This is a genomic window from Arthrobacter sp. FW306-06-A (assembly GCF_021870055.1).
In the GTDB taxonomy this organism is placed as follows: Bacteria; Actinomycetota; Actinomycetes; order Actinomycetales; family Micrococcaceae; genus Arthrobacter.
In genome coordinates this window covers 2,393,947-2,451,617 of sequence record NZ_CP084552.1, presented here as the reverse complement: position 1 = coordinate 2,451,617, position 57,671 = coordinate 2,393,947, and the positions used below count along the sequence as shown (strand labels likewise).

The 57,671-nt window shown below is 66.4% G+C and carries 51 protein-coding genes (1 of these 51 running past the window's edge); 41 read left to right on the top strand and 10 right to left on the bottom strand.

The window, feature by feature from the left end; all coding sequences use genetic code 11:
• From secD to LFT49_RS11245, 3 genes are all read left to right on the top strand, one after another.
• On the top strand, positions 1-206 hold the 3' end of the coding sequence (gene secD / locus LFT49_RS11255) for a protein translocase subunit SecD (protein WP_237428236.1). It extends 1,552 nt beyond the left edge of the window; only the last 206 of its 1,758 coding nucleotides appear in the window; the start codon falls outside the window, past its left edge; the stop codon is at positions 204-206.
• Complete coding sequence (secF, locus tag LFT49_RS11250) at positions 206-1,222, top strand: protein translocase subunit SecF (protein WP_237428235.1); 1,017 nt, start codon at positions 206-208, stop codon at positions 1,220-1,222. The genes secD and secF overlap by 1 nt, the downstream gene beginning before the upstream one ends.
• 169 nt (positions 1,223-1,391) lie before the next feature.
• Positions 1,392-3,782, top strand: coding sequence for a RelA/SpoT family protein (locus LFT49_RS11245; RefSeq protein ID WP_237428234.1), 2,391 nt, complete (start codon positions 1,392-1,394; stop codon positions 3,780-3,782).
• On the opposite strand, the gene LFT49_RS11240 is transcribed toward LFT49_RS11245, so the two are convergent.
• The 3 genes from LFT49_RS11240 to LFT49_RS11230 all read right to left on the bottom strand — a co-directional run bounded on the left by LFT49_RS11240 (position 3,663) and on the right by LFT49_RS11230 (position 6,932).
• Complete coding sequence (locus LFT49_RS11240) at positions 3,663-4,436, bottom strand: type IV toxin-antitoxin system AbiEi family antitoxin (protein ID WP_237428233.1); 774 nt, start codon at positions 4,434-4,436, stop codon at positions 3,663-3,665. The genes LFT49_RS11245 and LFT49_RS11240 overlap by 120 nt on opposite strands.
• 99 nt (positions 4,437-4,535) lie before the next feature.
• The gene (locus tag LFT49_RS11235; protein WP_237428232.1) at positions 4,536-6,047 is read right to left on the bottom strand and encodes a DUF349 domain-containing protein; all 1,512 of its coding nucleotides are present in this window, start codon (positions 6,045-6,047) and stop codon (positions 4,536-4,538) included.
• Between the two features lie 66 nt (positions 6,048-6,113).
• Positions 6,114-6,932, bottom strand: coding sequence for a peptidylprolyl isomerase (locus LFT49_RS11230; RefSeq protein ID WP_237428231.1), 819 nt, complete (start codon positions 6,930-6,932; stop codon positions 6,114-6,116).
• A 229-nt stretch (positions 6,933-7,161) separates the two neighbouring features.
• Here LFT49_RS11230 and hisS point away from each other — a divergent pair, with 229 nt between their 5' ends.
• Positions 7,162-8,532 carry a histidine--tRNA ligase gene (hisS, locus tag LFT49_RS11225; RefSeq protein ID WP_236798473.1) on the top strand — a complete coding sequence of 457 codons (1,371 nt, stop codon included), beginning with the start codon at positions 7,162-7,164 and terminating at the stop codon, positions 8,530-8,532.
• Positions 8,533-8,560: 28 nt separating this feature from the next.
• Here hisS and LFT49_RS11220 read toward each other — a convergent pair whose 3' ends face one another.
• Positions 8,561-9,814 carry an APC family permease gene (locus tag LFT49_RS11220; RefSeq protein WP_237428230.1) on the bottom strand — a complete coding sequence of 418 codons (1,254 nt, stop codon included), beginning with the start codon at positions 9,812-9,814 and terminating at the stop codon, positions 8,561-8,563.
• A 97-nt stretch (positions 9,815-9,911) separates the two neighbouring features.
• Here LFT49_RS11220 and aspS point away from each other — a divergent pair, with 97 nt between their 5' ends.
• Positions 9,912-11,711, top strand: a complete 1,800-nt coding sequence (gene aspS / locus LFT49_RS11215; protein ID WP_236819585.1) for an aspartate--tRNA ligase — start codon at positions 9,912-9,914, stop codon at positions 11,709-11,711.
• Between the two features lie 98 nt (positions 11,712-11,809).
• Entirely contained in the window at positions 11,810-12,619 is an 810-nt protein-coding gene (locus LFT49_RS11210; protein WP_237430511.1) for a GNAT family N-acetyltransferase, read from the top strand.
• Positions 12,620-12,639: 20 nt separating this feature from the next.
• Here LFT49_RS11210 and LFT49_RS11205 read toward each other — a convergent pair whose 3' ends face one another.
• Positions 12,640-13,308, bottom strand: a complete 669-nt coding sequence (locus LFT49_RS11205) for an acVLRF1 family peptidyl-tRNA hydrolase (protein ID WP_237428229.1) — start codon at positions 13,306-13,308, stop codon at positions 12,640-12,642.
• Between the two features lie 53 nt (positions 13,309-13,361).
• On the opposite strand from LFT49_RS11205, the gene LFT49_RS11200 reads away from it, so the two are divergent.
• The 14 genes from LFT49_RS11200 to nusB all read left to right on the top strand — a co-directional run bounded on the left by LFT49_RS11200 (position 13,362) and on the right by nusB (position 26,829).
• Positions 13,362-14,846, top strand: a complete 1,485-nt coding sequence (locus LFT49_RS11200; protein ID WP_236798469.1) for a replication-associated recombination protein A — start codon at positions 13,362-13,364, stop codon at positions 14,844-14,846.
• 169 nt (positions 14,847-15,015) lie between these two features.
• Positions 15,016-15,642 (top strand): 30S ribosomal protein S4, encoded by a 627-nt coding sequence (gene rpsD / locus LFT49_RS11195; RefSeq protein WP_009357431.1) that lies wholly within the window; start codon positions 15,016-15,018, stop codon positions 15,640-15,642.
• A gap of 145 nt (positions 15,643-15,787) precedes the next feature.
• Positions 15,788-16,162: a DUF948 domain-containing protein gene (locus tag LFT49_RS11190; RefSeq protein WP_142133738.1), complete on the top strand. Its 375-nt coding sequence runs from the start codon at positions 15,788-15,790 to the stop codon at positions 16,160-16,162.
• Positions 16,163-16,178: 16 nt separating this feature from the next.
• Complete coding sequence (locus LFT49_RS11185) at positions 16,179-16,409, top strand: DUF6167 family protein (protein WP_236798468.1); 231 nt, start codon at positions 16,179-16,181, stop codon at positions 16,407-16,409.
• Between the two features lie 127 nt (positions 16,410-16,536).
• Positions 16,537-19,215, top strand: coding sequence for an alanine--tRNA ligase (alaS, locus tag LFT49_RS11180; RefSeq protein ID WP_237428228.1), 2,679 nt, complete (start codon positions 16,537-16,539; stop codon positions 19,213-19,215).
• Between the two features lie 7 nt (positions 19,216-19,222).
• Positions 19,223-19,822, top strand: coding sequence for a Holliday junction resolvase RuvX (gene ruvX / locus LFT49_RS11175; RefSeq protein ID WP_237428227.1), 600 nt, complete (start codon positions 19,223-19,225; stop codon positions 19,820-19,822).
• Entirely contained in the window at positions 19,819-21,429 is a 1,611-nt protein-coding gene (gene mltG / locus LFT49_RS11170; protein WP_237428226.1) for an endolytic transglycosylase MltG, read from the top strand. The genes ruvX and mltG overlap by 4 nt, the downstream gene beginning before the upstream one ends.
• Positions 21,426-22,286 (top strand): shikimate dehydrogenase, encoded by an 861-nt coding sequence (locus LFT49_RS11165; RefSeq protein ID WP_237430510.1) that lies wholly within the window; start codon positions 21,426-21,428, stop codon positions 22,284-22,286. Before mltG ends, LFT49_RS11165 begins: the two co-directional genes overlap by 4 nt.
• A 23-nt stretch (positions 22,287-22,309) precedes the next feature.
• On the top strand, positions 22,310-23,509 hold the full coding sequence (aroC, locus tag LFT49_RS11160) for a chorismate synthase (protein ID WP_236802863.1): 1,200 nt from the start codon (positions 22,310-22,312) through the stop codon (positions 23,507-23,509).
• Positions 23,509-24,078 (top strand): shikimate kinase, encoded by a 570-nt coding sequence (locus LFT49_RS11155; RefSeq protein WP_237428225.1) that lies wholly within the window; start codon positions 23,509-23,511, stop codon positions 24,076-24,078. The genes aroC and LFT49_RS11155 overlap by 1 nt, the downstream gene beginning before the upstream one ends.
• Positions 24,075-25,166: a 3-dehydroquinate synthase gene (gene aroB, locus LFT49_RS11150; RefSeq protein WP_236798463.1), complete on the top strand. Its 1,092-nt coding sequence runs from the start codon at positions 24,075-24,077 to the stop codon at positions 25,164-25,166. Before LFT49_RS11155 ends, aroB begins: the two co-directional genes overlap by 4 nt.
• Positions 25,166-25,684 carry a tetratricopeptide repeat protein gene (locus LFT49_RS11145; protein ID WP_237428224.1) on the top strand — a complete coding sequence of 173 codons (519 nt, stop codon included), beginning with the start codon at positions 25,166-25,168 and terminating at the stop codon, positions 25,682-25,684. The genes aroB and LFT49_RS11145 overlap by 1 nt, the downstream gene beginning before the upstream one ends.
• Positions 25,685-25,855: 171 nt before the next feature.
• Positions 25,856-26,419 (top strand): elongation factor P, encoded by a 564-nt coding sequence (efp, locus tag LFT49_RS11140; RefSeq protein ID WP_142133745.1) that lies wholly within the window; start codon positions 25,856-25,858, stop codon positions 26,417-26,419.
• A complete protein-coding gene (gene nusB / locus LFT49_RS11135) occupies positions 26,419-26,829 on the top strand; it encodes a transcription antitermination factor NusB (protein WP_237428223.1) in 411 nt (136 codons plus the stop codon). Before efp ends, nusB begins: the two co-directional genes overlap by 1 nt.
• Before the next feature lie 79 nt (positions 26,830-26,908).
• Here nusB and LFT49_RS11130 read toward each other — a convergent pair whose 3' ends face one another.
• Entirely contained in the window at positions 26,909-28,180 is a 1,272-nt protein-coding gene (locus LFT49_RS11130) for a PrsW family intramembrane metalloprotease (RefSeq protein ID WP_373462164.1), read from the bottom strand.
• A gap of 194 nt (positions 28,181-28,374) precedes the next feature.
• On the opposite strand from LFT49_RS11130, the gene pyrR reads away from it, so the two are divergent.
• The 13 genes from pyrR to LFT49_RS11065 all read left to right on the top strand — a co-directional run bounded on the left by pyrR (position 28,375) and on the right by LFT49_RS11065 (position 43,414).
• Positions 28,375-28,962 carry a bifunctional pyr operon transcriptional regulator/uracil phosphoribosyltransferase PyrR gene (gene pyrR, locus LFT49_RS11125; protein ID WP_237428222.1) on the top strand — a complete coding sequence of 196 codons (588 nt, stop codon included), beginning with the start codon at positions 28,375-28,377 and terminating at the stop codon, positions 28,960-28,962.
• Positions 28,959-29,987 carry an aspartate carbamoyltransferase catalytic subunit gene (locus LFT49_RS11120; protein ID WP_236798458.1) on the top strand — a complete coding sequence of 343 codons (1,029 nt, stop codon included), beginning with the start codon at positions 28,959-28,961 and terminating at the stop codon, positions 29,985-29,987. The genes pyrR and LFT49_RS11120 overlap by 4 nt, the downstream gene beginning before the upstream one ends.
• Complete coding sequence (locus tag LFT49_RS11115; RefSeq protein ID WP_236798457.1) at positions 29,987-31,327, top strand: dihydroorotase; 1,341 nt, start codon at positions 29,987-29,989, stop codon at positions 31,325-31,327. The genes LFT49_RS11120 and LFT49_RS11115 overlap by 1 nt, the downstream gene beginning before the upstream one ends.
• A complete protein-coding gene (locus LFT49_RS11110; protein ID WP_236798456.1) occupies positions 31,327-31,845 on the top strand; it encodes a PH-like domain-containing protein in 519 nt (172 codons plus the stop codon). Before LFT49_RS11115 ends, LFT49_RS11110 begins: the two co-directional genes overlap by 1 nt.
• A 19-nt stretch (positions 31,846-31,864) precedes the next feature.
• The gene (gene carA / locus LFT49_RS11105) at positions 31,865-33,127 is read left to right on the top strand and encodes a glutamine-hydrolyzing carbamoyl-phosphate synthase small subunit (RefSeq protein WP_236798455.1); all 1,263 of its coding nucleotides are present in this window, start codon (positions 31,865-31,867) and stop codon (positions 33,125-33,127) included.
• Complete coding sequence (gene carB / locus LFT49_RS11100) at positions 33,127-36,441, top strand: carbamoyl-phosphate synthase large subunit (RefSeq protein WP_237428221.1); 3,315 nt, start codon at positions 33,127-33,129, stop codon at positions 36,439-36,441. The genes carA and carB overlap by 1 nt, the downstream gene beginning before the upstream one ends.
• Positions 36,434-37,309, top strand: a complete 876-nt coding sequence (gene pyrF, locus LFT49_RS11095; RefSeq protein WP_237428220.1) for an orotidine-5'-phosphate decarboxylase — start codon at positions 36,434-36,436, stop codon at positions 37,307-37,309. The genes carB and pyrF overlap by 8 nt, the downstream gene beginning before the upstream one ends.
• 110 nt (positions 37,310-37,419) lie before the next feature.
• Positions 37,420-37,737, top strand: a complete 318-nt coding sequence (gene mihF / locus LFT49_RS11090) for an integration host factor, actinobacterial type (RefSeq protein WP_200830713.1) — start codon at positions 37,420-37,422, stop codon at positions 37,735-37,737.
• A gap of 45 nt (positions 37,738-37,782) precedes the next feature.
• On the top strand, positions 37,783-38,376 hold the full coding sequence (gene gmk, locus LFT49_RS11085; protein ID WP_142133756.1) for a guanylate kinase: 594 nt from the start codon (positions 37,783-37,785) through the stop codon (positions 38,374-38,376).
• Between the two features lie 15 nt (positions 38,377-38,391).
• Positions 38,392-38,652: a DNA-directed RNA polymerase subunit omega gene (gene rpoZ, locus LFT49_RS11080; protein ID WP_003800778.1), complete on the top strand. Its 261-nt coding sequence runs from the start codon at positions 38,392-38,394 to the stop codon at positions 38,650-38,652.
• Between the two features lie 38 nt (positions 38,653-38,690).
• A complete protein-coding gene (gene coaBC, locus LFT49_RS11075) occupies positions 38,691-39,926 on the top strand; it encodes a bifunctional phosphopantothenoylcysteine decarboxylase/phosphopantothenate--cysteine ligase CoaBC (protein ID WP_237428219.1) in 1,236 nt (411 codons plus the stop codon).
• A 107-nt stretch (positions 39,927-40,033) separates the two neighbouring features.
• Entirely contained in the window at positions 40,034-41,269 is a 1,236-nt protein-coding gene (gene metK / locus LFT49_RS11070) for a methionine adenosyltransferase (RefSeq protein ID WP_237428218.1), read from the top strand.
• A gap of 60 nt (positions 41,270-41,329) precedes the next feature.
• On the top strand, positions 41,330-43,414 hold the full coding sequence (locus LFT49_RS11065) for a primosomal protein N' (protein ID WP_236798449.1): 2,085 nt from the start codon (positions 41,330-41,332) through the stop codon (positions 43,412-43,414).
• 13 nt (positions 43,415-43,427) lie between these two features.
• On the opposite strand, the gene LFT49_RS11060 is transcribed toward LFT49_RS11065, so the two are convergent.
• Genes LFT49_RS11060 through LFT49_RS11045 form a run of 4 tightly spaced genes read right to left on the bottom strand, consistent with a single transcriptional unit; the run spans position 43,428 to position 47,295 of the window.
• Positions 43,428-44,507 carry a glycosyltransferase family 4 protein gene (locus LFT49_RS11060; RefSeq protein WP_236798448.1) on the bottom strand — a complete coding sequence of 360 codons (1,080 nt, stop codon included), beginning with the start codon at positions 44,505-44,507 and terminating at the stop codon, positions 43,428-43,430.
• Positions 44,504-45,433: an alpha/beta fold hydrolase gene (locus LFT49_RS11055; protein WP_237428217.1), complete on the bottom strand. Its 930-nt coding sequence runs from the start codon at positions 45,431-45,433 to the stop codon at positions 44,504-44,506. The genes LFT49_RS11060 and LFT49_RS11055 overlap by 4 nt, the downstream gene beginning before the upstream one ends.
• Before the next feature lie 7 nt (positions 45,434-45,440).
• Positions 45,441-46,310: an aldo/keto reductase gene (locus LFT49_RS11050; protein ID WP_236819570.1), complete on the bottom strand. Its 870-nt coding sequence runs from the start codon at positions 46,308-46,310 to the stop codon at positions 45,441-45,443.
• Positions 46,311-46,329: 19 nt separating this feature from the next.
• Complete coding sequence (locus tag LFT49_RS11045) at positions 46,330-47,295, bottom strand: sugar-binding transcriptional regulator (protein ID WP_236802862.1); 966 nt, start codon at positions 47,293-47,295, stop codon at positions 46,330-46,332.
• Positions 47,296-47,420: 125 nt separating this feature from the next.
• Between LFT49_RS11045 and LFT49_RS11040 the strand changes: the two genes are divergently transcribed.
• The 8 genes from LFT49_RS11040 (at position 47,421) to LFT49_RS11005 (ending at position 57,643) form a co-directional block, all read left to right on the top strand.
• On the top strand, positions 47,421-49,244 hold the full coding sequence (locus tag LFT49_RS11040; protein ID WP_237428216.1) for a glycerol-3-phosphate dehydrogenase/oxidase: 1,824 nt from the start codon (positions 47,421-47,423) through the stop codon (positions 49,242-49,244).
• Positions 49,245-49,334: 90 nt separating this feature from the next.
• On the top strand, positions 49,335-50,084 hold the full coding sequence (locus tag LFT49_RS11035) for an MIP/aquaporin family protein (protein WP_236798444.1): 750 nt from the start codon (positions 49,335-49,337) through the stop codon (positions 50,082-50,084).
• Positions 50,085-50,123: 39 nt separating this feature from the next.
• Positions 50,124-51,638, top strand: a complete 1,515-nt coding sequence (gene glpK, locus LFT49_RS11030) for a glycerol kinase GlpK (protein ID WP_236798443.1) — start codon at positions 50,124-50,126, stop codon at positions 51,636-51,638.
• 341 nt (positions 51,639-51,979) lie between these two features.
• The gene (gene leuS / locus LFT49_RS11025) at positions 51,980-54,505 is read left to right on the top strand and encodes a leucine--tRNA ligase (RefSeq protein ID WP_237428215.1); all 2,526 of its coding nucleotides are present in this window, start codon (positions 51,980-51,982) and stop codon (positions 54,503-54,505) included.
• An 86-nt stretch (positions 54,506-54,591) separates the two neighbouring features.
• Positions 54,592-55,563: a DegV family protein gene (locus LFT49_RS11020; RefSeq protein WP_237428214.1), complete on the top strand. Its 972-nt coding sequence runs from the start codon at positions 54,592-54,594 to the stop codon at positions 55,561-55,563.
• A 125-nt stretch (positions 55,564-55,688) separates the two neighbouring features.
• Positions 55,689-55,988, top strand: a complete 300-nt coding sequence (locus LFT49_RS11015; RefSeq protein ID WP_236798440.1) for a DUF4193 domain-containing protein — start codon at positions 55,689-55,691, stop codon at positions 55,986-55,988.
• 154 nt (positions 55,989-56,142) lie between these two features.
• The gene (locus tag LFT49_RS11010) at positions 56,143-56,658 is read left to right on the top strand and encodes a DUF805 domain-containing protein (protein ID WP_237428213.1); all 516 of its coding nucleotides are present in this window, start codon (positions 56,143-56,145) and stop codon (positions 56,656-56,658) included.
• Between the two features lie 91 nt (positions 56,659-56,749).
• The gene (locus LFT49_RS11005) at positions 56,750-57,643 is read left to right on the top strand and encodes a ComEA family DNA-binding protein (protein WP_237428212.1); all 894 of its coding nucleotides are present in this window, start codon (positions 56,750-56,752) and stop codon (positions 57,641-57,643) included.
• Positions 57,644-57,671 lie beyond the last annotated feature (28 nt).

The following is a 57,671-nucleotide window of genomic DNA, read 5'->3' as shown; positions in this document are numbered from 1 at the left end:
ACCCCGAACGGCTGGGCGCGGTGCCGCTGTACCGCGGCGCCGGGCGGATCCGTACTCCCGAGGAGCGGCCTGTGGTGGTCCGCAGCAAGAACGCCGGTGCTGCGGCCGAGGCCGAGCGCCGCATGACCATCGCCGAACGGCGCATGGCAGAAAAGCAGGAACAGCTGGCTGGCTCGTCCAAGACCTCCGCGAAGGAGAACAAGTAATGTCAGGCTTCTCCACTTTCGGCAACGAGCTTTACTCGGGCAAGCGCTCCTACGACTTCGTTGGCGCCAAGAAGATCTGGTTCATCATCGCCGCGGTGGGCGTGGCCCTGTCCATCATCATCCCGGTGGCCAAGGGCGGCTTCAACCTCGGTATTGAATTCCGCGGCGGCTCTGAATTCACGGTCTCCAACGTCAAGACCACCGATGCCGCCATCGGCGAGAAAGCCGTCACCGACGTTGTACCCGGCAGCGTTCCGCGCGTGGCAAACGTGGCCGGCAACACCATGCGCATCCAGACGGACAAACTGACGGACGACGAAACGCTCAAAATCAAGCAGGGCCTCACCAGCGCCTATGGCGTTACGGACAACGAGGTGACATCCACGTTCGTGGGCCCCACCTGGGGTGCTGACGTGACAAAGCAGGCACTTATCGGCCTGGTGGTGTTCGTGCTGCTGGCGGCCCTGCTCATGGCCCTGTACTTCCGTACCTGGAAGATGTCCCTCTCGGCCCTTGCCGGCATGGCGGTGACCATGTTCATCACCGCCGGGGTCTACGCCCTGAGCGACTTCGAGGTGACCCCGTCGGCCATCATCGGCTTCCTGACCGTCCTCAGCTACTCCCTGTACGACACCGTGGTGGTCTTCGACAAGATCCGCGAGAACACCTCCGGCATCGACGCGTCCACGCGCCGGACCTTTGCCGAGGAAGTCAACCTCGCGGTCAACCAGACGCTGGTGCGGTCCATCAACACCATGATGGTGGCCATCCTCCCCGTCGGAGCCATTCTGTTCATCGGTGCCGGACTCCTCGGCGCAGGAACGCTCCGCGACCTGTCCCTCGCCCTGTTCGTCGGGATCCTGATCGGCACCGCCGCGACGATCTTCGTGGCGGCGCCGATGTACGCCTGGCTCCGCCAGGGCGAACCGGATTTGGTCAAGCAGGCACGGCGCGTGGAGCAGCGCCGCGCCGGGGCTGCGGAGCGGTCAACGACGGCGACGCCGGCGCAAGCCTGACCGGCAACCGCGAAGCCTGACGGGGAACCACAGGCAGTTGTAAAGCCCTCAAGGGCCGGGTGATGCAGATATTGCGTCACCCGGCCCTTGACTATTCTGTCCCGGTTATAAAAGTCGCCGCCCGGAGGAATAGACTGGGGTAATTAAATCGGTGGTGAGGGGTGCTTCATTGGAAGAACGTTCGGCGTCGGCGCCAACGGCACAGGAAGATAAGAATCCTGCCGGTGTACAAGCCGGTGCGGCAACGCCCGCGCGCCCTGGTTCCCTGGTTCCTGTTGACAATTCAGGATCACGCGCCACGTTCCCCGGCCGCCGTGAACGCACCCGCTCGCGCCTTGCCCGCCTGACCGGCCGCGGCACAGCCACGTACTCTCCCATCCTTGAACCGTTGCTCCGCACCGTCCGCGCCAACAATCCCAAAGAGGACTTCGACCTCATCCAGCGCGCCTTTGACGTAGCCGAGCGCAGCCACCGCGGGCAGAAGCGCAAGAGCGGGGATCCGTACATCACCCACCCCGTGGCCGTGGCAACCATCCTCGCTGAACTGGGACTCAGCGGCACGACGCTGGCTGCAGCGCTGCTGCATGACACGGTGGAAGACACTCCGTACACGCTTGCCGACCTGAAGCGGGACTTCGGGCCGGAAGTAGCAATGCTGGTGGACGGCGTGACCAAACTGGACAAAGTCAGCTTCGGCGAGGCTGCCCAGTCCGAGACGGTCCGAAAAATGGTCGTGGCCATGGCCAAGGACATCCGTGTCCTGATGATCAAGCTGGCGGACCGGCTGCATAACGCCCGCACCTGGCGCTTCGTTTCGGCCGAATCCTCTGCCCGCAAAGCCCGGGAAACCCTGGAGATCTTCGCACCGCTGGCCCACCGCCTGGGTATGAACACCATCAAGTGGGAGCTTGAGGACCTGTCCTTCGCGGCGCTGTATCCCAAGGTGTACGAGGAGATCGTCCGGATGGTGGGGGACAGGACCCCCGAGCGGGAAAAGAGCCTGGGCGTCATCCGCGACCAGATCACGGAGGACCTGCGCGGAGCCCGGATCAAGGCCACCATCACCGGCCGGCCCAAGCATTACTATTCCATCTACCAAAAGATGATTGTCCGCGACAAGGACTTCGACGACATCAACGACCTCATGGGTGTCCGCGTCCTGGTGGACTCCGTCCGGGACTGCTACGCCGCCCTGGGTATCATGCATTCGCGCTGGAACCCCCTGCCCGGCAGGTTCAAGGACTACATCGCGATGCCGAAGTTCAACATGTACCAGTCGCTGCACACCACCGTCATCGGTCCGGGCGGCAAGCCGGTGGAGATCCAGATCCGCACGCATGAGATGCACCGCCGGGCCGAATACGGCGTGGCTGCCCACTGGAAGTACAAGGACCAGCCCAACCGCACCGCCGTGGGTCCCGGAAGTCCCCGCGACGGCGACATGGGGTGGCTGCGGTCCCTGGTGGACTGGCAGCAGGAGACATCGGATCCGGGGGAGTTCCTGGACTCGCTCCGGTTTGAAATCAACGCCCGCGAAGTGTTCGTCTTCACCCCCAAGGGCGAAGTCATGGCACTGCCGGCGGGATCGACACCCGTGGACTTTGCCTACGCAGTCCACACGGAGGTGGGCCACCGCACCATCGGCGCCAGGGTCAACGGCAAGCTGGTCCCGCTCAACAGCGAACTGAACCACGGCGACTGGGTGGAAATCTTCACCTCCAAGGCCGAGGGAGCGGGGCCCAGCCAGGACTGGCAGCACTTCGTCAAGAGCGCCCGGGCACGCAACAAGATCCGGCAGTGGTTCAGCAAGGAACGCCGCGAAGAAGCGATCGACCGTGGCAAGGAACTGCTGACCCGTGCCATGCGGAAGCAGAACCTCCCGCTGCAGCGGCTGATGACGCACGAGGCCCTGGCCGCCGTGGCGGAGGAGTTCAAGTACGCCGACATCTCCGGACTTTACGCCGGCGTGGGCGACGGACACACGTCCGCGCAGTCGGTCATGGAGAAGCTCATTGAAAGCCTGGGCGGCAATGAGAGTGCCGATGATGACGTCGAAGAGGTCAGCATCCCCACCCAGGTCACCAAGGCCCGCTTCTCCGACTCCGGTGTAGTGGTCCGCGGCGTAGGCGACGTCTGGGTCAAGCTCGCGCGCTGCTGCACGCCCGTTCCGCCGGATCCGATCCTGGGCTTCGTGACCCGGGGCTCCGGTGTCTCCGTACACCGGACTGACTGCACGAACATCTCGGACCTGAAGGACCAACCGGACCGGATCGTGGACGTGGACTGGGCGCCAACCCAGTCGAGCGTCTTCCTGGTGGAAATCCAGGTTGAGGCGCTGGACCGCAAGTCCCTGCTCTCCGACGTGACCAGGGTCCTGTCGGACAACCACGTCAACATCCTCGCCGCCAGCGTCCACACCTCCACGGACCGCGTGGCGATCTCAAAGTTCGCTTTCGAGATGGGCGACCCCAAGTACCTCAGCCACGTCCTGAGCGCCGTCCGCCGGATCGACGGGGTCTTCGACGTCTACCGCACCACCGGCAACAAACGCCGGAGCTAGCAGGGCAAGCTTTTCCAGCGCCGCCCGCTTATGCGGCACCCGGGGTGTTGCCTCGATGGCCCGGACCAGGAGGCGCAGCTTCACGTCCTGCTGCGGCCTTGCGAGCAGGCCGGCGAGGGCAGGTACGGCGCGCTCCGATTCCACATGCAGGGCGATATCAAGCGCGGTCCGCAGGGGGCTGGATACCATGAGCCCGCCCAGGCTGATCACATCGAACGGCCCAAGCTTCACTTCATGTAACGTGCAGCCGCGCGTGCTCCGCAGGCTGGACACCCTCCGCTTGGCATCCACCAGCAGGGCCAGGCGGTCAGGCTCAGCCGCACAGCCGTAGATCCAGGCCGCCGTCATCCGCCCGGCAACAACGCGCTGCCGTATTGCCGCCGGTACAGCCCCTGCCGCTGCCCTTGCACGCAGTTGAGGGGACGCAGGGATTCCGGGAAGCGTATAGCCGTGCTGATGGAAACGGGCCAGCAGGCCGTCCGCTGCGAGGGACTGCAGTTCCGGACCGGCGAAGGGGCCGCCGGGAGCATAAAGCTCGGGAAAGCGGGGCGCTGCGCCGGCTTCCGCCGGGTTTTCGCGGCAAGCCGCACGGGAAACTGGCGGGCCGGCTGCCCTGCCTGCCCCGGCGGCGGATGGAGTTGGAGGAGTGGCCATAGCCCCATCCTGCCCGGGACGCCCTTAAGCGGCACAGGCCCCGCCCGGTTTATGTGGATAACCGGAACGGGGCCTGCGCCCGTCAGCTCAACGGGTTGTTCAGGACAGCTCGCTGGCGGAGCGCTGGATCTGGTCGAGCCAGGCCTGGCGCGCCTCAAGGGCTTCCTGGGCAGCCTTGATCTTGCGCTGGTCGCCGCTCTTCTCTGCCTTGGCGAGGTCTTCCTGGAGCCCGGCAATGGCGGACTCCAGCTGGGACAACGCGCTGTTGGTGCGTGCCTTGCGCTCAGGGTTGGACCGCTGCCACTGCTCTTCCTCGGCGTGGCGGACGGCGTCCTCCACCTTCCGCAGTCCGGCCTCGATCCGGCCCATGTCCGCCCGCGGCACCTTGCCGGCCTCTTCCCAGCGGTCACGGATGGACTGCAGGGCCTTCTTGGCCGCGGCGAGGTCCTTAACCGGCAGGATGGTGTTGGCCTCGGCCAGCAGTTCTTCCTTCACGGTAAGGTTTGCGGCGTATTCCTGGTCGATCTCGTCATTGGCGGCCTGGCGCGACGTGAAGAAGACGTCCTGTGCGGCGCGGAAGCGTGCCCACAGCGCGTCATCGTCCTTGCGGCTGGCACGCGGCGATGCCTTCCACTGGTCCATCAGCCGGCGGTATTCCCCGGCGGCGTAGCCCCAGTCCGTCGAGGTGGACAGGGCTTCAGCTTCGGCAATCAGCTTCTCCTTGGCAGCCTTGGCCGCAGAGTTGTTGCTGTCCAGCTGGGAGAAATATGCCCTGCGGTGGCGGTCGAAAACGGTGCGGGCAGCACGGAACCGCTTCCAGAGGGCGTCTTCGTTGCTGCGGCCCAGCCGGACGCCGCTCTTCTGGGCGGCTTTCCAGTTTTCGAAAAGCTCGTTCATGCGGGCGCTGGAGGTCTTCCACTGTGTCTGGGCGGGATCCTGGCCGGAAATCTGCTCCGCCTCGGCAACAATGGCTTCACGCGTTGCGAGCTCGGCGGCCCGCACGGCGTCGTGCTCTGCTTTCTCGGCCTTTTCCAGCTCCGCGATCTGGCCGGACAGCTTATCCAGGCGCGCTTCCGCAGCCCGGAGGTCGCCCACCATGTTCCGCTCGGCAAGCTGCTCATGCAGGTGCGTCACCGTCTTCTGCATGTCGGTGCTGGGGGCCTTGGAGGTGACCCGCTGTTCCAGCAGAACGATCTGAGCCACGACGTCGTCGTACTTCCGCGCAAAGTACAGCAGGGCTTCGTCGTCGCTGACGCCGGGGTACTGGCCCACGGGGTGCTCGCCGTCGTCGATCTTCAGGTAGACGTGGCCGTCGCCCTCCACCCGGCCCCATTTGGACGCCTCGGCGACGGAGGTGCTGGGTGCGGCAGGAGACGGTGCGGCGGCGGGTGCGGCCGCGGCCGGCTTGGGCCGGGAGGCGAAAGCGGCAGGAGACGGTGCAGACGGCCGGGGCCCGGGGGCCGGCGCAGCCGCCGAGGGCGCTGCGGGAGCCTCGGGCGCGGCAGATGACTGCTCGGCATTCGCATCAGGACCGGTACCTTCGCCGGCGGCGGGGGCCGCCGTTTCGGTCAGGTCTGTTGCTGTTTCGTCGGATTTTTGACTGTCTGTCACCGCTAAAAGTCTTTCGCTTGGAGGGAAATACTCACGTACTCACCGTGGCCAGTCCGGCCCGGCTTCCTACTTCAGAGAAAACGAGTCTATCGTGACTGGTTGTTTTGGCGCGCCGTCCGTGTCGCTGGCTCCCGGTGTGATTCCTGCGGCCGCGATGGTGGAGACGACGTCGAGCCCGGAGGTGACCTTTCCTACAACGGTGTAGCCCCCGGCGGCATCCGCCGGAATGACCGTGTCCTTGTAGACAATAAAGAACTGTGTCCCGTTGCCGTACGCGTTGTTGCCTGTGCGGGCAACGGCGATGGTGCCGGCAGGGTAGGTGTTGTTAGCCGGGGTGTTCTCGAGCGGACCCCACGTGTAGTTCGGGTCGCCCTGCCCGTCTCCCTTGGGGGAGCCGCACTGCAGGACGCCGAACTTGTCTGCGGTGGTCAGCCGGTGGCACGTCTTGCCGTTGAAATAGCCTTCGTCGCTGAGGGACTTGAACACGGCGGCAGCCTGCGGGGCCTTGGTCCCGTCCACTTCCACGCCCAGCGGGTTGCCGTTCAGCAGCAGCTGGCCGGAGAACGTCTTGCCGGCCGCCGTATCCGCAGCTGGGATGTTCGGTCCATTCGTTGCCGGCGCGGAGGGTGTGGGGGAGGAGCTTGGGGAAGCGGAGGGCTCCGTCAATCCCGCCTGCGCAGCAGCGTATTCGGCTTCCGTGGGATTGCCGGCGAACGCGGTGAGTTGGAGGACGACGGCGAGCACCACGGCGGCGGCCCCGGCACCGGCGGCCACGAGGTTGTCGCGCTTCCGCCGCTTCTCCTGGCCGCGCCGGAGCTCACGCTTGGCCTCCATTTGCTGGATGCGCCGTTTTGCTTCGCGTGCACTGCGTGAACTGGCCGCCAAGGGTCCTCCTCGTCGTCGGGCTGCTGGTGCCCGGCGGTTGGCCGCGGGGCGCAGGTGTCAGGGGCCAGGCTTCGCGGGTCCGCTGCATTAGAGATGCACAGGGATGCCGCATAAACTGGCTGCCGCACATAGTTTATGCATGGCTGGCTGTGCTGCCGCCGCATGCCGTCTTAACGGGCGCGGGCCGGCAGTTCCGGCGCCCCTTCCATTCCTAAGGAGAACCTTCCCCATGGCACGCACCGCCTCCCTGTCCGGATTCCCCGAGTGGCTTCCCGAGGAACGGCTGGTGGAGTTGCATGTGCTCGATACCCTGCGCCGGGTTTTTGAGCTCCACGGTTTTGGCTCGATCGAGACCCGAGCGGTGGAGACGGTGGGCCAACTGCTCCGCAAGGGGGAGATCGACAAGGAAGTGTACGGCCTGAGCCGGCTGCAGGAGGATGAGAGCGAGAACCCCGTCAAAGGCGGAAAGGCCGACCCGCACGCACTTGCCCTGCACTTTGACCTGACGGTTCCGTTCGCCCGGTATGTCGTGGAGAACGCGGGCTATTTGTCTTTCCCGTTCCGCCGTTACCAGATTCAGAAGGTGTGGCGCGGGGAACGGCCCCAGGAAGGACGGGCCCGCGAGTTCACCCAGGCGGACATTGACGTGGTGGGCGACGGCGAGCTTCCGTTCCGCTATGACGTCGAGATCGCGCTGGTCATCGCCGAGGCACTCAGCGCCCTGCCCATCCCCGACTTCCGCCTGCGCATCAATAACCGCAAGCTGGCTGAAGGGTTCTACCGCGGCATTGGACTGGAAGACACCGCAGGCGTGCTGCGCAGCATCGACAAGCTCGAAAAGGTGGGCCCCGCCAAGGTGGCCGAACTGTTGAAGAGCGAACTCGGAGCGTCCGACGAACAGGCGGCCAAGGCCTTGCAGCTGGCGGCCATTCGCACCGAGGACACCTCCTTCGTGGCCCAGGTCCGGGCCTTGGGCGTCAGCAACGAACTGCTGGATGAAGGCCTGGACGAACTGGAGCAGGTCATCGATGCCGCCGTCCAGCGCGCCCCGGGCAAGGTCCTGGCGGATCTCAGCATTGCCCGCGGCCTGGACTACTACACGGGCACGGTGGTGGAAACGGTGCTGGTGGGCCACGAGCAGCTGGGCTCGATCTGCTCCGGCGGCCGTTACGACGCCTTGGCATCGAAGGGAAACCGCAAGTTCCCGGGCGTCGGCCTCTCCATCGGTGTCACCCGCCTGGTGTCCCGGATCCTGAGCCAGGACCTGGCCAAGGCTTCCCGTTCGGTTCCCACCGCCGTCCTGGTGGCCCTGAACCAGGATGACAGCTGGGGAGCGGCCCAGGACGTTGCCGCCCTGCTGCGCAGCCGGGGGATCCCCACCGAGGTTGCGGCGAAGGCGGACAAGTTCGGCAAGCAGATCAAGTTCGCGGACAAGCGGGGGATCCCCTTCGTCTGGTTCACCGACGAGGACGGCACCCACCAGGTCAAGGACATCCGCACCGGCGAGCAGGTGCTGGCCGCTCCCGAAACCTGGATGCCGCCGCTGGAGGACCTGACCGTGCAGGTTGAAACGACCGCGACTGCACCGGCTTCGGTGTAGCCCGGGAACCTAAGGCGGGGGCTGGTACCTACGCCTGGGGCTGGTGCTGCCGGAAGCGAAGCACCAGCCACCGTCCGGCCACCCCTGCCGCCAGGACCACCGCCATGGTCAGGAGGGACGCTGCCGGCAGCGTGAAGGCGAGTACGACGCACCCCAGGAACCCGACAGCGTTGAGCCAGCGTGGAGCGTACCCGGGGTGTGCCGCGAGCGTGAAGGCGGAGGCGTTCGCTATCGCGTAGTAGACCAGTACACCGAAGCTTGAGAAGCCCACCACGGTCATCACGTCAGTGGTCAGCAGGAGCAGGATGACGACGGCGGCCACGGCCAGTTCCGCGACGAACGGAACGGTGTGGCTGCCGCCCACCTTCGCCAATGGTCCGGGAAGATCCCGTTCCCTCGCCATGGCCAGCGTTGTCCTGCCCACCCCCGTGATAAGTGCGAGAAGGGCGCCCAGGCATGCGGCCGCCGCTCCGGCCTGCACCAGCGGCGCACCCGCGGCAAGGCCTGATTCCAACACCGCGTCCAGCAGGGGTGTCCGGGTGGCGGCAAGCCGGTCACCGAGGTGGGCCTGCAGGAGCAGCGCCAGCACCAGGTAAATGGCAAACGCGGCCGCCAGGGCCGCGAGGATGGCCCGCGGTATGGCCCGGGCCGGGTTCCGCACCTCTTCGCCCAGGGTGGCGATCCTGGCGTAGCCGGCGAAGGCGAAGAACATCAGTCCGGCGGCGGGCAGCACGCCGGCCTCACCTGCGGACGGAGCCCCTGCCGTTTCCGTCGCAGGGTGCGGCCCCAGCACTGCTGCGACGGCAACGAAGACCAGTGTTGCCAGGACCATGCACAGCAGGATCCGGGTCAGCAGGGCGGTCCTGGTGATGCCCAGCAGGTTGACGCCGGTCAGCACCACGACGGCGGCGATGGCCACCGGAACAGCAATAGCCGGGGCCACGTAACTGCCGAACGTCAACGCCATGGCGGCGCAGGAGGCGGTCTTGCCCGTGACAAAACCCCAGCCGGCCAGGAAGCCGGGCCATTCGCCCAGTTGCTTGCGGCCATAGATGTACGTTCCGCCACTGGTGGGATACTTTGCGGCGAGGGCTGCGGAAGCCACCGCGTTGCAGTACGCCACGACGCCGGCGACCACCACGGCCAGGACCAGCAGGTTCCCTGCCAGGGCGGCGGCAGGGGCGAACACCACGAACACGCCTGCGCCCAGCATGGAACCGAGTCCAATGGCGGTGGCATCAAAGGTCCCCAGCCGGCGCTGCAGCTGCTGTGGTTCGCTCATGCGGCGGCAGTCCCTTTCCAGCGGGTAAACTCGGACGGGATCGTTCCCGCAACGATCATATTGAACTTCCCCCTGTTTTCCCGCAGAAAGGCGTGCTGTGCTGCGCACACATGACCTCGGATCCCTTCGCTCCGAGCACATTGGACAGACCGTAACCCTGGCCGGCTGGGTGGCCCGCCGTCGTGATCACGGTGGTGTGGCATTCGTGGACCTGCGCGACGCTTCAGGCGTGGCGCAGGTGGTTGTCCGTGAGGAAGAAGTGTTCCACGGGCTGCGCAACGAGTACGTCCTGCAAATCAAGGGCACGGTGTCCCGGCGACCGGAGGGCAACGAGAACCCTGCGCTGGCCACGGGTGAAATCGAGGTCATCGCCGAGGACGTCACCATCCTGAACACCTCGGACCCGCTGCCGTTCCAGATTGACGAGCATGTGGAGGTCGGCGAGGAAGCCCGCCTGAAGCACCGCTACCTGGACCTGCGCCGCCCCGGCCCCAGCCGCAACCTGCGCCTGCGGTCAGAGGCCAACCGGGTGGCGCGCGAGCTGCTCCACCAAGAGGGCTACGTTGAGATCGAGACGCCCACGCTGACGCGCTCGACGCCGGAAGGCGCCCGCGACTTCCTGGTTCCGGCACGCCTGGCCCCGGGTTCCTGGTACGCCCTTCCGCAGTCACCGCAGCTTTTCAAGCAGCTGCTGCAGGTGGGCGGCTTCGAGAAGTACTACCAGATTGCCCGCTGCTACCGTGACGAAGACTTCCGCGCGGACCGGCAGCCGGAATTCACCCAGCTGGACATCGAGGCCAGCTTCGTGGACCAGGACGACATCATCCGGATGGGCGAAAACATCGTCAAGGCCGTATGGCAGCTCATCGGCGTCGACATCCCCACGCCCATCCAGCGGATTACCTACGCCGATGCCATGGCACGGTTCGGCTCGGACAAGCCGGACCTTCGGTTCGGCCAGGAGCTCACCGAGTTGACTGAGTTCTTCAAGGACACCAGCTTTGGGGTGTTCAAGGCGCCGTACGTCGGCGCCGTGGTGATGCCCGGCGGCGCCTCGCAGCCGCGCCGCACCCTGGACGCCTGGCAGGAATGGGCCAAGCAGCGCGGCGCCAAGGGCCTGGCCTACGTGCTGTACAAGGAGGACGGCGAACTCACCGGTCCTGTGGCCAAGAACCTCACGGACACCGAGCGCGCCGGCCTGGCCGATGCGGTTGGCGCCAAACCGGGCGACTGCATCTTCTTCGCCGCAGGCGAGAAGACCCCGTCGCGGGCCCTCCTGGGTGCTGCCCGCGTGGAGATCGGCCACCGCACCGGCCTGATCGACCCCACCGACTGGGCGTTCTGCTGGGTAGTGGACGCCCCGATGTTCGAGCCCGCCGCCGCCGCAGTCGCCTCTGGTGATGTGGCTGTCGGGGGAGGGCAGTGGACGGCTGTCCACCACGCGTTCACCTCGCCCAAGCCGGAATTCCTGGATACCTTCGACAAGGACCCGGAGTCGGCACTGTCCTACGCCTACGACATCGTCTGCAACGGCAACGAAATCGGCGGTGGCTCCATCCGTATCCACCAGCGTGAAGTGCAGGAGCGGGTCTTTGAGCTGATGGGCCTGGACAAGGAGGACGCGCAGACCAAGTTCGGCTTCCTGCTCGAAGGTTTCAAGTACGGTGCGCCTCCGCACGGCGGCATCGCGTTCGGCTGGGACCGTGTTGTCTCGCTGCTGGCCGGGGTGGAGTCGATCCGCGACGTCATCGCCTTCCCCAAGTCCGGCGGCGGCCATGACCCGCTCACCGAGGCCCCGGCCCCCATTACGCCGCAGCAGCGCAAGGAAGCAGGCGTGGACTTCAAGCCGGAGGCCAAAAAGCCGGAAGAGAAGAAGAAGCCCGAAGACCAGCAGTAGTACCCGCGGCCTGGGGCCGCAACGCAGCAGGAGGTTCCCCGGTCCGCCGGGGAGCCTCCTGCTGTTAAGGAAGGAACAACCTCGTGGCCGTAGGCGATATGCAGCCCCCACCCCCGAATATTGAAACTACCGCCCTCGAATCCGCCATGGACGCCGCCTGGCCCGCCCTGGAACAGGACGCTGCCGGCGGCTGGATCCTCCGGGCGGCGGAAGGTGTTACGCAGCGGGCCAACTCCATCTGGCCGCGGGACGCCGCGCAGCACCTGGGCGAAGAGCTTCCCGCGCTGCTCCGCCGGGCTCGGTCCTGGTACCGCAGCCGCCGGCTTCCGGTCATCTTCCAATTGTTTGAGGGCCCGGATGCGGCCGCGCTGCACGGACTTCTTGATGCGGAGGGCTTCACCCGCCAGTCCGAGACCATGGTCATGACCCGCAGCGCCCTGCACGTCCCCGCTCCTGCAGCCGAGCCGGGCACTCCGGCTGTTGAACTCTCACCGAAGCCATCGAAGGACTGGCTGCGGGTCTGGTGGCAGGTGGACGGCCGCGGCGGGGAGGACGCCATGGCCGTCGCCCAAAAAATCCTTGAAGGCTGCCCCTCCGTTTATGCCCTGGTGCGGGACGACGGGGGCCGGCCGGCCGCCGTCGGGCGCCTTGCGCTTCCCAGCGGCAGCCACTTGGGTGGCCTGTACTGCATGGCCACCCTGCCGGAAGCGCGTCGCCGCGGGTTCGCCGCAGCGGTCCTCGACTCGCTGCTGCAGGCCGGCAACAGCCGGGGCGTGGCGGGCTTCTGGCTGCTGGTGACTGCGGCGAACCACGGCGCGCAGGAGTTGTACGCCAAGGCCGGGTTCAAGGAAGCCGGCCGCTACCTGTACCGGCAGGAACGGCCCCGCCGGGCGCCCACCGGCTGCTGAACCGTCATGGCCGAAGCACTTTACCCGGGCAGATCCGCTACGGTGATCCGCACCGCGCAGGCGTCGGCTGCGGCCTTCTTCACCACGGCGGCCCTGGGTTCCGGCACGTCGAGGTATGCGAGGCGGGGGAGCTGCGCATAGTCCCGGAGAACTGGTTCGGCGAGGACCAGGTCCGCCAGTGTCCTGTCGCCGCCCGGCACGAGATATTCGAAGGCATGCCCGGCGAAGACCAGCCCTGCCTGTTCCGCCACGGCAACCACCAGGGCATCAGCCTGGTTGGAGCGCCGGCGGGCAAAGCGCTGCTGGGACTGGCCGCCGGCGGCCGTGCGCGACTGGACGTACCGGGTTCCCGCTTTTGACGCGAGCAGCGTACCTTCGCTTGCCACCCCGACGCCGTAGCCGCCCCGCCGGACCAGCAGCAGTCCCAGCCGGCGGGGCTGGGAGGCAAGGGCGGCCAGCCGCTCCAGCGGGCCGGCGCCGCGACCCGGCCGCCCATCTGCCGGCCACGGTGCCTGGAGGAGGGCCACGGTGCCATCGGCCGCCACAAGGCGGAGGCCGTCGTCGTCATCCTGCAGCCGGTATCCGCCGTGCGAGGCGCCGAACCGTTCAGCCCAGCCCGCCAGCCGGGCGCCTGAGACGAAGGCGGTCCGGACGGAGGGCGGTCCGCCGGCAGAAGCAGGGGAAGGCATGGGGCATCCTTGGGGCGGAGAAAGCAGCGGTTGACTGGAAGTAGCCTATCTATGTGGATGATCTCTTCGGCAACGGGCCAGAACATGACGACGACGAGGGTCCCGTCGCCGGGGCAGGCAACGGTTCCCGGGGCAACAGCGCGCGCGGCCAGGGCTCGCCCCGCAGCCCCCTCGCCGTAAGGATGCGGCCCCGCACCCTCGATGAGGTGGTGGGCCAGCAGCACCTGCTCGGCCAGGGCTCGCCGCTGCGCCAACTGGCAGCCGGGGCAGGCGCCGACGCAGCCGGTCCGGCCGGACCCAGTTCCCTGATCCTTTGGGGTCCGCCGGGTACCGGCAAGACCACGCTCGCGCACGTCATTGCCCGCGGTCCCGGCCGCAAGTTCGTGGAACTGTCCGCCATCACTGCGGGCGTCAAGGATGTCCGCCGCGTCATGGACGACGCCCTCACCGCGCGGGACCTGTACAAGACCACCACGGTGCTGTTCCTGGACGAGATCCACCGCTTTAACAAAGCCCAGCAGGACGCCCTGCTGCCCGGTGTCGAAAACCGCTGGGTGGTCCTCGTGGCTGCCACCACCGAGAACCCTTCCTTCTCGGTGGTCTCGCCGCTGCTCTCCCGCTCGCTGCTCCTCACGCTCAAACCCCTGACCGACGCGGACATCGAGGGCCTGCTGGTGCGGGCCGTGGAGGATCCGCGGGGGCTGGGCGGCAAGGTCCGGCTCAGCGACGAGGCGCTGGAGCACCTGGTCCGGCTCTCGGGCGGGGACGCCCGCAGGGCGCTCACGGCACTGGAAGCCGCGGCGGGTGTCGCTTTCGGTGACGCGGACGACGTCGAACGTTCCGTGGCGGAGGAAGGCGCACCTGGTGGGCCGGCCGCCGAAGCGCCTGTCGCCCTGGAGCCCGTCGTTGTGGAGTTGCGGCACACCGAGCGCGCCCTGGACGCGGCTGCCGTCCGTTATGACCGCGCCGGTGACCAGCACTACGACGTGGCCAGCGCCTTCATCAAATCCATCAGGGGCTCGGACGTGGATGCGGCCCTGCATTACCTCGCCCGGATGCTCGAGGCGGGGGAGGACCCGCGGTTTGTTGCCCGCAGGATTGTCATCTCCGCAGCGGAGGATGTGGGCATGGCCGACCCCACCGCCCTCCAGACGGCCGTCGCAGCGGCCCAGGCCGTGCAGCTTATTGGCATGCCCGAGGGCCGGATCATCCTGGCCGAGGCCGTGGTCCACCTGGCCACCGCACCAAAGTCCAATGCCGCCTACATGGGCATCAACAAAGCGATCGCCGATGTGCGCGCCGGCCTGGGCGTGGGGATTCCCGCGCACCTGCGTGACGCGCACTATCCCGGCTCCAAACAGCTGGGCCATGGCGTGGGCTACAAGTATGCCCACGACGCACCGCACGCCGTGGCTACCCAGCAGTACCCGCCGGATGACCTGGTGGGCCGGGACTACTACCAGCCCACCGGCAACGGTGCGGAACGGGACATTGCCCAGCGGCTGGAGCGGCTGCGGAGGATTGTCCGGGGCAAGTAATCGCGTGGTAAGCTGACTCTTTGTCTGGCAAGGCACGGACGCACAATCTCCCCAATTTACGTTGGACAGGTTATGCCCTGCGCCCAGTAGCAAAAGGCAGCGGTTGGCCGATGCTCTCCATCGTGGAGGCCAGTAACACTGACACACCGCAGATATTGGAAGGACACAAGTGGCTAACAACACTCGTGCTCGCCGTCAGGCCCGCCTCTCGCGGTCCCTCGGCATTGCTCTGACCCCCAAGGCCGCCAAGTACATGGAGCGCCGCCCGTACGGCCCCGGTGAGCATGGCCGTGCCCGCAAGAAACAGGACTCCGACTACGCCGTTCGCCTGCGTGAAAAGCAGCGCCTGCGCGCCCAGTACGGCATCCGCGAAGCACAGATGACCCGTGCCTTCGAAGAGGCCCGCCGCACCAAGGGCCTGACCGGTGAAAACCTCATCGAACTGCTCGAAATGCGCCTCGACGCCCTGGTCCTGCGTGCCGGCTTCGCCCGCACCATCGCCCAGGCCCGCCAGCTGGTTGTGCACCGCCACATCATGGTTGACGGCGTCCGCGTTGACCGTCCGTCGTTCCGCGTCGGCGAGGGCCAGCTGGTCCACGTCCACAGCCGCAGCGAAACCATGGTTCCGCTCCAGGTTGCCGCAGCCGGTGCCCACCGCGACGTCCTGCCTGCCGTTCCGGCCTACCTGGACGTCAAGCTGGAGGCCCTGCAGGCACGCCTGGTCCGCCGCCCCAAGCGCTCCGAAATTCCCGTGACCTGCGAAGAGCAGCTCGTCGTCGAATTCTACGCACGCTAAATCCCAGCAGCGTATCCAAAGAAGCCCGTGGCAAGCGCCGCGGGCTTCTTTGTATGTAAGGTACTTGGGGGACATCTGCGCAACGGGCCTTCCGTGCATGCCGCGGATGGGGCCCCACCACGGAATTTCAAGGAGATGAACGTCTATGTCTGGTGGCGATATTGCCGGCCTGATCGCTGCCGGGGTGTTCGCGCTCCTGGTCCTGCTGCTTGCGGTCCCCATCCTGAAGCTGGGGAAGGTCTTTGACGAGATGCGGACTACCATCCGCTCCCTCAGCGACGGCGCCACGCCACTGATGGATGAGGTCACCGCAACTGTTTCCACCACCAACCAGCAGTTGAAGAAGGTGGACGGGATCTCATCCAACGTCTCGGACGCGTCCGCCAACATCTCCGCCCTGTCGTCGCTGGTCGCCGCCACCGTGGGTTCCCCGTTGATCAAGGTTGCCGCGTTCAGCTACGGCGTGCGCAGCGCCTTCGCCAACCGCCGGAAGCCCGCTGCAGGCCGCCGCAGCCGCTAGATTCGAAAAGAAGACCATGAAAAGAATTGTGTGGATGGGAATCGGCGTGGCCATTGGCGTCATCGCCTTCCGTAAAGTCAGCCAGGCGCAGTCCAGCCTCGGGCCGGAAGGCCTGAACCGTGCAGTGGGCCGGTTGGCCGACGGCGTTTACGACTTCGCCGACGCCGTGCGTGCAGGGATGCATGAACGCGAAACCGACTTGAGGACCGCCCTGGGCATCGAGTCCGCGGAAGTTGTTCGCCGCTAGCCCGGAAGGGCATATAGCGCCGGCAGCCAGTCAACAACCGGCAGGAACCCGATCCGGGAACCCGCCACCTGAACGAAATATCCGTGCCGCCCTGCGGTGCGGACCAAGAAGGGTAAGAAAACAGCTCATGAAGTCGCAGGAGATCACAAAGCGCTGGGTGGACTTTTTTGTCAGCAAGGGCCACACCGCGGTTCCCTCCGCATCGCTGGTCTCCAGCGACCCCTCGCTGCTGTTCACGGTGGCCGGCATGGTCCCGTTCATTCCCTACCTCACCGCCCGCGAGGAACCGCCCTACTCCCGCGCCACCAGCGTGCAGAAGTGCATCCGCACCGGCGACATCGAGGAAGTGGGCAAGACCGCCCGCCACGGCACCTTCTTCCAGATGTGCGGCAACTTTTCCTTCGGCGACTACTTCAAGGAAGACGCCATTATGTTCGCCTGGGAACTGCTCACCAAGAGCGTTGACGACGGCGGCTACGGCCTTGCGCCCGAGCGGCTCTGGGTCACCGTCTACGAAGAGGACGACGAAGCCGAAGAGCTGTGGCTGAAAAACACCGGCGTCCCCGCCGAACGCATCCAGCGGATGGGCAAGTCGGACAACTACTGGTCCACCGGCCAGCCCGGCCCCGCCGGTCCCTGCTCGGAGATCTACTACGACCGCGGTCCGGCCTACGGCGTCGAGGGCGGTCCCCTCGCGGACGAGACCCGCTACATCGAGATCTGGAACCTGGTGTTCATGCAGTACCAGATCGAGAACGTCCGGTCGAAAGTCGACTTCGACATCGTGGGCGAGCTGCCCAAGAAGAACATCGACACCGGCCTGGGCATGGAACGCCTCGCCATGATCCTGCAGGGCGTCGAGAACATGTACGAGACCGACCAGGTCCGCCCCGTCATCGACAAGGCCGCGGAACTGTCCGGCAAGGAATACACCTCCGCCGAAACCCCGGACGATCCCCACCACACGGACGACGTCCGCATGCGCGTGGTGGCCGACCACATCCGCTCGGCGCTGATGCTGATCTCCGACGGAGTGACCCCCTCCAATGAAGGCCGCGGCTACGTCCTGCGCCGCCTCATCCGCCGCGCCGTCCGTTCCATGCGCCTGCTCGGCGTTGAAGAAGCCTGCCTGCCCCAGCTGCTGCCGGCTTCCCGTGACGCGATGAAGGGTGTGTATCCCATCGTGGAAACCGACTTCGACCGGATCAGCCGCATCGCCTACGCGGAAGAAAAGGCATTCCTGCGCACCATCGCCTCCGGCACCGCCCGGCTTGAAGACGCCGTCAAGGAATCGAAGGCCGCCAACCAGCCCCTGTCCGGTGCCGATGCCTTCGCCCTGCACGACACCTACGGCTTCCCCATCGACCTCACGCTCGAAATGGCCGAAGAGGCCGGGCTCAAGGTGGACGAGGCCGCGTTCCGCAGCCTGATGCAGGAACAGCGCCAGCGCGCCCAGGCCGATGCCAAGGGCAAGAAGGGCGGCCACGCCGACGTCAGCGTCTTCCAGGACCTCCTGGCCCAGGGTGAGACGGTCTTCACGGGCTACTCCGAGCTGGAGGGTGAGTCGCGGGTCCGCGGCCTGCTCAGCGCCGGCCGCCAGGTCCAGCAGGCCCTCACCGGGGACGAGATCGAACTCGTGCTGGCCGAAACGCCGTTCTACGCCGAAGCCGGCGGCCAGGCCGCCGACACCGGCCTGATCACCGGCGACGGGTTCGTCGTCGAGGTCCTGGACGTCCAGCGGCCGGTAAAGGGCCTCAGCGTGCACAAGGCGATTGTCCGGGAAGGCGAAATCGGTGCTGATTCGCTGGTGCGCGCCGCCGTCGACCGCGAACGCCGCCACGCCGCAGAGCAGGCGCACACGGGCACGCACATCGTGCACGCCGCCCTGCACCAGATCCTTGGGCCCGAAGCCACCCAGCGCGGCTCCTTCAACAAGGCCGGGTACCTGCGCTTCGACTTTGCGTGGGGCGAAGGGCTGAGCACCGCCACCCGGTCCGAGATCGAAGAAGTCTCCAACCTTGCCATCCGCAACAACTACGCGGTGGAGACGAAGATCATGGGCCTGGCCGAAGCCAAGGCACTGGGCGCCATGGCGCTTTTCGGCGAGAACTACGGCAGTGAAGTCCGGGTTGTGGAGATCGACGGCGCGTGGTCGCGCGAGCTGTGCGGCGGCACCCACGTTGCCAACACCTCGCTGATTGGCAGCCTTTCCCTCCTGGGTGAGCAGTCGGTGGGTTCGGGGAACCGCCGTGTGGAGGCTTTCGTGGGCATGGAGGCGTTCCGCCACCTCGCCGCCGAACGCGCACTGGTTACCGAATTGACCGACCTGCTGAAGGTCCCCTCCGGCCAGCTCGCGGACCGGATTTCCGCCACTTTGGCCAAACTGAAGGCAACCGAGAAGGAACTGGACCGGCTCCGCAAGGAGCAGCTGGCCGCAGCCGCCGCGAATCTCGTCAACACCGCGCAGGATGCTGCCGGTGTCCGGGTGGTGGCCCACGACGCCGGCTCCGTCAGCGGCGCTGACGACCTCCGCGGCCTCGCGTTGGACCTGCGCAACCGCCTCGGTTCAGAAGCTGCCGCGGTAGCCGTCGCCGGCGTCGCCAACGACCGCCCCCTGATCCTGGTTGCCACCAACGAGGCAGCCAGGGAAGTCGGTGTCAAGGCCGGCGCCCTGGTCAGAGTCGCTGCCGGCGTGCTGGGTGGTGGCGGTGGCGGCAAGGATGACGTTGCCCAGGGCGGCGGTACGGACGCCGGTAAGGTCGGTGCTGCCCTGGCTGCCGTCGTCGACGCCATCTCAAGGCGCTAACCCTCCGATGACCAATCCTGTTGCTGCCGGCGGCTACCCCCAGGGCGTGAAACTGGGGGTGGACGTCGGCACCGTCCGGGTCGGGGTCGCCATCTGCGACCGGGACTCGATCCTTGCTACGCCCTACAAAACCCTCGACCGGAACGCGAAGAAGAACTCGGACATCCGCGTCATCGCGAAGCTGGCGGAGGAACTGGAGGCTGTGCAGGTTATCGTTGGCCTGCCCAGGACCATGAAGGGTGAGGAACATGCCTCAGCCAGGATGGCCACGGACTATGCGCTGCTGCTGGCTGCTGAATTTTCCAGCCGCGGCCTCGCCGTTGTCGTCAACCTTGTGGACGAGCGCCTCAGCAGCGTCACGGCCCACCGGAACCTGCACGAAGCTGGCATGAGCAGCAGGGAGCACCGTAAAGTAGTTGATCAGGTCGCGGCGGCGGGTATTCTTCAGCACGCCATCGACATGCAGAAAGCCAGGGGAGCGGATGTCGGCTCACGCGTGACAGCGCCATCCCCGTCCGTGGACCTGGGGGCCGGTGGGGTGGACGAACCAGTCCGCACCGCCCCCGCAGACACGGCCCGATTTTCAGATAATGGAAGGCAACAGTGAGCCCTGCCAACATTGATGACACCTCCGGTCCGCTGGGCACCGGGGCCCAGCGGCCGCTGACCCGCAAGGAACTGCGCGCCCGGGAGAAGACCCTCAATACCGGGGGCCAAAACGCCGTGCCCGAACAGGCCTACGAGACGGGCGAGGTCCCTCCGCAACCCGCCGCACCCCCGGCCGCCGCTTCTCCGGCCACCGAATCCACTTTTGCTCCGCTTCCCGGCGCCGGTGACGTCCCGGCGGCACCGCAAACGCCCCCGTCCATCCATGACGACGCGGCACACCAGGACGCCGCAGGGCATCACCACACGGATGACTACCGGCACGACCACCCCGACGACGTCACGTCCCATTCGGACGACGTCCACTATGCGCACCACGAGGCCCACATCCACGATGAAACGGACGTCCCCGACTACCCGGAGAGCGTTCTCGGCCACTCTGCGTATGAGGCAACCGACTACCACCCTGAGGCCCATCCCGAATCCGCGCATATTGACCCGGTTGCCGGGATCCTGCCCGCCGCATCCAGTGAGGTGGTGAAACGTCCCTCGAAGAAGGTCCGCCGCCGCCGCAGGCTGTTGGCGCTGTTCCTGACGCTGGCCGTGTTCGTGACGGCCGTTGCCGTAGGCGCCCAGTTCCTCAAGCCCCTCCTGGGCAGCGGCAAACCATCGGACTTCCCCGGCCCCGGAACCGGTGAGGTCCGCGTGACCGTCGCCAGCGGCGAGGGCACCAGGTCCGTTGCGTCGGAACTGGAGAACCAGCGCGTCGTGGCTAACGCGGATACCTTCATGCAGGCGTTCCATGCGTCCGGCGCAACCCTTTCCCCGGGGGACTACATTTTCAAGACCGAGATGAAGAACGCGGATGCGGTCAACGTCCTGGCCGGCAAAGACAAGTCCAAGGTCATCTACTTCGCCCTGAGTGCAGGGCTCCGCATCAGTGAATCCCTCCAGGCGATCTCCGAGGGATCCGGCATCTCCGTGCAGCAGTTGCAGGCGCTCAGCAACCAGCCTGCGCAGTTCGGCCTGCCCGCCAACGCGAAGAACCTGGAAGGCTACCTGGCGCCGGGCGAGTACCGCTTCCCGCTGGGTACCCAGGCAAAGGACATCCTGCAGGCGCTGGTGAAGGCCACCACCGATGAACTCGTCTCACAGGGCATCACGGACCCCGCAAAGCAGTACCAGGCCGTGATCGTGGCGAGCATTGTCCAGGCCGAGGGAGGCCAGGCCGACTACGGCGACGTTGCCGGCGCCATCTACAACCGGCTGAAGCCCAATGACCAGACCGGTGGCTTCCTGCAGGTTGACTCAGCCGTCACGTACGGACTGGGAACCCGGAGCTTCAACTTCACCGATGAGCAGCGCAAGGACAAGTCGAACCCGTACAACACCTACGCGAACCCCGGGCTGCCCCCTGGCCCCATCGGGTCTCCCGGCAGGACAGCTATCGACGCGGCAGCCAGGCCAAAGACCAACGACTACCTGTACTGGGTCACCATCAACCTGGATACCAAGGAAACCAAGTTCGCCAAGACCCTTGCTGAACACAACGCCTACGTGGAGCAGTACAACGCCTGGTGCCAGGCAAACGCGGGCCGCTGCACATGAGCCTGCGGGCTGCCGTCCTGGGCCACCCGATCAGCCACTCAAAATCCCCGGCGCTGCACCTCGCGGCCTATGAGCGGCTGGGTGCAGGCATCAGTTACACGGCCATCGACGTCACTGAGGAACTGCTGCCGTCCTTCATGCGCCAGATCCGGCACCAGCCGGGTTGGCGGGGATTGTCGGTGACCATGCCGCTGAAGACGGCGATGCTGGACGAGGTGGACGAGGTGCGGGGAGTTGCACGGACCCTGGGCGTCGTGAATACCGTGACGTTCGAGGAGACCGCCGCCGGCCTCAGGACGGTGGGCTCCAACACTGACGTGACGGGCATCGTCAACGCTCTCTGCCATGCCGGTTCTGCTGCCGCACCCTCGGCCGTCATCCTGGGCGGGGGCGGCACGGCGGCCTCGGCCGTCGCCGCACTCAAGGAACTGGGCACCGAAACGGTGCAGGTCTTTGTCCGCGATGCGTCCCGCACGGCAGACGTCCGCGCGGCTGCCGACAGCCTCGGGATGGCCCTGGAGGTCCGCCCCCTCGCCGGGGCCGCCCGCCCAACGGCGGAAGCCGACGTCGTCGTTTCAACACTGCCGCCGCGCGCGGCAGACGGACTCGCCGCGGAAATTGCCGCGCTCAAAACCACGACACCAGGTGTGCTGCTGGACGTCGCCTACGATCCTTGGCCCAGCCTTATCGCGTCGGTTTGGCAGGGCGGCGGCGGCCGCGTGGTGCCCGGATTGGAAATGCTGCTGTACCAGGCAGTGGAGCAGGTGCGGCTCTTCACCCGGCGCGGAGAAGACGTTAATGCAGCTGTCATAGATGTGATGTGTGACGCAGTCGGCCTTGCCCGGCGGGCGTTCTGACCGCCCTACGTGGCAGGATGGAAATTATGCGTTGGTTGACTGCCGGTGAATCCCATGGTCCGGCTCTAATGGGAATTATTGAGGGCGTCCCCGCCGGTGTGGAAATCACCAGCGGCCACATCGCAGACTCGCTGGCCCGCCGCCGCCTCGGCTACGGACGTGGCGCGCGGATGAAGTTCGAGCAGGACGTCGTGACCATTCTTGGTGGCGTCCGGCACGGACGCACCCAGGGGGGTCCGGTCGCTATCGAGGTGGGAAACACCGAGTGGCCCAAATGGGAGCAGATCATGTCTGCCGATCCCGTGGACCCCGAACTCCTCGCCGACCAGGCCCGCAACGCGCCCCTGACGCGCCCGCGCCCGGGCCATGCAGACTTTACCGGCATGCAGAAATACGGCTTCGACGAGGCCCGGCCCGTGCTGGAACGTGCAAGCGCCCGGGAAACCGCCACGCGCGTGGCACTGGGGACCGTGGCCGCACAGTTCCTCAGGCATCTCGGCATTGAGTTGGTCAGCCACACGGTATCCATCGCCAGTGTGACGGTGCCGGAAGGCCGTCCGCTGCCCGTGCCCAGTGACGTCATCGCCCTGGACACCGATCCCCTGCGCTGCTTCGACCGCGAAACCTCTGACGCCATGGTGGCCGAGGTCGATGCCGCGCACAAGGAAGGCGAAACCCTGGGCGGTGTCGTTGAGGTCCTGGCCTACGGCCTTCCGCCGGGATTGGGCAGCTATGTCCATTGGGACCGCCGCCTGGACGCCAGGCTGGCCGCGGCCCTCATGGGGATCCAGGCCATCAAGGGCGTGGAGGTTGGCGACGGTTTCCTGACAGCGGCACGCCGCGGGTCCGCCGCCCACGACGAAATCCTCCGCGACGGCGAAGGCCGCATCGTGCGCGCCAGCAACCGCGCCGGCGGCATCGAAGGCGGCATGAGCATCGGCGACGTCCTCCGTGTCCGGGCAGCCATGAAGCCCATCGCCACTGTGCCCCGCGCCCTGCGGACCATCGATGTCAGCACCGGCGAACCAGCCAAGGCCCACCACCAGCGCTCCGACGTTTGCGCTGTCCCGGCTGCCGGAGTGGTGGCCGAGGCCATGGTGGCCCTGGTCCTCGCCGAAGCGGTCATCGAGAAGTTCGGCGGTGACTCGGTGGCGGAGACCGCACGCAACATCAAGGGCTACCTGGACAGCATCCCGGCATCCCTGGACTCGATCGGTCAGTAGTGCTCCACCGCAGCAGTCCCGGAGCGGTTGGCGGCCGGCCGATTGTGCTCATCGGCCCCATGGCCGTGGGCAAATCAGCCGTCGGCCGGCAACTCGCCCAGCAGCTGGGTGTCCGTTTCATTGACACCGACGCCGTGATCGTCGCCGGCCACGGCTCCATCGCCGAGATCTTCGCCGGGCGCGGCGAGCACGCCTTCCGGGAAATCGAGGCCCGGACCGTCGCCGAGGCCGTGGCGGAAGCCGAGGGCACGTCCACGGTCATCTCGCTCGGCGGGGGAGCGGTGCTGGACCCAGGCACGCAGCAGCTCATCAGCCGCTGCACCGTCGTGTACCTGGAGTGCGACGCCGATACCGTCGCGGACAGGATCGCCCGCAACTCCGGCCGGCCGCTCCTTGCCGGAGACGCGATGGGCCGCTGGATGGCCATGTTCGCCACCCGCAGGCCGGTCTACGAAAGGCTGGCCGACATCACCCTGGACGTCCGCCACGGCTCGATACCCGAACTGTGCGGCCGGCTGGAAGCAGCACTGCGCAACCATGCAGCTGCCAAACAGGAAGTTGAAAAGTGAACACGCAATCAACAGTCATCAACGTCACCGGCGAAGGCGCCGGCAACAACTACGGCGTCGTCGTCGGGCGCGGCCTCCTTGGTGAACTTCCCGCCCTGCTCGGAGAGCGCGTCCGCCGGGTCCTCGTGATCCACCCCCGCGCGCTGCGCCTCACGGGCGACACCGTCCGCGATGAACTCGCAGAAGCGGGTTTCACGTCCCTCACCGCGGAGATCCCGGATGCCGAGGAAGGCAAGCACATCCAGGTGGCCGCCTTCTGCTGGCAGGTCCTGGGCCAAAACGACTTCACCCGCTCCGATGCAATTGTCGCCGTGGGCGGGGGAGCGGTGACCGACCTTGCCGGCTTCGTTGCAGCCACCTGGCTGCGCGGGGTGAAGGTCATCCACATGCCCACCAGCCTGCTGGGCATGGTGGACGCCTCCGTGGGCGGCAAGACCGGCATCAACACGGCTGAGGGAAAGAACCTCGTGGGCTCCTTCCACCCGCCGGCGGCCGTCCTGGCGGACCTGGACACCTTGGACACGCTGCCGAAAAACGAAATCATTTCGGGCCTGGCCGAAGTCATCAAATGTGGCTTCATCGCCGACCCCGCCATCCTGGACCTGGTGGAAAAGGATCCGGCCGCGGTGGTGGACCCCCGCTCCGAGGCCCTGCGGGAGTTGATCGAGCGGGCCATTGCCGTGAAGGCGAAAGTGGTCTCCGAGGACCTCAAAGAGTCCGGGCTGCGGGAAATCCTGAACTACGGACACACCCTGGGCCACGCCATCGAACTCGTGGAGCGGTACTCGTGGCGGCACGGCGCCGCGGTGTCCGTGGGCATGATGTTCGCAGCTGAGCTCGCCCGGAGCGTGGGGCGGCTCAGCGACGCCGACGCCGACCGGCACCGGAGCATCCTGGACGGACTCGGGCTTCCGGTCACCTACCGGCGGGACCGGTGGCAGGGCCTGCTGGACGGGATGCGCCGCGACAAGAAATCCCGCGGCGACCTGCTGCGGTTCGTGGTGCTGGACGGCATTGCCAAACCCGGAATCCTCGACGTCCCGGATACCTCGCTGCTGTTCGCGGCCTATCAGGAGATTGCTTCCTGATGCAGGGCGACATAAGCGGCACTGCCGACTGGCCCGAGGCCGGCTTCCCGGGCGTCCGCATCAACCCCGATAGCCTGCAGCCCCAGATCGTCAACGAGGACGTGGTCCGGGAGACCCTGGCCGCCTCCTCGGATCCGGCGGACCAGATCTTCGTGCTGCTGGTTGAGGGCCACGCGTCCGAGGCTGCCGAGCTGCTTGCGGAGGCCCGCTTCAAGGATCCGGAATCGTTCCTCCTGCGCATCTTCGAAGCCGAAGTGCTGAGCGTCAGCCATCGGATGGACCGCGCTGTGGGCCTGTTCCGTCAACTCCTTGCCGAGGCGCACGGCACGCCGGGGGAGGCCCTGGCCCTCCAGTACCTGGGCAGGGCACAGTACGCAGCCGGACAGACCTCTGCTGCGGTTGAATCCTTCTCCAGGGCGCTGGACCTGCGGGTGGCTCAGTCAGCCGACGCCGCCCAGATCTACTCGTCCACGGTGGCTCTCCAGCGGGCCAGGGACGTCCTGGACCTGGCCTGCTGAGGCCGCAGCCATAGGCTGCGGAAGGGCGCCCGGTATTTACCGGTAGAATGGTTGTGGAATTTTTGCATCCACGCGATTTTTGACAAACACGTGCAGGCGGGCCGTTGCGGCGTGCCCGCCCGGCATACAGCATCTGACCACGCGGCCAGACAAAGAAACCAAAGGAAACCAGTGGCAACCACTAACGACATTAAGAACGGAACGGTCCTGAAGCTTGAGGGCCAGCTCTGGAACGTCATCGAATTCCAGCACGTCAAGCCCGGCAAGGGCGGCGCCTTTGTGCGGACCAAGATGCGCAACGTGATGTCCGGCAAGGTTGTCGACAAGACCTTCAACGCCGGGCTCAAGATCGAAACGGCTACCGTCGACCGCCGCGACTACCAGTACCTGTACCAGGATGGCGCGGACTTCGTGTTCATGGACACCTCGGACTACGACCAGATCACCGTCTCCGGTGCCACGGTAGGCGACGCCACCAACTTCATGCTCGAGAACCAGATGGTCAACATCGCCATCCACGACGGTACCCCCCTCTACATCGAGCTGCCGCCGAGCGTTGTCCTCGAAATTACCTACACTGAGCCGGGCCTGCAGGGTGACCGCTCCTCCGCAGGCACCAAGCCCGCCACCCTGGAAACCGGCTACGAGATCCAGGTTCCGCTGTTCATTGAAAACAACACCAGGGTCAAGGTGGACACCCGCGACGGCAGCTACCTGGGCCGGGTCACCGACTAGTGAGCGCCCGCGGTAAAGCCCGCAGCAGGGCACTGGATGTTCTTTTCGAAGCGGAGCAGCGCTCTGTTTCACCGTTCGACGTGCTCCGCGCACGCCGGGAAAAGACCGACCAGGTGGTCAACCCCTACACCGTGGAAATCGTCGAAGGAGTGCTGTCGCAGCAGGCAGCCATCGATGAGTTCCTGGAGACCTACTCGCAGGGCTGGAGCCTGGAGCGCATGCCGTCAGTGGACCGCATCATCCTGCGCATCGGCACCTGGGAGCTGCTTTACAACGACGACGTCCCTGATGGCGTGGCGGTCAGCGAAGCAGTTGCGCTGGCCAAGACCTTGTCCACGGACGAGTCGCCGCAGTTCATTAATGGCCTCCTGGGCCGGCTGCAGCAGCTGAAGCCTTCGCTCCTCGCGTAAGAGCTGCCGGCAGAACTATCAATAGACAAAAGAACCCCGCCAATGGCGGGGTTCTTTTGCGTTGCCGGTGGGATTCGGTTCACCCGGCCACTGACGCCCGCAGGGCCAGGATCCGCTGGAGCTGCAGCCTCTCCTCGGCCTGGTGGATGGCTACGTCGCGTCCGCTCAGGATCCGCTGGCGGGTGTTGGCCAGCTGGGTTGCCGCCTTGAGGAACTGCTTCATCTGCTGCTTCCTGCCCGCACTGGCTGCCCACGCCAAGGCTGTCCGGCGGCCCCCGCGCGTGGCCAGCAGCTGTACCTCAGCGGGCGTGAACCAGCCCGCGGCGGAATACTCCAGCAGGCGTTGGCGGGTCAGGCGTTTCTCTGCCACCCGCAGGAAGATGATGCCTGCCACTGCCAGAACGAAGATCGGCACCTGGACCACGATGTAGTCCAGCAGGAATCCCTGTCCCATGCTGTTCCACCTGTTGTGGAGGAACATGGCCGGCAGCAGGCCCACGAAGAACGCGCCGATGGATGCGCCGGTGTGCCAGCGCCTGGCGGCGAAGCCCATAATGAGGCCGGTGGTGCCGGTGAAGATCGCATGGGCGAAAGGGGACATGACGCCGCGCAGGAAGAAGACCTGGGCGAAGTCGGTTGCCGGCGAGGCCGATTCGGCGATGGCCCGGCCGAAATAGAGGATGTTCTCGGTGAAGGCGAAGCCGCCGGCGATGGTGAAGGCGAACACCACGCCGTCCACGGGGCCGTCGAACTGCCGCCGCGCTGCCAGCAGGAGGATGAGCAGGCCCAGGGACTTGGCGAACTCCTCGACGATGGGTGCCTGCACGGTGGCCATGTAGGTCTGAAGGTCAGGCTGGTCCGTGAACTGGAAGGCGATCACGAAGAACGGCTGGATCAGCAGCGTTACGGCAACGGACACCGCGGCGCCCCACGTGAAAGCAAAAAACAGGAGCCGTTTCGGTTCCGGCTCCCACCTGTCGATGATGTGCACCGCCGTCAGCACCACCGCAAGCGGGACCAGGGACGCCAGGAAACCAATCAGGAATCCGGCAGCACCGGTGTTGGACAGCAGGAACGGCACCACCAGGAACAGGCTAAGGAAGGCGAGCACGCCGCCGGCAACGCTCAGCCCCAGCAGTCCGCTGCGGGTCCGCGACGCCTGCAGCACCGTTCCCTGCGCCTGCGGCGGAACCACGCCCGCCGGCGGCTGGCCCTGGTGCCCCGGCGCCGCCCGGTAGTTTTCCGGCTGCACCTGACCCATCCAGCTTGGATTCGCTTCCCGGGGCAGGGCACCACCGGCACCGCCGTAGTGGTCGTCGGGGAGTCCGGGTGAAGGGTGCTGCGAATACATCGGCATACCGGAAAGCCTAAGCGGGCGCTCCCGCGCCACAAAGGAAGCGGGCTTACTTTCTGTTTGCGGCCCGCGGGATGTGACCAGCACCGCGTTGATCCGGGGCCGGCGGGGCAGGACCGTGTGGTAATTTTGAACAGCAAACATTCCTTTTTTAATTCCGTCCTGTGAGGCGGGGAAAGGGGAGACGAGCGTTGACATCTGTCACCAGCGCACCGGTTCCAGCCAGGGTTGTCCTCAACCAGGCGGACATTGACCGGGCCCTCACTCGTATCGCCCACGAGATCCTCGAAGCCAACAAGGGTTCCCGGGACCTGGTCCTGCTGGGCATTCCCCGCCGCGGTTATCCGCTGGCTGTCCGGTTGGCGGAAAAAATTGCCGCCGCGGACAACACCGTTGATGCCGCCGCCATCGTAGGCCAGCTTGACGTCACCATGTTCCGTGACGACCTCTCCCACCAGGGAACCCGCCCCCCATACCCCACCAGGCTGCCCCGGACGGGGATTGACAACAAAGTGGTGGTGCTCATCGACGACGTTCTTTACTCCGGCCGCACCATCCGCGCCGCCCTGGACGCACTCGTGGATCTCGGCCGCCCGCGCATCGTCCGGCTTGCAGTCCTGATCGACCGGGGCCACCGCGAACTTCCCATCCGCGCGGACCACGTGGGCAAGAACCTGCCTACGTCCTCAGCCGAAAAGGTCCGGGTCCGGCTGGAAGAGACGGACTCCTCCGACGGCGGAAGCCCGGTCAACGAAGTCGTGATCGAGGGGGGCGCATGAAACACCTCCTGTCGACCGAGGACCTCAGCCTCTCGAACGCCATCCGCATCCTGGACACCGCCGAGGAAATGTCGGCCGTGGGGGAGCGGGAAGTCAAGAAACTTCCTGCGCTGCGCGGCCGCACCGTGGTCAACCTCTTCTTCGAAGACTCCACCCGCACGCGGATCTCCTTCGAAGCTGCCGCCAAGCGGCTCTCAGCGGACGTCATCAACTTCGCCGCCAAGGGATCATCCGTCTCCAAGGGCGAATCCCTCAAGGACACGGCCCAGACACTGTCCGCCATGGGTGCGGACGCCGTCGTCATCCGGCACTGGGCCTCCGGCGCACCCCACCGCCTCGCCGCCACTGACTGGATCGACGCCGCCGTCATCAACGCCGGTGACGGCACGCACGAACACCCCACCCAGGCCCTGCTCGACGCCTTCACCATGCGCCGCCACTGGGCCCGCCTCTCCGGCACAGCGTCTGAAGGGACGGACCTCAAGGGCATGCGGGTGGCCATCGCCGGCGACGTCCTGCACTCCCGCGTGGCGCGTTCCAACGTCTGGCTGCTGCGCACCCTTGGCGCTGAAGTCACCCTGGTGGCCCCACCCACGCTGCTGCCGGTCGGCGTCGACAAATGGCCCTGCAGCGTCAGCTACGACCTCGACCAGACCCTGGCCAACGGCGTGGACGCCATGATGATGCTCCGAGTCCAGGGCGAACGCATGAACGCGTCGTTCTTCCCCAGCACCCGGGAATACTCCCGCCGCTGGGGCTTCGACGACAACCGCCTGCGTGCCCTCGACGACCTCGGCATGACGGACACCATCATCATGCACCCCGGACCCATGAACAGGGGCCTTGAGATCAGCGCCGCCGCCGCCGACTCACCCCGTTCCACCGTCCTCGCGCAGGTCCGCAACGGCGTGTCCGTGCGGATGGCCGCGCTGTACCTGCTGCTCTCCGGAGACACCCGGGAACCAGCCGCACACCGGGCACCGGCCTACGCTGCCGCCGCCCCTTCCCCCAAGGAGAGCAACTGATGGCAGCCAGCACCGGAACCTACCTCATCCAGGGCGCCGCCATCCTGGGCGGGGAGCCTGCGGACCTGCTGATCCGCGACGGCATCATCGCCGAGATCGGCCATGGCCTGTCGGCTGACGGTGGGACCGTCATCGACGCCACCGGGCTGGTGGCGCTGCCCGGCATGGTGGACGTCCACACGCACCTGCGTGAGCCGGGCCGCGAAGACGCCGAGACAGTGGAAACGGGCACCCGGGCCGCGGCACTGGGCGGCTACACCGCCGTGCACGCCATGGCCAACAGCACTCCCGTTGCCGACACCGCCGGCGTGGTGGAGCAGGTCTACACGCTTGGCCTTGCAGCCGGCTGGGTCGACGTCCGCCCGGTGGGCGCCGTAACCGTCGGCCTGGCAGGGGAGCAGCTCGCCGAACTCGGCGCCATGGCCGATTCCCGCGCGCGGGTGCGGATGTTCTCCGACGACGGGATCTGCGTCCATGACCCGGTGCTCATGCGCCGCGCCCTCGAATACGTCAAGGCGTTCGACGGCGTGGTGGCCCAGCACGCGCAGGAACCGCGGCTCACAGCCGGGGCACAGATGAACGAGGGCGACGTGTCCGCCGTCCTGGGCCTCACCGGATGGCCCGCCGTGGCGGAGGAAAGCATCATTGCCCGCGACGTCCTGCTGGCCCAACACGTTGGCTCCCGCCTGCACGTGTGCCACGTTTCCACGGCGGGCTCGGTCGAGATCATCCGCTGGGCCAAAGAGCGCGGCATCGACGTCACCGCCGAGGTCACCCCGCACCACCTGCTCCTGACCGACGACCTGGTGCGCAGCTACGACCCCGTGTTCAAGGTCAACCCTCCGCTGCGCACCGACGCCGACGTCCAGGCATTGCGCGCGGGCCTGGCAGACGGCACGATCGACGTTGTGGGTACCGACCACGCACCGCACCCCAGCGAACACAAGGAATGCGAGTGGGCGCAGGCTGCCATGGGCATGACCGGGCTGGAAACGGCCCTGTCCGTGGTCCAGGACGCCATGATCGAAACCGGCCTGATGACCTGGGCCGACTTCGCCCGGGTCACCTCCACCGCGGCTGCGAAGATTGGGCGGCTGGCTGACCAGGGCCGGCCCATCGAGGCCGGCGAACCCGCCAACCTCATCCTGGTTGATCCGGCAGCACGCTGGACAGTGGACCCCTTCCAGATGGCCACCATGGGCCGCAACTCCCCGTTCAAGGGCAGGGAACTTCCGGGCAAGGTGGTGGCCACCTTCTTCAAGGGCCACCCCACCGTCCTGGACGGCGCCCTCAACACCCCCCACCCGGAAGCCGCCGCAACCCCGGCAGGCGCTGCCTGATGGACAAAATCCTTCCCGGACTTGCCATGCTGGCGGTTGTCGCCGTCGTCTTTGTCCTCCTCGCCGTTGGCTGGCGCAACCGCCTGAAGCGCCAGTCCGACGTCGAGCAACTGCCCCAGGTGCCCGACGCGCCCGGCGAGCCCACCGCCGCTGCCGACGGGCAGTACGTGGCCACCACCACGGCAGGCGACTGGCTCGACCGGATCGCGGTGCACGGCCTGGGCATCCGTACCAACTCCAGCCTCGAGGTGTATCCGCACGGGGTCCTCTATGAGCGCTCAGGTGCCCCGGCCCTCTACATCCCCGCAGCCTCCCTCACGGGTGTCCGGCAGGACAGCGGTATGGCAGGAAAGTTCGTGGAAAAGGACGGCCTGCTGGTGCTCGCGTGGAGGCATGGTGCCCACGAACTGGACACCGGCTTCCGGACCCGCCGCGCGGCGGACAAGGAAGCTCTGTACCAGGCCCTTCAGGATTTGATTTCGTCAGCCCCCGCGGCTGGTGCCACCAGTGGAAAGTAAGACAGTGAAAGCGAATACATTGACAGCAACCACCTCCGCTCCTGTATCAGCCCCGGCTGCGCTGGTCCTCGAAGACGGGCGCATCTTCCGCGGCACCAGCTACGGCGCCACGGGCACCGCCCTGGGCGAAGCCGTCTTCGCCACCGGCATGACCGGTTACCAGGAAACCATCACCGATCCGTCCTACGCCCGCCAGCTGGTGGTGCAGACGGCGCCGCACATCGGCAACACCGGCGTAAATGATGACGACGCCGAGTCCCGGCGCATCTGGGTGGCTGGCTACATTGTCCGCGACCCCGCGCGCCGGCCCTCCAACTGGCGTTCCGAGCGATCGCTGGACGAAGAGCTGGTGGCCCAGGGCATCGTTGGCATCCAGGGCGTTGACACCCGTGCCATCACCCGGCACCTGCGCGAGCACAAGACCATGCGCGCCGGCATCTTCTCCGGTGAGGCCGCCCAGGTTACGGACAAGGAACTGGTCGACGCCGTCCTGGCGAGCGCCCCCATGGAGGGTTCCCGCCTGGCCGAGGAAGTCAGCGTTGACGAAGCCTACGTGGTGGAACCCAAGGACCACGGATGGGACGGCGACCCCCGCTTCACCATCGCGGCGATCGACCTCGGCATCAAGGCCATGACCCCCGTGCGGTTCGCCGAACGCGGCGTCCGCGTCCACGTGCTGCCCGCCACCGCCACCCTGGAGGACGTCAAGGCGGTCAACCCGGACGGCTTCTTCATGTCCAACGGCCCCGGAGACCCCGCCACGGCCGACGCCCAGGTCAAGCTGCTGCGCTCGGTCCTGGACGAGAAACTGCCCTACTTCGGCATCTGCTTCGGCAACCAGATCCTGGGCCGGGCACTGGGCTTTGGCACGTACAAGCTCCGCTACGGCCACCGCGGCATCAACCAGCCCGTCATGGACCGCCGCACCGGCAAGGTGGAAATCACCTCCCAGAACCACGGTTTCGCCGTCGACGCCCCGCTCGACGGCGCCACCCAGGCACCAGAGGAGCGCTACGGCCGCGTGGAAGTCAGCCACGTCAGCCTGAACGACGACGTCGTGGAAGGCCTGGCCTGCCTCGACATCCCCGCCTTCTCCGTGCAGTACCACCCGGAGGCTGCAGCCGGACCGCACGATGCCGCCTACCTGTTTGACCGCTTCATCGAACTGATGGAAGGCACCCGCGACGGCCGGACCGCCAACCTGTCAAAGGAACCCGTGGATTCCGCGCACTCTGCCGGGGCTGACCACAAAAACGACAACAAGACTGAGGACAAGAAGTAATGCCGAAACGTACAGATCTCAAGAGCGTCCTCGTCATTGGTTCCGGCCCGATCGTCATCGGCCAGGCCGCCGAGTTCGACTACTCCGGCACCCAGGCGCTGCGTGTCCTCAAGGAGGAAGGCCTGCGCGTCATCCTCGTGAACTCCAACCCGGCCACCATCATGACCGACCCCGAGTTCGCCGACGCCACCTACGTTGAGCCCATCACCCCCGAGGTGGTGGAGAAGATCATCGCCAAGGAACGCCCGGACGCCGTGCTGCCCACCCTGGGCGGCCAGACCGCGCTGAACACTGCAATCGCCCTGGACAAGAACGGTGTGCTCGAGAAGTACAACGTGGAGCTGATCGGCGCAAACATCGCCGCCATCGAGCTCGGCGAGGACCGCGAGAAGTTCAAGGGCGTCGTGGAGCGCTGCGGCGCCGAGTCCGCCCGCAGCCACATCATCCACACCATGGACCAGGCTCTCACCGCCGCGGTCGACCTTGGCTACCCCATGGTGGTCCGTCCGTCCTTCACCATGGGCGGCCTGGGCTCGGGCCTGGCTTACAACGAGGAGGACCTGCGCCGCATCGTCGGGCAGGGCCTGCAGTACAGCCCCACCAGCGAGGTGCTGCTCGAAGAAAGCATCCTGGGCTGGAAGGAATACGAGCTCGAGATGATGCGGGACAAGAACGACAACGTGGTTGTTGTCTGCTCCATCGAGAACTTCGATCCCGTAGGCGTGCACACCGGTGACTCCATCACCGTTGCCCCGGCGCTGACCCTCACGGACCGCGAGTACCAGAAGCTGCGCGACGTGGCCATCGCCGTCATCCGCGAGGTGGGCGTGGACACCGGCGGCTGCAACATCCAGTTCGCCATCGATCCCAAGACCGGCCGCGTTGTGGTCATCGAGATGAACCCCCGCGTTTCCCGTTCCTCCGCCCTGGCATCCAAGGCCACCGGTTTCGCCATCGCCAAGATCGCCACCAAGCTCTCCCTGGGCTATACGCTGGACGAGATCCCCAACGACATCACGCAGAAGACGCCCGCGTCCTTCGAGCCCACCCTGGACTACGTGGTGGTCAAGGTCCCGCGGTTCGCCTTCGAGAAGTTCCCCGCGGCCGACAACACCCTTACCACCACCATGAAGTCGGTGGGCGAGGCCATGGCCATGGGCCGCAACTTCACCGAGGCACTCCAAAAGGCCCTGCGCTCCCTGGAACAGAAGGGTTCGCAGCTGGACTTCAGCTCTGTCCCTGAATACGAAGTCGCAGAGCTCATCGAAAAGGCCAAGCGCCCCACCACCGAGCGGCTGCACCAGGTCCAGCGAGCCCTCCTGGGCGGCGCCACCGTGGAACAGCTCTTCGAGGCCACCAAGATCGATCCCTGGTTCCTGGACCAGCTCGAACTGCTGAACGAGGTCTCCCGGGAAATCCGGCAGGCCGGCGCCCTGACCGTCGACATGCTCAAGCGCGCCAAGCGCCACGGCTTCTCCGATGAGCAGATCGGCGCGCTGACGCACAACTCCGAGGCCGTGGTCCGCGGGGTGCGGCAGGCCCTGGGCATCCGCCCCGTCTACAAGACCGTTGACACCTGTGCCGCCGAGTTCGCCGCCTACACCCCGTACCACTACTCGGCCTACGACGAGGAGGACGAGGTTGCGCTGCACTCCAAGCCGTCCATCCTGATCCTCGGCTCGGGTCCCAACCGCATCGGCCAGGGCATCGAGTTCGACTACTCCTGCGTGCATGCCTCCATGGCGCTGCGCAAGGCAGGCTACGAGACCGTCATGGTCAACTGCAACCCGGAAACCGTCTCCACCGACTACGACGTCTCCACCCGCCTGTACTTCGAACCGCTCACGCTCGAGGACGTCCTGGAAGTCATCGCGGCCGAGGAACGCACCGGCGGCGTCATGGGCGTGTTCGTCCAGCTCGGCGGCCAGACCCCGCTGAAGCTCGCCCAGCAGCTTGCCGACGCCGGCGTACCCATCCTGGGCACCTCCCCGGAGGCCATCGACCTCGCCGAACACCGCGGAGCCTTCTCCCGCGTGCTGGACAAGGCCGGCCTGGTGTCACCCAAGAACGGCACCGCGGTCTCCTTCGAGGATGCCAAGACCATCGCCGACGAAATCGGCTACCCCGTCCTGGTCCGCCCGTCCTACGTCCTGGGCGGCCGCGGCATGGAAATCGTCTACGACGAGCCCAACCTGTCCCGCTACATCGCCAACGCCACGGAGATCACCCCGGACCACCCGGTCCTGATCGACCGGTTCCTGGAGGACGCCGTCGAAATCGACGTCGACGCCCTCTTCGACGGCACCGACATGTACCTGGGCGGCATCATGGAGCACATTGAAGAAGCCGGCATCCACTCCGGTGACTCCGCCTGCGTCCTGCCGCCCATCACCCTGGGGAGCAACGTCATTGAACGCGTCCGGACCGCAACCCGTGCCATCGCTGAGGGCGTGGGCGTGCGCGGCCTGATCAACATCCAGTTCGCGCTGGCCTCCGACGTTCTGTACGTCCTGGAAGCCAACCCCCGCGCGTCCCGGACCGTGCCGTTCGTATCCAAGGCCACCGGCGTCCAGATGGCCAAAGCCGCCGCGCTCATCGGCGCCGGCGTGACCATCAACCAGCTGCGCAGTGCCTACAAGATGCTGCCCGAGATTGGCGACGGTTCCACCCTGCCGCTGGACGCCCCCGTCGCTGTCAAGGAAGCGGTGCTGCCGTTCAGCCGGTTCCGCACGCTCGAGGGCAAGGTGGTGGACTCGCTGCTCGGACCCGAGATGCGTTCCACCGGCGAGGTCATGGGCATCGACAAGCACTTCGACACCGCCTTCGCCAAGAGCCAGGCCGGCGCCAACAATGCCCTGCCCACCGAGGGCAAGGTGTTCGTCTCCGTGGCCAACCGGGACAAGCGAGCCGTCATCATGGCGGTCAAGCGGCTCTCGGACCTCGGCTTCGAGATCGTCTCCACCGGCGGCACCGCCGACGTCCTGCGCCGCAACGGACTGCAGGCCACGCCGGTCCGCAAGGTCGCCGAGGGCAGCAGTGCCGAGGGCGAGGGCACCATCGCGGACCTGATCGTCGCGGGCGAGATCGACATGGTCTTCAACACGCCCTCGGGCGGCGAGGCCCGCAGCGACGGCTACGAAATCCGCGCCGCAGCGACCTCCATCGGCATCCCGTGCATCACCACGGTGGCTGAGTTCAACGCCGCGGTCCAGGCCATCGAAGCCATGCGCACTTACGAATGGTCGGTCACCAGCCTGCAGGAGCACGCGGCAGCCCTTGCGGAGTCGCAGAAAGCGGCCCTGCAGCATGCCTGAGCAGGTTCCCGGTTCGCCTGCATCCGGCGCCGGCCGGGAGTCCTTTGGCTCCCGGCTCGGCGCGGCCATGGCCGCCCGCGGCCCGTTATGCGTTGGCATTGACCCGCACCCGGCCCTCTTAAAGGGCTGGGGACTGGACGACGACGCCGCCGGGCTGAGGTGCTTTTCCCTCACCGTCCTGGAAGCGGTGGCTTCGCTCGCTGCCGCGGTCAAGCCGCAGGTGGCGCTTTACGAGCGCCACGGATCTGCGGGCATGGCCGTGCTGGAGGAGGTCCTGGCCACCGCGCGCGACGAATCAGTTCTGACGATCGCCGATGCCAAGCGCGGGGACATTGGTTCCACCATGGCTGCCTACGCCGACGCCTGGCTCCGTGACGAGTCTCCGCTGGCGGCCGATTCCGTCACGCTTAGCCCCTACCTCGGCTTTGAGTCCCTGCGCCCTGCGCTTGACCTGGCGGCAGAGACCGGCCGCGGGGTCTTCGTGCTGGCCCTGACCTCCAACCCGGAGGGCGCCTCCGTCCAGCACGTGGGCGGAAAGGATTCCGTGGCCCGAAGGATCACGGCCGCAGCGGCGGCGGAGAACGTGCGCTTTGCAGGAAACCTGGGGTCCGTGGGCCTGGTGGTGGGTGCCACCGTTGGCAGCGCCCTGGCGGATTTAGACCTGGATCTTGCGGCCGTCCGCGGCCCCATCCTGGCACCCGGGCTCGGGGCGCAGGGGGCCACGCCGGCCGACCTTCGGGCCACCTTCGGTGCTGCTTACCCTCTGGTCCTGGGAACGTCCAGCCGCGACATCCTGTCGGCGGGACCGCAGGTCCGCGCCCTGCGTGAGGCCGCCCTGCGGACCCTGGAGGGGCTGCGGGGACAATAGCCTGCAATTGCCCTGATGCATTGATTCACGCTGCACCAGAGGGTAGTTTCAGGACAGGTCCAAGGGCGGCCGCCCTTGGATGAAATCCGCCGACTTCGGGGGTGTCCGTGATGGTCCTGCGACCTTTATCTGCGTCTGAACGGGCCGATGCCCTGGGCAAGGCGGCAGCCGCCAGGGCCACCCGGGCCGCCGCCAAGGAAAGCCTTCGAAACGGCGACAGGTCCGCCGCGGACATCATCAGCTCGGCACTGGAGGATGACGCGCTGGCCCGCATGAAAGTCTCTGAGCTGCTCGAGGCCCTTCCCGGCATCGGCAAGGTACGGGCCGCCGCGATCATGCAGCAGCTGGGCATTGCAACCTCCCGCAGGGTCAGGGGCCTGGGCGTCCACCAGCGCCGGGCGCTGGTAGATTTTATAGATGAGCATTGAGGCAGGCAGCGCCTGTCTTTCCCCCAACTGCGGCAAAAGGAATACGTGAGCAAGAAACCTGGACTGACAGTCCTCGCAGGTCCGACGGCTGTTGGCAAAGGCACCGTGTCCACCTACATCCGTGACAATTACCCCGAGGTGTGGCTTTCCGTCTCAGCCACCACCCGCGCACCCCGGCCCGGGGAGGTCGACGGCGTTCACTACTTCTTCAAGTCCAAGGAGGAGTTCGAGCAGCTCATTGCGGATGGTGAACTCCTGGAATGGGCGGTGGTCCACGGCCAGAACACCTACGGCACCCTGAAGAGCACCGTGAACCGGGCCATCGCTGAAGGCCGGTCCGTGCTGCTGGAAATCGACCTGCAAGGCGCCCGCCAGGTCAAGGCAGCCGTCCCGGACGCCCAGTTCGTCTTCCTGGCCCCGCCCACCTGGGACGAAATGGTCCGCCGGCTGGTGGGCCGGGGCACCGAAACGCCGGAAGAACAGCAGCGGCGCCTGGAAACCGCTAAACTGGAACTTGCTGCTGAACCGGAGTTCGACCACACCGTCATCAATGACGACGTCCGCCGGGCAGCGGACGAGCTTGTTTCACTCATGGGGCTGACACCGCATCCACACCTGCCGGAACCGTCAGCCCGCTAGGAATTTGGAGAATTCGTGTCCACGAACCTTGAAGGCATCATCAACCCGCCGATCGACTCGCTGCTCGAAGCAGCCGACTCCAAGTACGGCCTGGTGATCTTCGGTGCCAAGCGCGCTCGTCAGATCAACGCCTACTACGCCCAGCTGCACGAGGGCCTGTTCGAATACGTCGGACCCCTGGTTGACACCAAGCTGAACGAAAAGTCGCTCTCGATCGCCCTGCGTGAGATCAACGAAGGCAAGCTGGTTTCCACGCCGATCGAAGCCGCAGAGTAGTCCTGCCGCTGAACTGACTTGCTGTTGACGGAGGTCACGTGCGCATAGTCCTCGGAGTCGGGGGAGGGATTGCCGCCTATAAGGTGGCATCGCTCCTCCGGCTTTTTACTGAAGCCGGCCATGACGTCACCGTGATCCCCACGGAGGCGTCCACCCGCTTCATCGGAACCGCCACCTGGGAGGCGCTGTCCGGCAACCCCGTGAGCAACAGCGTCTTCGACGACGTGCACCTGGTCAACCACGTCCGCCTGGGCCATGAAGCGGACCTCGTCGTGGTGGCACCCGCCACGGCAGATCTCCTTGCGAGAGCTGCCACGGGCCAGGCCGGGGACCTGCTCACCAACACGCTGCTGATGGCGCACGGCCCCGTGTTGTTCGCCCCAGCGATGCACACGGAAATGTGGCAGCACGCCGCCACCCGCGCCAACGTCGAAACCCTGCGCTCCCGCGGCGCTGCCGTCCTTGAACCCGCATCCGGCCGTCTCACCGGGGCCGACTCAGGTCCGGGAAGACTGCCCGAGCCCCACATGATTTTCGACGCAGCCATGGCACTGGTGCAGGGGCAGTCCGACTACCAGCTCCCGCTTGCCGGCCGCACCGTGACCATCAGTGCCGGCGGCACCCGGGAACCGTTGGACCCCGTTCGCTTCCTCGGCAACCGGTCGTCCGGCAAGCAGGGCGTGGCCCTGGCGGTCGCTGCGCGGAACGCCGGCGCCAGCGTGCGGCTGCTGGCAGCCCATATGGACGTTCCACCGCCGGCCGGCGTGGAAGTTGTCCGCGTTGAGACTGCCCTGCAGCTCCGCGAGGCTGCACTGGCCGCCGCTGCCGGGTCCGATGTCATCATCATGTCCGCAGCTGTTGCCGACTTCCGCCCGGCGGCAGTCTCGGACACCAAGATCAAGAAGCGCGACGACACGGCAGATCCGGTCATCACCCTGGTACGCAACCCGGACATCCTGCAGGAGCTCGTGGAGCAGCGCGATGCCGGCCCGGCCCAATCCGGGCAGCTCATTGTAGGGTTCGCGGCCGAGACCGGGGATGGCCAGGGGGACGTCCTGGCGTATGCGGAGGCAAAGCTGCAGCGTAAAGGCTGCGACCTGCTGGTGGTCAACCATGTGGGGACGGACAAAGTCTTCGGGCAGGACTCCAACTCCGTGGTCATCCTTTCGCGCTCCGGCTCCGAACCGCAGGAAGCATCGGGAACCAAGACTGAGGTTTCGGAAGCCATCATCAGACGCATCAGTTCTGAACTGAACCGCGTTGCTTCGAACTGAACGTGTTCGCCTTGGCCTGGGTGTTCCTGGCCACGTTTGCTTAGCACGGGGACATCTACGGACTTCTCCCTGACGGGAGTACCAACACCAACCAGTAAGGTAGTTGAGTGACTTTACCGCTGCACCTTCCCCACACCCACGGGGCCACGCCCTCCGCGCTCCGGCTCTTCACGTCCGAGTCGGTCACTGAAGGCCACCCGGACAAGATCTGCGACCAGATCAGCGACGCCATCCTGGACGCGCTCCTGTCCGCTGATCCAGAGTCCCGCGTGGCCGTGGAGACCATGGCCACCACCGGCCTGGTGCATGTGGCAGGCGAAGTCACCACTGATGCCTACGTCGAAATCCCGCAGATCGTCCGTGAGACCATCCTGGGCATCGGGTACGACTCGTCCGCCAACGGGTTCGACGGCGCCCGCTGCGGCGTGTCCGTTTCCATCGGACAGCAGTCCAACGACATCGCTGGTGGCGTCTTTAACTCCCTCGAGGCCCGCGAAGGCCGCCAAGAGGACGACTACGACCTCCAGGGCGCCGGCGACCAGGGCCTGATGTTCGGCTACGCCAGCGACGAGACGCCGTCCTACATGCCAACGCCCATCTGGCTGGCCCATCGACTCTCCGAACGCCTCACCGACGTCCGCAAGACGGGCCAGCTGGCCTACCTCCGCCCCGACGGCAAGACCCAGGTCACCGTCGGTTATGACAAAGACGTTCCGGTGTCTGTGGAAACCGTGGTGATTTCCAGCCAGCACGCCGAGGGCGCAAGCCTTGAGCAGCTGCGCGCCGACCTCGCCGCCGTCGTGATTGAACCTGTCCTGGCTGCCGCCAACCTGGATATTTCCCGCGCGGCCAACATCCTCAACCCTGCCGGCGAGTTTGTGATCGGCGGCCCTGTGGGCGACGCCGGCCTCACCGGCCGCAAGATCATCGTGGACACCTATGGCGGCATGGCACGCCACGGCGGCGGCGCCTTCTCCGGCAAGGACCCGTCCAAGGTTGACCGCTCCGCAGCGTATGCCATGCGCTGGGTAGCCAAGAACGTGGTGGCCGCGGGCCTGGCCAAGCGCGCCGAGATCCAAATCGCCTACGCCATCGGCCAGGCGCGGCCGGTGGGAACCTACGTGGAGACGTTTGGCACCGAAACCGTGGATCCGGCCCGGATCAGCGAAGCCATCGCCGAAATTTTCGACCTTCGTCCCAGGGCCATCATTGATGCCCTGGACCTTAAGCGGCCCATCTACGCCAGGACAGCCGCCCACGGCCACTTCGGCCGGGATGACCCCGACTTCACCTGGGAGCGGCTGGACCGGGTTGACGACCTGAAGGCGTACTTCAACGCCTAATGTCAGTGGCCGGTGCTTTGCTGTTCGTGTCAAACCGGTAGCTGAACGGAGGTAACTGTCATGGGTTCTGACAGCTCCGTCCAGCCAACCCTTTTGCAGGGTTTCCCCGCACGCAAAATGCCCGGCGGCGTTGCAGTTGCTGCCCAACTGCCGGTGGCAAGGGTCCTGGTTGAGTCCTCCCTGCCACACCTCGACCGCCCCTTCGACTATGCCGTCCCTGAGCCGCTGGAACAGGTCGCCCAGCCGGGAACCCGGGTGAAGGTCAAGTTCAACGGCCAGGACCTCAGCGGATACCTCCTTGAGCGGCTGGAGGAGTCCGACGCCGGACACACCCTTGTGCCCCTGGCTAAGGTGGTGTCCCCGGTCCAGGTCCTCACACCCGCCGTCAGGGACCTTGCCACCGCCGTTGCTGCCCGTTACGCCGGTACCGTCAGCGATGTCCTCCGACTGGCGGTGCCGCCGCGGGTGGCGAAACTTGAAAAGGACTATCCCCACTCGCTGGGCGCGGAGGAGGCGGTGCCCGCGCCCGAGGCTGCGGGAACCCCCGCCGTTTCCGCCTGGGGTGCGTACCGCACAGGTGCTGCTTTTCTCCGGCACCTGGCGGGTGGGGGCTCGCCCCGCGCCGTCGTCAACCCCCTCCAGGGGTACGGGCCCGCAGGCTGGCCGGACCTGCTGGCCCAGGCCGCTGCTGCCGCCTATGCCTCCGGCCGGGGATCAGTGCTGGTGGTACCCGACTACCGGGATCTGGACCGGCTCGAGGAAGCGCTCAACGGGCTGGTGCCGTCCGAGGCCGTGGCCCGCCTCACCGCAGATGACGGCCCCACGCCGCGGTACCGCAACTTCCTGCGACTGCTCGCCGGCACCGCGAGAATCGCCATCGGCACGAGGTCCGCCGCGTTCGCCCCTGTTCAGGACCTGGGGCTGGTGGCCTGCTGGGACGACGGCGACGACCTTCACATCGAGCAGCGCGCACCATACGCCCATGCCCGGGAGGTCCTGCTCCTGCGGGCCGAGCAGGAAGGCACCGCCTGCCTGCTTGCCGGACATGCCCGCAGCACCGAAGTGCAGCGGTTGGTGGAAGCCGGGTGGGCCGTCCCGGTCGAAACCGAGCGTGGAACCCTCCGCAGGACCGTTGCCCGCGTCGTGAGCACTGCGGACAGCTTCGAACAGGCGCGCGATCCCTTGGCCACCCTCGCCCGCCTCCCGCACGCGGCATGGCAGGCCGCCAAGGAAGGACTGGAACGCGGGCCCGTGCTGGTGCAGGTGGCCAGGGCGGGTTACGCGCCCTCGCTGGTATGCGAAACGTGCCGTGAACCGGCCCGCTGCGGCCGCTGCCAGGGACCCCTGGCGCTGGCCGGAACATCAGCGCTGCCGCAGTGCCGCTGGTGTTCCACCCCGGCACCCGACTGGAAGTGTTCCCACTGCGGGGGCCGGAGGCTGCGCAAAGGCGCCACCGGAGTGCTGCGCACCGCTGAGGAACTTGGCCGCGCATTTCCCGGCACAACAGTCATCACGTCCTCCGGGGACCAAGTGAAGGCCAGGGTGGGCCCCGGCAAGGCGCTGGTCGTGGCCACGGTGGGGGCCGAACCTGTCGCAGAGGACGGCTACGCTGCCGCCCTGCTCCTGGACGGGGATTCCCTGCTCCGCCGCGAAACCCTCCGTGCCGGCGAAGACACCGTGCGGCGCTGGTTCAACGCTGCAGCCCTGGTCCGTCCCGCCCCGGACAAGGGTCTGGTGGTGGTTACGGCCTCGGACGCAGCCGCCACCGGCGCGCTGCTGCGGTGGGATCCGGCAGGATACGCCCAGCGCGAGCTGTCCCTCCGAACGGGGCTGCAGCTGCCCCCGGCAGTGCGGATCGCATCGGTGACGGGGCCGCGGGCTGCCGTGGAACACTTCACCGGCGCCGTGGAAGCGGACCTCGCACGCGCCGGAATAACGCTCCGCGCCGCAGGCCCGGCGCCGCTGCTGCTGACCGCACCGCCCTCCGGCAGGCGCTCGGCCGAAGACGTACGGACCCTGCTGTTCTTCCCGTACGGCCAGGCGTCCGCCGTCGTCCGCGTCCTAAGGGTCACCCGGGCAGCCGTGGCGGCCAAACGTGCCATCGACCCAGTGCAGCTGCGCTTGGACGGTGTGGATGTGCTCTGAGGGTTGACCTGCTCTAGGCCCGCTGCCTTTTCGCCATGACCTCGTGCGCCGCTTCCACCAGCTGGCGTGCCGACTCGTCCCAGCTGAACTCGCTTGCCCGCGCAATGGATCGCCGGGACAGATCCTGCCAGTGCGCATCATCCTGCAGTCGTGATACCGCGTCCGCGAACTGCCCCGGGGACTCGGGGTCCACATAGAGTGCGGCGTCCGCACCCACTTCCCGGAAGATCGGAATGTCGCTGGCGATCACCGGGGTGCCCAAGGCCATGGCCTCGACCAGGGGAAGTCCATACCCCTCGGCCCTGGACAGGCTCACCAGTGCAGTGGCCCGGCGCAGCAGCGCGTCATACTCCGCATCCGTCACGCCGTTGTGGAACACCACGGAGGCGCCCGGCGGAATGATGCGTTCCAGTTCGGCGCGCCGCTGGGGCGTTATGCGGCTGAGCAGGTGCAGGGTGTAGCCGGGCAGCCCGGCCATACCCGCCACCATGGTCTCCACATTCTTGTACGGCATGAACGAGCCCATGTAGATGATGGTTTTGTCGGCTCCACCAGACGGGTTGCGGGGTTCCTGGGCAGGCTGCGGGGCGTTGGCGATGATGCGCACGGGCCGGCCCGTTAGCCGGTACTTGGCCATCAGGGCCTCTGTAGTGCGGCTGATGGTGGCTACGATGTCCGCGCGGTTGAGGAGCAGGCGCTGCGGCCAGAAAGCCTTGTGGTACAGCCGCCAGAGCACGCGCACGGGTGCGGGCAGGAAACCCGGGGGAGCGGGGTGCTCGTAGTAAATGAGGTCGTGCAGGGTGAGGATGAGGCCGTACTTGCGGCCCCAGGTGCCCATGGTCTGCATGGGGCACACCACCACGTCCGCTCCAATGCCGTTGACCGTCCGGGCGACGAACAGCTCGCGGGGGGAGAGCGGGCTGCTGATGAGCGTGTACGGAACGTCCGGCAGGAGGGCCAGCTGCCGGACATCGGAGACCAGCATGGACACGTCGGCGATCTTCGCCGTGGCAGCAATCAGGCTTGCTCCGTAGCGGCTGATGCCGTCGTGGTGGTCGGTGCGGGTGAAACGTGCATCGATGACAATCTTCACGCGGGGTGGTCCTCCAGGAAGCTGCGGATGTAGCGGGCGGCCGGTTCCGGCGTTTCGTAATGGATCAGGTGTCCGACGCCGGGGATCACCTTCAGTTGCCCGTCCGGCAGCAGAGCCAGGAGGCGGTGCTGGTTGGGAAGGGTGGCAATTTCGTCCTTTTCGCCGGCGATCAGCAACACAGGAAGGTCCAAGCGGTCCGCCACCTCCGCCACATGGTTGCTGACGGAGGCCGTGAAGGACTCCAGCAGGCTGTCCCGGTCGGCGAAGGAACTGAAATAGGCGTGGTGCTGTCCGTGGATGTAGGCGCGCAGCTCCCTGTCGCGCGTCTTGGCCATGGTTTCGCTCATCACCCGCACAATCAGCGGATTGCGCAAAAGCGCCAGCCCGGGCTTCCGGGGAAGCCGGGCCGCCAGCCGGTAGTAGAGCACGGCCAGCCGGGTCATCACGCCCTTGGGTCCCTCCAGCGCCGGGGCGGCGATGGGGTTGATGAGGATCAATGGGTTTACGCTGTCCGGGTTGTTGGCCACGAAGTGTGACGCCACGATGGAGCCGAAGGAATGTCCCAACAGCACGGTGTCCGGCCCCAAGCCCTGGGATGCCATGAAATCGGTGATGAACTGTCCGTAACGCTCCACCGAGTGCGGGTCGCTGGCGAAAGCGTCGGAACCGCCAAAGCCTGGCAGGTCCGGCATGATGACACGCATGTCCGGGAGCTGGTCCGCCACGCGCAGGAGCCCGTGGTGGTCGCCGCGGAACCCGTGGACCACCAGGATGGTCCGGGTATACCGCGTCTCTTGGAGGGGTTCGTAGGTCCAGAAGGCCACCGTTCCGCCGTCGAGGGTCACGGTTGAGGCGGACGTGCGGGCGGCAAGGCCGGGGCTCAGGTACGCCGGCGCAGGGGCGGTCTCCGGGTTCACAGTATTCATGCCCGGCCTAGTTGACGTTGTCCGGGTGGGACCCGGTCCGCTGCCCGCGGTCCAGCTCCTTGATGGCCGCCAGGTCACGCTCTGAAAGCTCGAAACCGAAGACGTCGAGGTTCTCCCGGATCCGCGCTTCGGAGCTGGCCTTGGGGATGGCGATGTTTCCCAGCTGCATGTGCCAGCGGAGGACCACCTGCGCCGGCGTCCTGCGGTGCTCCGCGGCGCAGGCCTGGATGACGGGGTCGGCAAGGACCTGTCCTCGGCCCAGCGGACTCCATGCCTCCGTGTGGATTCCGAGTTCCGCGTGCTTGCTGCGCAGTTCTTCCTGCTGCAGCCAGGGGTGGAGTTCGATCTGGTTGACGGCGGGGACCACTTCGGCGCTTTGCAGCAGGCGGTCGAGGTGCGCCGGCTGGAAGTTGCTCACGCCAATGGCACGGACCCTGCCTTCACGGTAAAGCGTCTCGAGCGCGCGGTAGGTTTCGGGGAACAAGCCGCGGCGGGGGCAGGGCCAGTGGATCAAGTACATGTCCACGTAGTCCAGGCCCAGGTTGACCATGGAGTCGTCGAATGCCCGCAGCGTGGCGTCGTAGCCGTGGTGGTCATTCCACACCTTTGTGGTAACGAACACGTCTTCGCGGCCCAGGGGCGGGAAGAGCTCCCCGGAACCACCGCTGCCGGCCCCGGCGCCCAGCTGGGAACTGATGCCCCTCGCCACGCCGGTTTCGTTACCGTACATGGCGGCCGTATCGAAGTGCCGATACCCAACGGCGAGCGCGGTGGCCACCAGGCCTTCCGCGTCTGCTGCCGGCACTTTGTAGAGCCCGAAGCCGAGCTGGTCTATCAGCACGCCATTGTTCAGGCTGAGCCGGGGTGAGGTTCTCATGGCACCGACTCTACCCACTTCAGCTGGTCAGCCCCTCGTAATCGACCAGGCGGCGTGCAGTTGCTTCATCAAGGATCAGATCGGTGGCGAGCCGCGCCGCCAGGGCTCCGCGCAGGCCGTTGATCTTGGACACCCCCGACACCACGCAGATCCTGCGGCGGACCTGCCGCAGCTGGGCCAGCGCAGGGCCGGTGGACCGTTCGTTCAGGACTATCCCGTCGGAGGAACCGTCGGCCCGGAAGAAAACGGTGGCCACGTCACCCACGACGTCGGAGTTGGCGAGCGCGTTCAGGTCGTCCTCGTCCAGGTACCCGCCTGCGTAAACATGGCTGGGGTAGTCGGCGTGCACGGAACCGACACCGAAAATGGCGATGCTCATCTTGGCCTGCAGCTCCAGGACGCGCTGTACGCTGCGTTCATTCCACATGGCCGTCTTGGTGGCGGCGTGGTCAAAAAAAGCCGGGACGGGAAACTGCTCCACCCGGGCCCCGTAAGCGCTGCCGAACCTGCGCATGATGTCGCTTGCATAGGTAATGCCGGTGGTGTGCATGTTGCCGGCACCGTTGAGCTGGACGATGACGCTGTCATGCGTGATCTTCCTGGTGAGGTGCCTGCTCACCGCACTGAGGGTTGACCCCCAGGCCACCCCGATGATGGCGTTGGAGTCCACCAGGGGCCCGATGGTCCGGGCCGCCTGCATGGCTACCCGGTCCAGGGTCTCCGCCTCGTTGAGCGTCCCGAGGATCGGAACCACATGGACATCCAGGTTGTACCGGCGTCGGATCATCCCCTCCAGCTCCGGGCCGGTGTCCAGGGGGTTGCGGATTTGGATCTGCACCAGGCCGGACTCCCTGGCGGAGGACAGGAGGCGGGAAACAGTGGACCGGGAGGTGCGCAGTTCACGTGCTATCGCATCCATCGTCAGGTCCTGCAGATAATACATTTGTGCAGCTCGGAGGGCATCTTGGTCGCGGGAAAGTGCCATCTCAGTTCCGTTCTGCACGTTTGTGCATAGTCCTTGACTCCATTTTCCATTTCTCCGAACAATAGAGCAGAACGGCGGCGCCACCAAGCGGTGTCCGCATCACACAAAGCCCCAAGGGAGTAGTTTTGGGACCCAAGGATTCATCTGCTCAACCCTCTGTCAGCGCGCCCCTTCCAGGGGCCGAACGCCCCTCGGTCCACAGCCTGCGGCGCCGCCCCCACGCGAAGGTGCTGGTAGTGGGAGGTGGCATCAACGGCGTTGGCACGTTCCGTGACCTGGCCCTGCAGGGCGTGGACGTCGCACTGGTGGAGCGCGGTGACTACTGCCAGGGTGCAAGCGGCGCATCCTCGCACATGATCCACGGCGGCATCCGCTACCTCGAAAACGGTGAATTCCGCCTGGTCCGTGAGTCCGTGGTGGAACGCAACCGCCTGCTGAAGATTGCCCCGCACTACGTCAAGCCTTTGCAGACAACAATCCCGATTTTCAGCACCTTCTCCGGGATCCTGTCCGCACCGCTGCGCTTCCTGACGCACAAGCAGCAGGGCAAGCCCAAGGAGCGCGGCGCGTTCCTCATCAAGGCCGGCCTCAGCCTCTACGATTCGTTCTCCCGTGACGGTGGGACGGTGCCGCGACACCAGTTCCGCACCCACAAGGCGGCCCTCCAGGAGCTCCCGGATCTCCGCCCCGACGTCAAATACACGGCGACCTACTTCGACGCCTCCGTCCACAACCCGGAGCGGCTGACGCTCGACGTCCTGCAGGACGGCGAAAAGGCAGGCCGCGCGGGCAATGCCCAGGCCGCCGGAGCGCAGGGGAACACTGCCCGGGCCAGCAACTACCTCTCACTGCAGTCGATGTCGTCCGCACCCAACCCGGGGACTGGCCGTGGCAGCACGGTCCGGCTTCGCGACGAACTCACCGGTGAAGAATTCGACTTCACGGCTGACATCATCGTCAACACCACCGGGGCATGGGTGGACCTCACCAACGAGTCCATGGGCGCTGCATCGTCCTTCATGGGCGGCACCAAGGGCTCGCACATCGTGCTTGACCACCCCGGCCTCCTCGCGGCCTGCCGCGGACGCGAAATCTTCTTCGAGCACACCGACGGCCGGATCGTCCTCATCTACCCCATGGGCGACCGCGTACTGGTGGGCACCACCGACGTGGATGCGGACATGACGGAGGACGCCATCTGCACGGATGAGGAGATCCAGTACTTCTTCGACCTCATCGGCCACGTCTTCCCCTCGATCGACGTGACGCCCGACGACATCGTCTACACCTTCTCCGGTGTGCGCCCCCTGCCGAGCCACGACGCCACGCAGCCCGGCTTCGTCTCCCGCGACTACCGTATTGAACGCCGCGCCTCCGGCGACAACGGAAGCGGTGCCATCGTCCTGAGCCTGGTGGGCGGCAAGTGGACCACCTTCCGTGCCCTTGCCGAGCACCTGACCAACGAGGTCCTCTCCGAGCTCGGCGTACAGCGGAAAGTGTCGACGGCGCAGCTCCCCATCGGCGGCGGCGCCGGCTTCCCGGCCGATGAGGCCGGCGAACAGAAATGGATCAAGGCACACATGGGCGCCGGCCGTGACGCAGACCGCACAGCCGGACTGCTGACCCGCTACGGGACACGCGCCGAAGCAGTGATCTCGTACCTCGATGCGGAACCCGACCGGCCACTGCGCTCCACCCGCGAACTCACTGTCCGTGAACTGGGGTTCATGGCGGCGAATGAGCAGGTGGGGCACCTGGTGGATGTGTTCATCCGGCGCACCTCCCTTGCCTTCCGCGGATTGGTCACCGGAGAACTTCTCAATGAAGTGGCCGAGGTGTTGTCCGTCCCGCTCAAGTGGGACGCCGCAACCCGCGCTGCTGAGATCAAGCACGCCCAGGACGTGCTGCAGCGTTTCCACCGCGTGGAAACGCACAGCCTGGTCTCCTAAGGCCGGGCAGCCGGCCGGGACGCGCCAGCGTCCCGGCCAACGGTTCTTCACCCACGGAGAACCGACAACTAAACAAAGAAGGAGTCAAAGATGTCTCTAGGAATAGTCTTCCTCTCCGAAGTCTTTGGCACGGCAATGCTGACCCTGTTGGGTTGCGGCGTCGTTGCCAACGTGGCTTTGCGGGGGACAAAAGGCAATGGCGGCGGTTTCCTGATGGTCACGTGGGGATGGGGTATCGCCGTGTTCTGCGGCGTATTCGTTGCCGCCAAGTCGGGCGCGCACCTGAACCCGGCTGTCACTCTTGGCCTGCTGCTCAACGGCAAAGCCGAGTATGCCCCCGGCGTCGCCGTGGATTTCGCATCTACCCTCACCTACTTCGGGGGCGAGATGGTGGGCGCTTTCCTTGGCGCAGTCGTCTGCTGGCTGGCGTACAAGCAGCACTTCGATGACGAACCGGAACCCGCTGGCAAGCTTGGAACCTTTTCCACCGGCCCTGCCATCCGATCCACCTCATGGAACCTCATCACCGAGATCATCGGCACTTTCGTCCTGGTTTTCGTCATCCTCACTTTGGGCGGCACCCCCTCCGGCCTGGGCCCGCTCGCCGTCGCCCTGCTGGTGGTCGGCATCGGTGTTTCCCTTGGCGGCCCCACCGGCTACGCCATTAACCCCGCCCGTGACCTCGGCCCCCGCATCGCCCACGCTGTGCTTCCCATCAAGGGCAAGGGTTCCAGTGACTGGGCCTACTCCTGGATCCCCGTCGTCGGACCGCTGGTCGGCGGGGCGCTCGGCGGCCTGGTGGCCCGCATTGTTCCCATCATCGTCACGGCTGCTGCCTGACCCACACCCATTCCAACCAACAAAGACAAGGACGTCATCATGAACCAGTACGTAATCGCCATTGACCAGGGCACCACCAGCACGCGCGCGATCATTTTCGACCACAGCGGCGCCATTGTCTCCAGTGGACAGATGGAACACGAGCAGATCTTCCCGCAGGCCGGCTGGGTGGAACACGACGCAACGGAAATCTGGAACAACACCCGTGAGGTCATTGGCTCGGCCCTCTCCAAGGCGAACCTGACGCGGCACGATATCGCCGCCGTCGGCATCACCAACCAGCGTGAAACGGCCGTGGTGTGGGACAAGACCACGGGCAAGCCCGTGTACAACGCCATTGTCTGGCAGGACACCCGCACCCAGGACATCGTGGACCAGCTGGCCAAAGACGGCGGGGCAGACCGCTTCAAACAAAAAGTGGGCCTGCCGCTGGCCACCTACTTCTCCGGTACCAAGATCAAATGGATCCTGGACAACGTTGACGGCGCCCGGGAAAAGGCCGAGGCCGGGGACCTGGTCTTCGGCAACACCGACGCCTGGGTCCTGTGGAACCTGACCGGTGGCGTTGACGGCGGCGTTCACGTCACCGACGTCACCAACGCTTCCCGCACCCTGTTCATGGACCTCGAAACCCTGCAGTGGGACGACGAAATCCTCGGCATCTTCGGCGTACCGCGCAGCATGATGCCGGAAATCAAGTCCTCCTCGGAGGTTTACGGCACCGTCCACAGCTCCCAGCTGCTCCGCGAGACGCCGGTGGCCGGCATCCTTGGCGACCAGCAGGCCGCAACGTTCGGCCAGGCCGCCTTCGACGCCGGTGAAGCCAAGAACACCTACGGCACAGGCTGCTTCCTGATCTTCAACACCGGCGAGGAAATCGTCCACTCCAAGAACGGCCTCCTCACCACCGTCGGGTACAAGCTCGGCGACGCCAAGCCGCATTACGCCCTCGAAGGGTCGATCGCGGTCACCGGCTCCCTGGTGCAGTGGCTTCGGGACAACCTGGGCATGATCAGCAGCGCACCGGAAGTGGAGACGCTGGCAGCGGCGGTCAAGGACAACGGCGGTGTCTACATCGTCCCGGCCTTCTCCGGCCTGTTCGCCCCGTACTGGCGCTCCGATGCCCGCGGCGCAATCGTCGGCCTGACCCGGTTCGTGAACAAGAACCACATTGCCCGGGCCGCGCTGGAAGCCACCGCGTTCCAGACCCGCGAGGTCCTGGATGCGGTCAACGCGGACTCAGGCGTGCCGCTGAGCGAGTTGAAGGTCGACGGCGGCATGGTGGCCAATGATGCCTTGATGCAGTTCCAGGCGGACATCCTTGGCGTCCCGGTCATCCGCCCCAAGGTCATCGAGACCACCGCGCTGGGTGCTGCCTACGCGGCAGGCCTGGCCGTCGGGTTCTGGAAGGACCTGGGCGAATGCTCCGCCAACTGGTCCGAGGACAAGCGCTGGGAACCGCAGATGGACCAGGCCGAACAGGACCGCCAGATGCGGCTCTGGAAGAAGGCGGTCACCAAGTCCATGGATTGGGTCGACGAGGACGTGAAGTAGCCCGCAGCTGGCCCTGAGAGGGGCCGGAGACTCCCGCCCGCCCGCTTCGCGGTGCCCACCACACCATGGCGGGGAGTCTCCGGCCCCTCTCTTCCGGCTGCTGCCACCTCAGCCGCTCGTTGCGACTTACGCTGAGGGGGTGTGCAGGTGCGCTAAAGTAGATTCATGCGTGCGATCCTTCTGCTTAGTTAGCCGCCGGCTCCGATTATCGGACAGCTGAGCGGCAGCCCCTCCCTTCGTGAGGGGCTTTTGTGTGTCCGGGGCTTTGCGCCGGACCGGCAGCAGGGGGATCAGGCCGTTATGGCAGCACAAATGCCGTAACAGAACAGAAGAGGGCAGCAGTGGGCGTTCAGCCGGAGACAGAGACCGGAACAGCAACAACAGTATCGGCGGAGCCTGAAGAGGGCACCTACAGTTTCACCGCCATTGAGGCCAAATGGCCCCAGGTGTGGGAGGACCTCAAGGTCTTCACCCCTGTGGACGACGGGTCCCGGGAGCGCCGCTACGTGCTTGACATGTTCCCGTACCCCTCAGGTGACCTGCACATGGGCCACGCGGAAGCGTTCGCCATGGGCGACGTGGTGGCCCGCTACCTGCGCCAGCAGGGCTACGACGTGCTGCACCCAATCGGCTGGGACTCCTTCGGCCTGCCCGCGGAAAACGCCGCCATCAAGCGCAACGCCCACCCCAGTGAGTGGACCTACGCCAACATCGACACCCAGGCAGCGTCCTTCAAGCGGTACGCCATCTCCGCCGACTGGTCGCGCCGCCTCCACACCTCCGACCCCGAGTACTACCGCTGGACCCAGTGGCTGTTCAAGCGGTTTTACGAGCGCGGACTGGCCTACCGGAAGAACTCCCCGGTGAACTGGTGCCCCAAGGACCAAACCGTCCTGGCCAACGAGCAGGTTGTCAACGGGGCCTGTGAGCGCTGCGGCACCACGGTCACGAAGAAGTCCCTGAACCAGTGGTACTTCAAGATCACTGACTACGCGGACCGCCTGCTGGACGACATGGAAGAGCTGCGCGGCCACTGGCCCGAGCGCGTCCTGGCCATGCAGAAGAACTGGATCGGCCGGTCCGAGGGTGCCCACGTCAACTTCGTGATCGAGGCCGACGGCGGCAAGCCCGCCAAGGAGGTCACGGTCTTCACCACCCGCCCGGACACCCTCTACGGGGCAACGTTCTTCGTGGTGGCAGCCGACGCGCCGCTCGCCGTCGAACTCGTTACCGACGAGCACGCCGCCGCCCTGGACGAATACCGCGAACGGGTCAAGGCACTCTCCGAAATCGAACGCCAGTCCACCGAGCGCGAAAAGACCGGCGTCTTCACCGGCCGCTACGCCGTCAATCCCCTGAACGGCGAGAAGCTGCCCGTCTGGGCCGCCGACTACGTCCTGGCGGACTATGGCACGGGCGCCATCATGGCCGTGCCGGCCCACGACCAGCGCGACCTCGACTTCGCCCGCGCCTTCGGCCTGCCCGTCCGGGCCGTCCTGGACACGGGCGAGGAGGACCCTGCTGTTTCCGGCACGGCCACCGCGGGGGAGGGCACCCTGATCAACTCCGGCGAGCTCAACGGCCTGCCCAAGGCCGAGGCCATTCCTGCCGCCATCGCCATGCTGGAGCGGCAGGGCACGGGTGAGAAGTTCGTGAACTTCCGGCTCCGCGACTGGCTGCTGAGCCGCCAGCGCTTCTGGGGCACTCCCATCCCCATCATCCACTGCCCGTCCTGCGGCGAAGTTCCGGTTCCTGATGAGCAACTGCCGGTCACCCTGCCCTCGGACCTCCGCGGCGAGGACCTGGCTCCCAAGGGCACCTCGCCGCTGGCCGCCGCTGAGTCCTGGGTCAACGTCGAGTGCCCCACCTGCCACGGCCCCGCCAAACGGGACACCGACACCATGGACACGTTCGTGGACTCGTCCTGGTACTTCCTGCGGTTCGTATCGCCGCACTACACGGAGGGCCCCTTCGATCCGCAGAAGATCAACGACTGGATGCCTGTCGGCCAGTACGTGGGCGGCGTCGAGCACGCCATCCTCCACCTGCTGTACGCGCGGTTCTTTACGAAGGTCATTCATGACCTGGGCATGATCGATGCGGACGAACCCTTCAGCGCACTCCTCAACCAGGGCCAGGTGCTCAACGGCGGCAAGGCCATGAGCAAGTCGCTGGGCAACGGTGTTGATCTCGGCGAACAGCTGGACAAGTACGGTGTGGACGCTGTCCGCCTGACCATGGTGTTCGCTTCCCCGCCCGAGGACGACGTGGACTGGGCCGACGTTTCGCCGTCGGGCTCCGCCAAGTTCCTGGCCCGGGCGTGGCGCCTGGCCCAGGACGTCACCAGCGGGCCCGGTGCCGATTTCGCCGCGGGCGACCGCGCACTGCGTTCGGTCACGCACCGCACCATCGCGGATGCAGCCGAGCTCCTGGACGCCAACAAGTTCAACGTTGTGGTGGCCAAGCTGATGGAACTGGTCAATGCCACCCGCAAGGCGATTGACTCCGGGGCAGGAGCATCCGACCCGGCAGTCCGCGAGGCGGCCGAGGCAGTGGCCGTGATCCTCAGCCTGTTCGCGCCGTACACGGCCGAAGACATGTGGAACCTGCTGGGCCACCCCGCCTCCGTTGCCAATGCGGGCTGGCCGGCGCACGATCCCGCGCTCCTGGTCCAGGAGACGGTCACTGCCGTTGTCCAGGTCCAGGGCAAGGTCCGTGACCGGCTGGAGGTTTCCCCGGATGTTTCCGAGGACCAGCTGCGCGAGCTGGCCCTGGCGTCGGAGAACGTGCAGCGTGCCCTTGACGGCCGGGGCATCAGGACAGTGATCGTCCGTGCCCCTAAGCTGGTGAACATCGTCCCGGCATAGCCGCATCCGCAGCATGGGCCGGCCGTCGGGGGTTGTCCTCCGGCGGCCGGTCCTGGCTGAGCCGGTCACCGTCTCCAGGAGGCCCTTTGCCTGACAGTAACGCCGCCGCCTGGCCGTGGGTGCGCGCACGGCTCTCCGGCCTCCGTCCCGCGGCCCGGCAGGGCACGGGACGCGGCGGAGGCGCTGTGGTCCGCACCGCCGTCGTGACCGACTCCGCTGCCGCCCTCCCTGCGGACTATCCACGCGGGCTACCGTGCGACGGGATCCTGACGGTGACGCCCATGCCCGTCATGGTGGGTGCGGAAATTTACGGCGAAGGTGAAGACGACATCCTGGAGACCATCGCCCTGGCATTGGCCGCGGGGACTCCGGTCAAAACGTCCAGGCCATCACCGGGACAATTCGAGCAGGCCTACCGCGCCGCTCAGCTTCATGGGTTCGATGCGGTCGTGTCCGTCCACATCTCCGGCGAGCTTTCGGGTACGGCAGATTCCGCACGCCTGGCTGCAGCCAGGGTAGGAATCCCCGTCGACGTAGTTGATACGCGGACCGTCGGCATGGCGCAGGGGATGGCGGTTCAAGCCGCGGTGAACTCGGCGGCCGCTGGTGCGGACCGGGCGGCGGTGGCCGCTGCGGCGGCCACCCAGGCGGACCGCACCAAGGTCTTTTTCTATGTACCCAGCCTGGAACAATTGCGGCGCGGCGGGCGGATCGGAGCCGCTGCGTCGCTGCTGGGCACCATGCTTGCCATCAAACCCATCCTGGCACTCGACGGCGGCAGGATCGTGCCGCTCGAAAAGGTGCGGTCCGCTTCCAGGGCCGTGGCGCGCCTTGAGGAAATTGTTGTGGCCGCAGCCGCACCCCATCCGGGTCAGTCCGTGCGCCTTGCCGTCCATCACTTCGGCAACCCGGAGGAGGCTAAGAGCCTGGCGGCGAGACTGGAAGCCGCTCTTCCGGATTGTCCCCCCGCGCAGATCAGCTCCCTGCCGGCGGTCCTGGCGGCCCACGCCGGGCTGGGTGTCCTGGCGGTCATTGTGGGCAGGGTGGAAATCGAGTAGCGGCCCGCAACTGACGGGCACGCGCAGCGCCTGAAATGAGGCAGCAGTTCCGGCAGGGAATTCTTTCGTTGGGCTGTACGTTGCAGGACCGGTAACACCCATCAAGCGAAAAGAGATGTACCTTCGTGGCAACCGATTACGATGAACTCCGCACCGACGTCAAGGAATCCCAGGAAAACTCGCTGGAGGCACTGAAGTCCGCCAAAGCGCCGGACGCGCAATCCGTGGTCCAGGAGCTCGACGAGGCTGACACCCTGGACGGGCTCACCCCCGGCGGGGAGTTCATCGCCGAAGAGCTCGTCGTCCAGGTGATTCCCCAGGCTGACGACGAGTTCACCTGCTGGTCCTGCTTCCTGGTCCGCCACCGCTCCCAGAAGGCGCGGGAAAAGGACGGCCATGCCTACTGCACTGAATGTGAGGGCTGAGCGGCTCCGGTCGGAGGCCCCGCAACTTACTGGTTTTCTGTCTTCACCAAGCTTTTGTCTGCGCTTGGTCCTGGAGTAGGGCCCTCTGGCCCAGGTCCTGCGCCTCCTGTTTCCGTAGCATTGGCGGCAGCGACGTATCGGAAGGGACAGTTCGATGACCATGCAGCAGCCCCCGGACGCTTCGCGGAACGCAGTCCCGGGGCTGGATTTCCCCTACTACGGCGCTCCGCCCGTCGAGGCAGTCAAGCGTGTATTCCAGAAGTACGCCGTCTTTACCGGACGAGCCAGTCGCAGTGAGTATTGGTGGTGGTTCCTCGCCTCCGGACTGGCGTCCGCCGTGTTGAACTCGATCAGCCCGACAGTCGTCAATGGGCAAGTGACGGGGTCCAGTGCGCTCGGGGGTATCTGGTTCCTCGCCACTGTGGTCCCTTCGCTCGCTGTGGCGGTCCGGCGCCTCCACGATGCCAACCTCAGCGGCTGGTTGTTGCTCCTCGCCCTCATACCGGTGCTCGGATGGATTATCCTCATCGTGCTGCTCGCGCAGCGTGAGAACCCGCTGGGGCAACGGTTCGACAGGTACTCCCGAGCCGGGTATTGGCAGGCTCCAGCAGGACCCCGATACAACTCCCCGCCTGCGCCTCCGGGTTCTGACGGACTTACCCCCTCATAAGCTGCCCCCGCTGCACGCTGCCGTCGGCATGTTTCCACATAGGGCCACCGGTTCCTCGCCGTTTAACCGACTGGGTTCCTAAGGTGGAGCTATGTCACGCCGGGATGCTGGAACAGCAGGTCAGCAGGCGCGGCACGCACACGCCAGGCTTCAAGCGACCATCGGTAAGGCACCTCCCGGACTTCTGGAGCATGGCCCGGGTCAGACGGGTTTTGAGTTCCGGGGCTCCGGCGAGGGGGATGGAGCTGAAAGTGAATCCCGCCGGTCACCTTCCCTACGAGGGCGGGTCGGCCTGCGCGTCGCCGTGCTGCTGGCCGCGCTGGCCGCGGCGGCCGGGGCGTGGTTCTGGTGCCAGGCAGGATCGGCAGCTCCGGAGGTTTTGCCGCTGAGCGGGATGGATTCCGGGGGACTCTCAGAAGAATCCAAGGGTGACGCCGCTGCGGGTTCGGCCCCTGACCCTGCTTCAAGCCAGGGGGAGCCCAGCAGTGCGGTACTGGTGGTAGTCCATGTCGCCGGAGCTGTTGCCAAACCTGGGGTCATCCGGCTGCAGCAGGGCAGCCGCGTAGATGACGCGATTGCTGCAGCGGGTGGCGCTTTGGCTGACGGCGATGCCAACCGGCTCAACCTTGCGCTTATGGTGGAGGACGGCCAGAAGATCTACGTCCCACAGCATGGGGAACCCCTGCCCGCCGGGTCGGATGCTGCAGCTTCGGAAGGCACAGGACCGGATGGATCCGGGGCCAGCTCCTCCGGGACAAGCGGTACCGTGCAGCAGGGGACCCAGGGCGCGAAGGTCAACCTGAACACCGCCGGCGCCGCTGAACTGGACACGCTGCCAAAGGTCGGCCCGGTGCTGGCACAGCGAATCGTGGACTGGCGGAAGGAACATGGTCCTTTCAAGAGCGTCGAAGAGCTGGACGCTGTGGACGGTGTTGGCCCCAAGATGCTTGAGGCCTTGCTTCCCTTGGTCACGGTCCAGGGGTAACCGTGGCCACCAGTCCGGGCAGGAGAAA

What these genes read in the sequence shown, in the direction of transcription:
- mihF (WP_200830713.1), top strand. Translation starts at nt 37,420, where the DNA reads ATGGTCCTGCGACCTTTATCTGCGTCTGAACGGGCCGATGCCCTGGGC.
- LFT49_RS11120 (WP_236798458.1), top strand. Translation starts at nt 28,959, where the DNA reads ATGAAACACCTCCTGTCGACCGAGGACCTCAGCCTCTCGAACGCCATC.
- LFT49_RS11130 (WP_373462164.1), bottom strand. Translation starts at nt 28,180, where the DNA reads ATGTATTCGCAGCACCCTTCACCCGGACTCCCCGACGACCACTACGGC.
- LFT49_RS11065 (WP_236798449.1), top strand. Translation starts at nt 41,330, where the DNA reads ATGGGTTCTGACAGCTCCGTCCAGCCAACCCTTTTGCAGGGTTTCCCC.
- LFT49_RS11045 (WP_236802862.1), bottom strand. Translation starts at nt 47,295, where the DNA reads ATGGCACTTTCCCGCGACCAAGATGCCCTCCGAGCTGCACAAATGTAT.
- LFT49_RS11210 (WP_237430511.1), top strand. Translation starts at nt 11,810, where the DNA reads ATGCAGCCCCCACCCCCGAATATTGAAACTACCGCCCTCGAATCCGCC.
- pyrF (WP_237428220.1), top strand. Translation starts at nt 36,434, where the DNA reads ATGCCTGAGCAGGTTCCCGGTTCGCCTGCATCCGGCGCCGGCCGGGAG.
- ruvX (WP_237428227.1), top strand. Translation starts at nt 19,223, where the DNA reads ATGACCAATCCTGTTGCTGCCGGCGGCTACCCCCAGGGCGTGAAACTG.
- LFT49_RS11035 (WP_236798444.1), top strand. Translation starts at nt 49,335, where the DNA reads ATGTCTCTAGGAATAGTCTTCCTCTCCGAAGTCTTTGGCACGGCAATG.
- LFT49_RS11205 (WP_237428229.1), bottom strand. Translation starts at nt 13,308, where the DNA reads ATGCCTTCCCCTGCTTCTGCCGGCGGACCGCCCTCCGTCCGGACCGCC.
- LFT49_RS11190 (WP_142133738.1), top strand. Translation starts at nt 15,788, where the DNA reads ATGTCTGGTGGCGATATTGCCGGCCTGATCGCTGCCGGGGTGTTCGCG.
- LFT49_RS11005 (WP_237428212.1), top strand. Translation starts at nt 56,750, where the DNA reads ATGTCACGCCGGGATGCTGGAACAGCAGGTCAGCAGGCGCGGCACGCA.
- LFT49_RS11145 (WP_237428224.1), top strand. Translation starts at nt 25,166, where the DNA reads ATGCAGGGCGACATAAGCGGCACTGCCGACTGGCCCGAGGCCGGCTTC.
- secF (WP_237428235.1), top strand. Translation starts at nt 206, where the DNA reads ATGTCAGGCTTCTCCACTTTCGGCAACGAGCTTTACTCGGGCAAGCGC.
- LFT49_RS11055 (WP_237428217.1), bottom strand. Translation starts at nt 45,433, where the DNA reads ATGAATACTGTGAACCCGGAGACCGCCCCTGCGCCGGCGTACCTGAGC.
- LFT49_RS11115 (WP_236798457.1), top strand. Translation starts at nt 29,987, where the DNA reads ATGGCAGCCAGCACCGGAACCTACCTCATCCAGGGCGCCGCCATCCTG.
- glpK (WP_236798443.1), top strand. Translation starts at nt 50,124, where the DNA reads ATGAACCAGTACGTAATCGCCATTGACCAGGGCACCACCAGCACGCGC.
- LFT49_RS11185 (WP_236798468.1), top strand. Translation starts at nt 16,179, where the DNA reads ATGAAAAGAATTGTGTGGATGGGAATCGGCGTGGCCATTGGCGTCATC.
- LFT49_RS11110 (WP_236798456.1), top strand. Translation starts at nt 31,327, where the DNA reads ATGGACAAAATCCTTCCCGGACTTGCCATGCTGGCGGTTGTCGCCGTC.
- LFT49_RS11240 (WP_237428233.1), bottom strand. Translation starts at nt 4,436, where the DNA reads ATGGCCACTCCTCCAACTCCATCCGCCGCCGGGGCAGGCAGGGCAGCC.
- LFT49_RS11050 (WP_236819570.1), bottom strand. Translation starts at nt 46,310, where the DNA reads ATGAGAACCTCACCCCGGCTCAGCCTGAACAATGGCGTGCTGATAGAC.
- LFT49_RS11165 (WP_237430510.1), top strand. Translation starts at nt 21,426, where the DNA reads ATGAGCCTGCGGGCTGCCGTCCTGGGCCACCCGATCAGCCACTCAAAA.
- alaS (WP_237428228.1), top strand. Translation starts at nt 16,537, where the DNA reads ATGAAGTCGCAGGAGATCACAAAGCGCTGGGTGGACTTTTTTGTCAGC.
- LFT49_RS11220 (WP_237428230.1), bottom strand. Translation starts at nt 9,814, where the DNA reads ATGAGCGAACCACAGCAGCTGCAGCGCCGGCTGGGGACCTTTGATGCC.
- LFT49_RS11010 (WP_237428213.1), top strand. Translation starts at nt 56,143, where the DNA reads ATGACCATGCAGCAGCCCCCGGACGCTTCGCGGAACGCAGTCCCGGGG.
- hisS (WP_236798473.1), top strand. Translation starts at nt 7,162, where the DNA reads ATGGCACGCACCGCCTCCCTGTCCGGATTCCCCGAGTGGCTTCCCGAG.
- carB (WP_237428221.1), top strand. Translation starts at nt 33,127, where the DNA reads ATGCCGAAACGTACAGATCTCAAGAGCGTCCTCGTCATTGGTTCCGGC.